At 70.8% G+C, this 57,671-nt stretch carries 44 protein-coding genes (2 of these 44 running past the window's edge); 19 read left to right on the forward strand and 25 right to left on the reverse strand.

Going from position 1 to position 57,671, the window contains the following annotated elements; translation table 11 throughout:
* From WMF17_RS36200 to glgC, 4 genes are all read right to left on the reverse strand, one after another.
* Positions 1-522, reverse strand: the 5' portion of a protein-coding gene (locus WMF17_RS36200) for an RsmE family RNA methyltransferase (protein WP_437597929.1). Its footprint begins 228 nt before the window's first position; 522 of the gene's 750 nt are visible here — the first part of the coding sequence; the start codon lies at positions 520-522; the stop codon falls past the left edge of the window.
* Positions 519-1,472 carry a 50S ribosomal protein L11 methyltransferase gene (locus WMF17_RS36205; RefSeq protein WP_437645601.1) on the reverse strand — a complete coding sequence of 318 codons (954 nt, stop codon included), beginning with the start codon at positions 1,470-1,472 and terminating at the stop codon, positions 519-521. Before WMF17_RS36205 ends, WMF17_RS36200 begins: the two co-directional genes overlap by 4 nt.
* Before the next feature lie 156 nt (positions 1,473-1,628).
* Positions 1,629-2,324, reverse strand: a complete 696-nt coding sequence (locus WMF17_RS36210; RefSeq protein WP_437597931.1) for a metallophosphoesterase — start codon at positions 2,322-2,324, stop codon at positions 1,629-1,631.
* A 248-nt stretch (positions 2,325-2,572) separates the two neighbouring features.
* The gene (gene glgC / locus WMF17_RS36215; RefSeq protein WP_437597932.1) at positions 2,573-3,841 is read right to left on the reverse strand and encodes a glucose-1-phosphate adenylyltransferase; all 1,269 of its coding nucleotides are present in this window, start codon (positions 3,839-3,841) and stop codon (positions 2,573-2,575) included.
* A gap of 401 nt (positions 3,842-4,242) precedes the next feature.
* On the opposite strand from glgC, the gene WMF17_RS36220 reads away from it, so the two are divergent.
* Positions 4,243-4,953 carry a hypothetical protein gene (locus tag WMF17_RS36220; protein ID WP_437597933.1) on the forward strand — a complete coding sequence of 237 codons (711 nt, stop codon included), beginning with the start codon at positions 4,243-4,245 and terminating at the stop codon, positions 4,951-4,953.
* Positions 4,954-4,983: 30 nt separating this feature from the next.
* Here the strand turns inward: WMF17_RS36220 and WMF17_RS36225 are convergent, their stop codons facing one another.
* Positions 4,984-5,370: a hypothetical protein gene (locus WMF17_RS36225; RefSeq protein ID WP_437597934.1), complete on the reverse strand. Its 387-nt coding sequence runs from the start codon at positions 5,368-5,370 to the stop codon at positions 4,984-4,986.
* 99 nt (positions 5,371-5,469) lie between these two features.
* Complete coding sequence (locus WMF17_RS36230) at positions 5,470-5,838, reverse strand: hypothetical protein (RefSeq protein WP_437597935.1); 369 nt, start codon at positions 5,836-5,838, stop codon at positions 5,470-5,472.
* 263 nt (positions 5,839-6,101) lie between these two features.
* Here WMF17_RS36230 and WMF17_RS36235 point away from each other — a divergent pair, with 263 nt between their 5' ends.
* The 5 genes from WMF17_RS36235 (at position 6,102) to WMF17_RS36255 (ending at position 13,235) form a co-directional block, all read left to right on the forward strand.
* Entirely contained in the window at positions 6,102-7,958 is a 1,857-nt protein-coding gene (locus tag WMF17_RS36235) for a chloride channel protein (RefSeq protein WP_437645603.1), read from the forward strand.
* A gap of 328 nt (positions 7,959-8,286) precedes the next feature.
* Positions 8,287-8,754 carry a response regulator gene (locus WMF17_RS36240; RefSeq protein ID WP_129579215.1) on the forward strand — a complete coding sequence of 156 codons (468 nt, stop codon included), beginning with the start codon at positions 8,287-8,289 and terminating at the stop codon, positions 8,752-8,754.
* An 85-nt stretch (positions 8,755-8,839) separates the two neighbouring features.
* Positions 8,840-10,438: a circularly permuted type 2 ATP-grasp protein gene (locus WMF17_RS36245; protein WP_437645605.1), complete on the forward strand. Its 1,599-nt coding sequence runs from the start codon at positions 8,840-8,842 to the stop codon at positions 10,436-10,438.
* Complete coding sequence (locus tag WMF17_RS36250; protein ID WP_437597938.1) at positions 10,435-11,469, forward strand: alpha-E domain-containing protein; 1,035 nt, start codon at positions 10,435-10,437, stop codon at positions 11,467-11,469. Before WMF17_RS36245 ends, WMF17_RS36250 begins: the two co-directional genes overlap by 4 nt.
* A 20-nt stretch (positions 11,470-11,489) precedes the next feature.
* A complete protein-coding gene (locus tag WMF17_RS36255) occupies positions 11,490-13,235 on the forward strand; it encodes a class II glutamine amidotransferase (protein ID WP_437597939.1) in 1,746 nt (581 codons plus the stop codon).
* Positions 13,236-13,248: 13 nt separating this feature from the next.
* Here the strand turns inward: WMF17_RS36255 and WMF17_RS36260 are convergent, their stop codons facing one another.
* Together WMF17_RS36260 and WMF17_RS36265 are read right to left on the reverse strand one after the other, a co-directional pair.
* Positions 13,249-15,366 carry a glycosyl hydrolase gene (locus WMF17_RS36260; RefSeq protein ID WP_437645607.1) on the reverse strand — a complete coding sequence of 706 codons (2,118 nt, stop codon included), beginning with the start codon at positions 15,364-15,366 and terminating at the stop codon, positions 13,249-13,251.
* A 394-nt stretch (positions 15,367-15,760) separates the two neighbouring features.
* Positions 15,761-16,333 carry a peroxiredoxin gene (locus tag WMF17_RS36265; protein ID WP_437645609.1) on the reverse strand — a complete coding sequence of 191 codons (573 nt, stop codon included), beginning with the start codon at positions 16,331-16,333 and terminating at the stop codon, positions 15,761-15,763.
* A 361-nt stretch (positions 16,334-16,694) separates the two neighbouring features.
* Between WMF17_RS36265 and WMF17_RS36270 the strand changes: the two genes are divergently transcribed.
* From WMF17_RS36270 to WMF17_RS36295, 6 genes are all read left to right on the forward strand, one after another.
* Positions 16,695-17,879 (forward strand): thiolase family protein, encoded by a 1,185-nt coding sequence (locus WMF17_RS36270; RefSeq protein WP_437645611.1) that lies wholly within the window; start codon positions 16,695-16,697, stop codon positions 17,877-17,879.
* Complete coding sequence (locus tag WMF17_RS36275; protein ID WP_437645613.1) at positions 17,876-18,733, forward strand: MBL fold metallo-hydrolase; 858 nt, start codon at positions 17,876-17,878, stop codon at positions 18,731-18,733. The genes WMF17_RS36270 and WMF17_RS36275 overlap by 4 nt, the downstream gene beginning before the upstream one ends.
* Positions 18,734-19,176: 443 nt before the next feature.
* Entirely contained in the window at positions 19,177-19,872 is a 696-nt protein-coding gene (locus WMF17_RS36280) for a mobilization protein (protein WP_437597944.1), read from the forward strand.
* 174 nt (positions 19,873-20,046) lie between these two features.
* Positions 20,047-21,606, forward strand: a complete 1,560-nt coding sequence (locus tag WMF17_RS36285) for an SLC13 family permease (protein WP_437645615.1) — start codon at positions 20,047-20,049, stop codon at positions 21,604-21,606.
* Between the two features lie 249 nt (positions 21,607-21,855).
* Entirely contained in the window at positions 21,856-22,260 is a 405-nt protein-coding gene (locus tag WMF17_RS36290; RefSeq protein WP_437597946.1) for a hypothetical protein, read from the forward strand.
* Positions 22,261-22,707: 447 nt separating this feature from the next.
* Positions 22,708-24,048 (forward strand): hypothetical protein, encoded by a 1,341-nt coding sequence (locus tag WMF17_RS36295; RefSeq protein WP_437597947.1) that lies wholly within the window; start codon positions 22,708-22,710, stop codon positions 24,046-24,048.
* 73 nt (positions 24,049-24,121) lie between these two features.
* Here the strand turns inward: WMF17_RS36295 and WMF17_RS36300 are convergent, their stop codons facing one another.
* The 4 genes from WMF17_RS36300 to WMF17_RS36315 all read right to left on the reverse strand — a co-directional run bounded on the left by WMF17_RS36300 (position 24,122) and on the right by WMF17_RS36315 (position 30,206).
* Complete coding sequence (locus WMF17_RS36300) at positions 24,122-24,385, reverse strand: hypothetical protein (RefSeq protein WP_437597949.1); 264 nt, start codon at positions 24,383-24,385, stop codon at positions 24,122-24,124.
* A gap of 150 nt (positions 24,386-24,535) precedes the next feature.
* On the reverse strand, positions 24,536-25,327 hold the full coding sequence (locus tag WMF17_RS36305) for a hypothetical protein (protein ID WP_437645617.1): 792 nt from the start codon (positions 25,325-25,327) through the stop codon (positions 24,536-24,538).
* 352 nt (positions 25,328-25,679) lie between these two features.
* Positions 25,680-29,699, reverse strand: coding sequence for a serine/threonine-protein kinase (locus tag WMF17_RS36310; protein WP_437651428.1), 4,020 nt, complete (start codon positions 29,697-29,699; stop codon positions 25,680-25,682).
* Positions 29,700-29,774: 75 nt separating this feature from the next.
* Positions 29,775-30,206 carry a zinc-binding dehydrogenase gene (locus WMF17_RS36315; protein WP_437651430.1) on the reverse strand — a complete coding sequence of 144 codons (432 nt, stop codon included), beginning with the start codon at positions 30,204-30,206 and terminating at the stop codon, positions 29,775-29,777.
* A 397-nt stretch (positions 30,207-30,603) separates the two neighbouring features.
* On the opposite strand from WMF17_RS36315, the gene WMF17_RS36320 reads away from it, so the two are divergent.
* The gene (locus tag WMF17_RS36320) at positions 30,604-30,990 is read left to right on the forward strand and encodes a hypothetical protein (protein ID WP_437645618.1); all 387 of its coding nucleotides are present in this window, start codon (positions 30,604-30,606) and stop codon (positions 30,988-30,990) included.
* Positions 30,991-31,161: 171 nt separating this feature from the next.
* Here the strand turns inward: WMF17_RS36320 and WMF17_RS36325 are convergent, their stop codons facing one another.
* A complete protein-coding gene (locus WMF17_RS36325; protein WP_437597953.1) occupies positions 31,162-31,782 on the reverse strand; it encodes a LamG domain-containing protein in 621 nt (206 codons plus the stop codon).
* Positions 31,783-32,240: 458 nt separating this feature from the next.
* On the opposite strand from WMF17_RS36325, the gene WMF17_RS36330 reads away from it, so the two are divergent.
* Positions 32,241-32,492 (forward strand): hypothetical protein, encoded by a 252-nt coding sequence (locus WMF17_RS36330; protein ID WP_437645620.1) that lies wholly within the window; start codon positions 32,241-32,243, stop codon positions 32,490-32,492.
* 60 nt (positions 32,493-32,552) lie between these two features.
* Here WMF17_RS36330 and WMF17_RS36335 read toward each other — a convergent pair whose 3' ends face one another.
* The 6 genes from WMF17_RS36335 to WMF17_RS36360 form a co-directional block, all read right to left on the reverse strand.
* On the reverse strand, positions 32,553-33,425 hold the full coding sequence (locus tag WMF17_RS36335) for a DNA-formamidopyrimidine glycosylase family protein (protein ID WP_437597955.1): 873 nt from the start codon (positions 33,423-33,425) through the stop codon (positions 32,553-32,555).
* Positions 33,426-33,504: 79 nt separating this feature from the next.
* Positions 33,505-36,261, reverse strand: coding sequence for a hypothetical protein (locus WMF17_RS36340; protein ID WP_437645622.1), 2,757 nt, complete (start codon positions 36,259-36,261; stop codon positions 33,505-33,507).
* A complete protein-coding gene (locus WMF17_RS36345; RefSeq protein ID WP_437645624.1) occupies positions 36,180-36,812 on the reverse strand; it encodes a vanadium-dependent haloperoxidase in 633 nt (210 codons plus the stop codon). The genes WMF17_RS36340 and WMF17_RS36345 overlap by 82 nt, the downstream gene beginning before the upstream one ends.
* A gap of 261 nt (positions 36,813-37,073) precedes the next feature.
* The gene (locus tag WMF17_RS36350; protein WP_437645626.1) at positions 37,074-38,198 is read right to left on the reverse strand and encodes a PAS domain-containing protein; all 1,125 of its coding nucleotides are present in this window, start codon (positions 38,196-38,198) and stop codon (positions 37,074-37,076) included.
* 219 nt (positions 38,199-38,417) lie between these two features.
* Positions 38,418-43,463: an AAA family ATPase gene (locus WMF17_RS36355; protein WP_437645629.1), complete on the reverse strand. Its 5,046-nt coding sequence runs from the start codon at positions 43,461-43,463 to the stop codon at positions 38,418-38,420.
* Between the two features lie 228 nt (positions 43,464-43,691).
* Positions 43,692-44,408: a hypothetical protein gene (locus WMF17_RS36360; RefSeq protein ID WP_437645631.1), complete on the reverse strand. Its 717-nt coding sequence runs from the start codon at positions 44,406-44,408 to the stop codon at positions 43,692-43,694.
* A 399-nt stretch (positions 44,409-44,807) separates the two neighbouring features.
* On the opposite strand from WMF17_RS36360, the gene WMF17_RS36365 reads away from it, so the two are divergent.
* From WMF17_RS36365 to WMF17_RS36375, 3 genes are all read left to right on the forward strand, one after another.
* Positions 44,808-46,340, forward strand: coding sequence for a hypothetical protein (locus WMF17_RS36365; protein WP_437645633.1), 1,533 nt, complete (start codon positions 44,808-44,810; stop codon positions 46,338-46,340).
* Between the two features lie 148 nt (positions 46,341-46,488).
* Positions 46,489-47,802 (forward strand): DNA polymerase beta superfamily protein, encoded by a 1,314-nt coding sequence (locus WMF17_RS36370; protein WP_437645635.1) that lies wholly within the window; start codon positions 46,489-46,491, stop codon positions 47,800-47,802.
* Positions 47,799-48,578 carry a nucleotidyltransferase domain-containing protein gene (locus tag WMF17_RS36375; protein ID WP_437597963.1) on the forward strand — a complete coding sequence of 260 codons (780 nt, stop codon included), beginning with the start codon at positions 47,799-47,801 and terminating at the stop codon, positions 48,576-48,578. Before WMF17_RS36370 ends, WMF17_RS36375 begins: the two co-directional genes overlap by 4 nt.
* Positions 48,579-48,736: 158 nt before the next feature.
* Here WMF17_RS36375 and WMF17_RS36380 read toward each other — a convergent pair whose 3' ends face one another.
* The 4 genes from WMF17_RS36380 to WMF17_RS36395 all read right to left on the reverse strand — a co-directional run bounded on the left by WMF17_RS36380 (position 48,737) and on the right by WMF17_RS36395 (position 53,447).
* Positions 48,737-50,422 (reverse strand): protein kinase domain-containing protein, encoded by a 1,686-nt coding sequence (locus tag WMF17_RS36380; RefSeq protein ID WP_437645637.1) that lies wholly within the window; start codon positions 50,420-50,422, stop codon positions 48,737-48,739.
* Positions 50,423-50,668: 246 nt separating this feature from the next.
* Positions 50,669-51,256 (reverse strand): TIGR00725 family protein, encoded by a 588-nt coding sequence (locus WMF17_RS36385; RefSeq protein ID WP_437597965.1) that lies wholly within the window; start codon positions 51,254-51,256, stop codon positions 50,669-50,671.
* Positions 51,257-51,445: 189 nt separating this feature from the next.
* On the reverse strand, positions 51,446-51,985 hold the full coding sequence (locus tag WMF17_RS36390; RefSeq protein ID WP_437597966.1) for a chalcone isomerase family protein: 540 nt from the start codon (positions 51,983-51,985) through the stop codon (positions 51,446-51,448).
* A 157-nt stretch (positions 51,986-52,142) separates the two neighbouring features.
* On the reverse strand, positions 52,143-53,447 hold the full coding sequence (locus WMF17_RS36395) for an SGNH/GDSL hydrolase family protein (protein WP_437645639.1): 1,305 nt from the start codon (positions 53,445-53,447) through the stop codon (positions 52,143-52,145).
* Positions 53,448-53,887: 440 nt separating this feature from the next.
* Between WMF17_RS36395 and WMF17_RS36400 the strand changes: the two genes are divergently transcribed.
* A complete protein-coding gene (locus WMF17_RS36400) occupies positions 53,888-54,367 on the forward strand; it encodes a YbhB/YbcL family Raf kinase inhibitor-like protein (RefSeq protein WP_437597968.1) in 480 nt (159 codons plus the stop codon).
* A 220-nt stretch (positions 54,368-54,587) separates the two neighbouring features.
* On the opposite strand, the gene WMF17_RS36405 is transcribed toward WMF17_RS36400, so the two are convergent.
* Complete coding sequence (locus WMF17_RS36405) at positions 54,588-55,736, reverse strand: ATP-binding protein (protein WP_437597969.1); 1,149 nt, start codon at positions 55,734-55,736, stop codon at positions 54,588-54,590.
* A gap of 189 nt (positions 55,737-55,925) precedes the next feature.
* Positions 55,926-57,554 carry an RNA repair transcriptional activator RtcR gene (rtcR, locus tag WMF17_RS36410; RefSeq protein ID WP_437597970.1) on the reverse strand — a complete coding sequence of 543 codons (1,629 nt, stop codon included), beginning with the start codon at positions 57,552-57,554 and terminating at the stop codon, positions 55,926-55,928.
* A 116-nt stretch (positions 57,555-57,670) separates the two neighbouring features.
* Between rtcR and rtcA the strand changes: the two genes are divergently transcribed.
* A protein-coding gene (gene rtcA, locus WMF17_RS36415; protein WP_437645641.1) for an RNA 3'-terminal phosphate cyclase crosses the window boundary here: on the forward strand, position 57,671 shows a 1-nt sliver of it. The gene runs 1,019 nt beyond the window's last position; only 1 of the gene's 1,020 nt is visible here; its start codon straddles the right edge of the window (only 1 of its three bases is visible, at position 57,671); its stop codon lies off the right edge, out of view.

A 57,671-nucleotide genomic window follows, 5' to 3' on the forward strand; every position in this document is an offset into this window, starting at 1 on the left:
ATCCAGGCACATCCCCAGCGCGCCCCCCTCCCCCGCCCGCGCCTCCGCGAGCGCCGCCGCGAGGCTCATCGGCGCGTCCACCCGCGGCGCGTCCCCGCGCCCGCACTGGCGCGCCGCCTCGACCGCGATCCGGCGCCAGCGCTGGCTCCTGTCCTCGCCCGGCCGCGCCACGCTGCGCGCCGAGATCGCCGGGATGATCCGCGTCGCCCCGAGCTCGGTCGCGTCGCGCACCACCGCATCCATCTTGTCGCCCTTGCCGACCGCCTGGATCCACGTCACCCGCCGGCCAGGCCGCACCGCGGCCGGGCGGGGCGCGTCGATGCGCGCCTCCGCGCTCCGCCGGCCGATCGACTCGAGCGTGGCGTCCGCCTCGACCCCGAGCTCCGGATCGAACACGACGAACCGATCCCCCTCGCGGAGGCGGTGCACCCGCACGACGTAGCTCGCAGCCTCCGGCGGCAGCGCGATCACGCCCGCCGCGATCGACCCGAGCGGCACCCGCAGGATCCCCGGGCCGCTCATCCCGACGCGGACGCCGCGCCGTCCGGCGCGCGGAACAGGAGCGCCACCCAGCCCTCGCCGCCCGCGTCGCCCCGCGTCGCCCCACGATCGCCGCGCGGCGACGCGGGATCCGGCCGGGTCGCGACGTGCGCGAGCGGGCGCGGCAGCGAGGTGTACCGCGCCACGAGATCGTCCCGCTCGCCCTCGAGGATGCCCGACAGGATCAGCCAGCCGCCCGGCGCGAGCACGCGCGCGAGCTCGGGCCCGAGCGGCCGGAGCACCCGCGCCTCGATGTTCGCGACCACCCACGGGAACTGCCGCGTCACCTGCTCGACGACGCCGGCGCCCGCCGCGATGCGGCCCTCGAGGCCGTTGCGCGCCGCGTTCTCGAGGACCACCTCGATCACGTCGTCGTCGTTGTCGATCGCGACCGCCCGCTCCGCCCCGAGCAGCAGCGCGGCCAGCGCGAGGATGCCGCTGCCCGTGCCCACGTCGAGGATCTCGCGGCCGCGGAGCTCGGCCGCGTGCTCGTCGAGCAGCTCCGCGACGAGCGCGGTCGTCGCGTGGAGGCCCGTGCCAAACGCCCTCCCCGGCTCGAGCAGGAGCACCCGCTCGCCCTCGCGCGGCGCCCCGCGCTCGATCCACGGCGGCACGACCGTGATCGTGGGCGTCAGCGCGAACGGCGCGAAGTGCTCCTTCCACGCGTCGCGCCAGGCGTCGCCCACCACCTCCTCGAGCCGCGCGGCGAGCGGCGGCGAGAGCTCCCCGAGCGCCGCGATCGCCGCCTCCGCCTCGCCGTGATCCTCGAAGCTCGCGACGAGCGTCACCTGGCCCGAGCGCGCGCCGCGCACGAGCGTCTGCTCGTCGCGTTGCTCGACGCCGGTGGCGCCCAGCTCGAAGAGCGCGGCGCCGATCTCGTCGGCCTCGGGCTCGGGGACATCGACTGCAACGAACGGGTATCGAGGCTCCACCTGGCTTGCTCCGTGACGTGCCGCCGGCCTGAAGAGCGGCGGCGGCGCGGCCGGGAGCCTAACGAAATTCGCCCTCCTCCGCTCCGCCGATCGCGCGGAAGTCCTGGAGCGCACGGAGCATTTCCGCGCGCGAGCACATCCCCCGTCTCCGCCGCTCTACCGCCCCACGTAGCGGCGGCGCGCCGGGACCGAGACGAGCACCTCGGAGCGCGACGGCGGCGGCGGAACGCGCTCGCCGTCGTGAAGCACCATCGCGGTGAGGCGCCCCCCGTAGACGGCGCCCGTGTCGATCCCTGTCGCCCACGCGTGCATCTGCGGCTCGCTGCGCGCGTTGTGGCCAAACACCACGTGCGGCGGCCCCTGGTAGGTCTGGCCCCACAGCGTCTTGCCCCCGCGACGCTCGACCGGCTCGCCGTAGCGGCCGAGACAGCGCACGTACATCAACGTGTGCGGATCTTGCCGCTCGATCGGCAGCCCGGGGATCAGCCCCGCATGGACGACGCGGAGCCCGTGCTCCGGCAGATCCAGCCAGTACGGCAGCGTCTCGAGCCAGGCCCAGTCGCGCTTGCGCAGCTGCTGCGCGGTCTCCCTCGAGAGCTCCCCCAGCGGCTCGCCGCGAGGATCGCTGCGCCCGGCGCGCCACCGGAGCAGCCGATCCTCGTGGTTGCCCCGCACCGAGATCGCGCCGATTTCCCGGAGCAAATCGAGCGTTCCGCACGGATCCGGACCGCGCACGATCATGTCCCCGACCATGACCACCCGATCGCCCGACGCGAAGCCGACGTGCTCGATCAGCCGCGCCAGCTCATCCCGGCAGCCGTGGACGTCACCGATGAGGATCGTGCGCGGCATCGCACACCCAACGTAGCAGGGACGCCCGGTCCAGGGGGCTCTCCAGGCCCCCGCCCCCCGAGCCCGGCACGGCCGCGACGCCCCTCGTCCAGCGGAGGCGCGCACCGGAGCCGGGCGCCACGAGCGGCATTTTTCCTGTAATTACCGATACTTGTAAATGCCCATCGGCCTCCGCCGTCGCTGCCGGGCGGGCGGGCTGATCGGGCGCGGGGCCCGGCGCGGCGCGCCGGCGGCCCCGGTCAGGCGCGTTACGGAGAGTCGATCTTCGCGCGTTTCGGGATGACGACGATCCCGCCCTCGCTGACGAACCACTTCTTGCGGTCCTCCTCGAGGTTGAAGCCGATCTCGGCGCCGGCGGGGATCTCGACGTCCTTGTCGATGATGCAGCGGCGGAGCTTGACGTGGCGCCCGATCTTCACGTCCTCGAACAGCACGCACTCCTCGATGTGGCTGAAGGAGTTCACGCGGACCCGGTTCGAGAGCACGCTCCGGTGGATCCGGCCGCCGGAGATGATGCACCCGAGCGAGACCAGGCTGTCGGTCGCGATGCCGACGCGCGCGTTCGCCTCGTCGCGGAAGACGAACTTGGCGGGCGGATCGTGGCTGATGCCCGTCCGGATCGGCCAGCGCGGGTTGTAGAAGTTGAACGCCGGCTGGATGCTGACCAGATCCATCTGGGCCGCCCAGTACGCGTCGATCGTCCCGATGTCGCGCCAGTACCCCGCGCCCTCGTCCTCGCCGGGGACGCGGTTCTCGTGGAAATCGTAGACGTAGACGCGGCTGCCGCTCTGCACCATCCGCGGGATGATGTCGCGCCCGAAATCGTGCGCGCTGTCCTCGGTCGCGGCGTCCTGCTCGAGGACGTCGAGCAGCGCCGGCGTCTTGAAGATGTAGTTGCCCATCGACGCGAGGCACATGCCCGGCCTGCCCGGCATGCTCGGCGGATCCTGCACCTTCTCGTGGAAGGCGATGATGCGCCCCGCCTCGTCGCACTCGATGACGCCGAAGGACCGCGCTTCCTCCTTCGTCACCGGGATGGCGGCCACCGTCACCTCGGCGTCGCGCTCCAGGTGATCGTGCAGCATCTGGCGCACGTCCATCTTGTACACGTGGTCGCCGCCGAAGATGCAGAGGTGCTCGGGCGACTCGTCCGTGATGACGTGCTGGGTCTGGTAGACGGCGTCGGCCGACCCCTTGAACCAGCTCTTGCCCGTGCGCTGCTGCGCCGGGACGGTCTCGATGAAGCTGTCGAGCATCGGCGACAGGCGCCAGGCTCGGGCGATGTGCTCGTCTAGCGACGCGCTCTTGTACTGCGTGAGGATCTTGATTCGGTGCAGGCCGGAGTTGACGAAGTTCGACAGGACGATGTCGATGATCCGGTAGCGGCCGCCGAACGGCACGGCCGGCTTCGCCCGGTCGTGCGTCAGCGGGCCGAGCCGCCGGCCTTCACCGCCAGCGAGGATCATCACCAAAACCTTCGACGCTTCGAAAGCGGCGCGCAGGGTCGTCTCGCGCATGGGACGGAGAGGGTACTCGATCGATGTTGCGAGCGCGAAGAGCGGAAACGCGTCCTTCGCGGTTTCGAGGTAACCCGGGGGACCTCCTGGCGCGCGCGCGCGGCGCCTCCTGGGCGCCCTGAGCGCCTCGGCGCGCTCCCCCTTTCCGGCCCCGCGACGGGCTGCGTCGATCGGGGGACGTCGCCCGCCGCCGCGATGCGCCGCCGCATGGCCGCCCGATGAAGAGAGGGGACGTTCCCGTTTCTCTTTACGATCTGCTGGCGGCCGTGTTAGCCGTTTCCGCCGCCGCGCGCGCATGCGAGAGGCGCCTGATCCGCACGCGGTGCACCGCTGTCCGGAGGCTACTCCAGCGCTGGATCTTTCCTGCCGGATGTGCCCGTCACGTTGACCTTGGAGATGCCATGAACGTCCGATTCGGTCGAACCCTCGCCGCTGCCATCCTCCTCGTCCTCGTCGCGGGCACTTCAGGGTGCGGAACGGACGAGCAGCCCTACCAGGCCAAGCCCGCATTCAGCGGCCGGAAGCCGACCCTGCCCGCGGTGCCGACGCTCCCCGCGAAGAACAAGAAGCAGGGCGACGCCTACACGGTGTGGGGCGTCACGCACGATCTCCGGAGCCGCGTCCATTTCGAGGACGTGAACGGCAAGAAGCTCTCGATCATCGGTTACATCGTCAAGACGAACCTCCAGGACGCCCCGACCTGTGCCGTCCACAAGACGGGCAAGGGCGACCCGCCCGACTGCAAGGCGCCGGTCCCGAGCTTCGCGATCGCCGACGAGAAGGGCGAGACGAAGGACGTGATCGAGGTGATGGGCTGGGCCTCGAACTTCGCGCAGATCTACAGCATGATCGAGGCGATCGACAAGGCGCCGCGCGGCAAGGAGACCGAGGCGAAGCTCACCGACGAGTTCTGGGGTCAGGAGCTGCCGAACCCGATCCCGGCGGTCGGCGCGAAGGTGAAGGTCACCGGCACCTACGGCGTGACGTTCACGAAGTCGACCGGCGGCGCCGCGGCCAACCCGAAGTACGGCATCCTGTCGGCGGAGCAGATCGAGTACCTCGAGCCGCCGCCCGAGAAGGCCACCCTCCCCGGCATGAAGCGCAGGCCCTGACGCCCCCGCCACGCCGCAGCGGGCGCCGCCTCACGTGAGGATGGAGCGGATCCCGCTGCCCGGCTCGGCCGCCGCCGACTCGAAGATGGCGTCGATAAGGAGCCGCCGCATCGGCGGGTCGTGCGCCTCCCGGGCATCGATGCGCACAAGCGAGGCCGGCGCCTGGCGGATGAGCGAATCGAACGACGCCGGCTCGAACCGGTACAGGTCCTCCGTCACGAGGACCGCGTAGGGCTGCGACGCCGCGATCGTCGGCCGGAGCGAGCGCAGATCGCATTCGCGCACAGCGACGCCGAGCCGCGCCCCAACCTCCCGGCACACGGCGACGAACTCGGCAGGACAGCCGGCAACGATCACGAGCGGAATGGGCGGCGCGCTCGGGACCACGGCCTTGCGCGGCTTCGTACCGTCCTCCATACGCGCCTCCACGTAGGCCATGACTTGACTACGCCTGCAAGGGAATTGTTCCAGCAGACACCACGGCGCGCGCGGCCTCCCGGCGCGCCGCCCCGGCGCTCAACGCGCGCCGATCCCGTGCTGCACGTGCCACCCCCGGCCCTCCTCCACGCCGATGAAGCGGATCCGCCCGGACCGCTCCATGTCGTCGACAAGCTCCTCCGCCTCGAGCTGCGAGATGTCGATCCGGTCGCAGAGCACGTCCCGGAAGTGCGTCTTGCCCTGCACGTAGTCCGCGTCGATCAGCGAACCCAGCGCGCCCGCCAGGATCTCGGCCGCCAGGTCGAGCGCCACCACGGGCGTGACCACGGTCTCGGCGGTCGTGCGGACGCTCTCGTCCGTCGTCTGGACCGCCGCGTCGCCCATCGTGACGCTCTCGTCCCCGGTGATGAAGGTGCCGTACTCGACGGTGCCCCGCTCGGTCGTCATGGCTCCACCTCGTCCGCGCTCGGGCCGGTCCGGAGACCGCGCCCCCACTGGCTTCCTTCCACGCTATGGAGCGGGGGAGCGCCGACCGGAAGCCGACGCCGGAGCGTCCGCGCCGGAGGCGTCGATCCCGGCGGCGATTTAAGGCAGCAGCCCGCGGGAAGATCAGGGAAGCTACCGCTCCTGCCAGGCCCATCGGCGGGGGGGGTCTGGGCCCCGAGGTCATGATGTCGTCGCCCGAGGACTCCCCTTCACGCCCGAGCCGCATGGCGGCAATACGCACGCCGATCCCGAGGGCGCAGGGGCTGATCGCGTTCCAGCTCGTCGGTCGGGTGCTGCTCCACGCGATCCTCGTCGGCGTGACGGCCGGCGTCGCCGGCTCGCTGTTCTTCGCCGCCCTCGAGCTCGCCGAGCACGAGCTCCTCGTCAGGCTCACCGGCTACGCGCCGCTCCGCGCCAAGGGCGAGTCGGTGCTCTCGGGCGCGTTCACCGGGCCGTTCCGGCCCTGGCTCGTCTTCGTGCTGCCGGCCCTCGGCGCCCTCGCCGGCGGGCTGCTCACGGCGAAGCTCGCGCCCGAGACCCGCGGCGGCGGCGGCGACGCCTTCATCAACGCGTTCCATCAGCTGGGCGGCAACATGCGCCGCCGCGTCCCGGTGGTGAAGGCGCTCGCCTCGATCTTCACGCTCGGCTGCGGCGGGTCCGGCGGGCGCGAGGGGCCGACCATGCAGATCGGCGGCGCGATCGGCTCGATCATCGGGCGCGCCCTCCGGGTGGGCGCGCGCGAGCGGCGGATCCTGCTCATCGCGGGCGCCGCCGCCGGCATGTCGGCCGTGTTCCGGACGCCGCTCGGGGCCGCGCTCCTCGCCGTCGAGGTGCTGCACCGCGACGACTTCGAGGCCGACGCGCTCGTGCCCTCCATCCTCGCGAGCGTCGTCTCCTACTCGGTCTTCATCTACTTCTTCGGCGAGTCGACCCTCTTCGCGCACGCGCCCCGCTACCCGTTCATCCCGGGGCACCTCCCCCTCTACGCCGCCCTCGCGCTCGTCGTCTCGCTCGTGGCCACGCTGTTCCTCCGGACGCTGCACACGGTGGAGCACACGATGCACCGGATCCGGCTGCCGATCTGGGCGAAGCCCGCGCTCGGCGGCCTCGCGCTCGGCGCGCTCGTGACCCCGCTGATCATGCTCCTCGGGCCGCGCTTCGACCGGCCGGGGCAGGGCTTCGGGCTGCTGGGCGCGGGGTACGGCGCGGCCCAGGTCGCGATCACGGGCGCCTCCTGGATGCCGAGCGGGTGGACGGCAGTGCAGCTCCTGGTCGTGCTGCTCGCCACAAAGATCGTCGCGACCTCGCTCACCGTGGGCTCGGGCGGCAGCGCGGGCGACTTCGGCCCGTCGCTCGTGCTCGGCGCCCTCACGGGCGGGGCCTTCGGGCGCGCGGCGGAGCTCCTCCTCGGCGATCCGCGCATCGACCCCGGCGCGTTCGCGCTCGTCGGGATGGGCACGTTCTACGGAGGCATCGCGCACGTGCCGATCGCCTCGCTCGTCATGGTCTGCGAGCTCGCCGGCAGCTACGACCTGCTGGTGCCGCTCATGCTGTGCGAGGGCATCGCCTTCGTGGCGCTCCGGCACAGCACCCTGTACCGCGCGCAGATGGCGACGAAGCGCGAGTCGCCGGCGCACCGGGACGATCTCATCGTCGACGTGCTCCGCAGCATCCGCGTCGCCGACATCGTCATCCGCAGCCGTCCTTTCGTCTCGTTCGAGGCGCGGTCGCCCGCCGCGGTCGTCGTCGAGCGCATCGCGGCGTGCGAGTGGCAGGACACCTTCCCGGTGCTCTCCGAGGACGGCAAGGTCATCGGCACCATCGACGCCGAGATCCTCCGCGCCACCGCGACGAGCCCCGAGCTGTCGGGGCTCGCGATCGCGCACGACATGATGACGAGCCCCGCCTCGGTCAGCGAGACCGCGGACCTGCACCGCGCGCTCCAGGTGCTGCTGGAGCTCCGCGTGCGCGAGCTCCTGGTCACCGACCTCGAGGGCAAGATCGTCGGCATCCTGGACGAATCCGACATCACGCGCGCCTACCACGACGCCACGGCGCAGCTGGAAGGGTCGCCGCAGTAGGAGGGACGACCGCCCCCTGCGCGCCGCTGGCGCCCGCCGAGCGCGTCGCCCGGGGCACGCTCCCCGGGAGAAGGCCAGCTTTTCGGCGTCCGCGCGGCCGCGCCGCGAACGCCCGGGCTTCACGAATGCACGCGCGCGGATGTCCTGGTCGCGCCGCGCGCCCGATCACAGTGTCGGGCGCAATGCCCGCGAGCAGGGCCCCCGCCCGGTTTCGGGAGTCTCCTGAGGTAGCAATCTTGGATTCCACGCAGCGACGGACCCCGGAGCGTGGGGGATACTCTGGTTCATCCCTGGAATTCGATCCGGAGAGCGCGCGGGGGAGATGGGCATGCTTGTCGATACTCTCGGAGGTCGGACGGTGCGGCGCAACGCAGAGGTACGAACACGCTCGAGCGCGCCGAACAGCCGCGCCAAGCTCGTGGTTGTCGTCGACGATGAGCCAAGCATCCAGGAGGTCGTGAGCATGATCCTGGAGAGCGAGGGCGGCTACGAGGTGCGCTGCGCCTCGAACGGCGAGGAGGCGCTGGCGCTGCTCGACCAGATCGCGCCGCCGGACCTGCTCGTCGTCGACATCATGATGCCGGTGATGGACGGCTGGGGCCTGCTCACGGCGCTCCGGCACAACGAGAAGACCGCGCGTATACCAGTCATTGTTTCATCCGCGTCTTCAAAACATGACGCGACGAGCCTCGGTGTCGCGCGCGTGCTCCCCAAGCCGATCGACTACGACGCGTTTCTGGCCGCGGTCGACGAGCTCACGCATTGCAGAGAGCGTCAGATCCTCAGCGCCGAGTAGCCCCCCCGCCGCTCGCGGAAGCGCGCTCCAGAAACCGCAACTGGCCCATGGACCTCGAGGGCCCGAAAGCGGTAGCTTCGCTCAAGTGTTGTTAGAGACCCCGGGTGCCGGCCTCTTCGCCGGCTACACTCCCCTCCCCGGCGCCTACGACGAGCTGTTTGGTCCCGGCGGCGCCCCTCGACCCGAGTTCCTGCGCACTGCCACGCTCCTCGGCGCGCTCGCGCCGAACGAGTTCGCGCGCGCGCAGCAGCTCGCGGAGATCGCCCTGCTCAACCAGGGCGTCACCTTCTCGGTCTACGCGGACCAGCGCGGCGCGGAGAAGATCTTCCCGCTCTGCCTCATCCCCCGGATGCTCTCCGCGGCGGACTGGGCCCACATGGAGCGCGGCCTCGAGCAGCGGGTCCGCGCGCTCGGCCTGTTCCTCGACGACATCTACGGCGACCAGCGCATCCTCCAGCAGGAGCGCATCCCCCGCGACCTCGTGCTCGGCTCGGGGCAGTACCTGAAGCAGGTCCACGGCCTGCGGCCCCCGGGCGGGGTGCGCATCCACATCGCGGGCGTCGACATCATCCGCGATCCGGCCGGGACCTTCCGCGTCCTCGAGGACAACCTCCGCACCCCGTCCGGCGTCTCCTACGTCCTGGAGAACCGGCTCATCAGCAAGCGCGTGCTGCCGCACCTGCTCGACACGGCGCGCGTCCAGCGGGTCGACCATTACCCGGCCCGCCTCGCCGAGACGCTGCGCTCGGTCTCGCCCGTGGACCCGAGCGGCACGAGCGCGGTCGTGCTCACGCCGGGGCCGTACAACTCGGCCTACTTCGAGCACAGCTTCCTCGCGCGCACGATGGGGCTGGAGCTCGTGCAGGCCCCCGACCTGTTCGTCGATCAGGATCAGGTCTTCGCCCGCACGACGCGCGGCCCGCGCCGGGTCCACGTCATCTACCGTCGCATCGACGAGGCGTTCCTCGACCCCGAGGCCTTCCGCCCCGACAGCCTGCTCGGCGTGCGCGGCCTGATGCGCGCCTACGCCGCCGGCAACGTCGCGCTCGCGAACGCGCCCGGCAACGGCGTGGCCGACGACAAGGCCGTGTACCCCTTCGTGCCGGAGATGATCCGCTACTACCTCGGCGAGGAGCCGATCCTCGAGCAGGTCCCCACCTACCTGTGCATGCGCGACGGCGATCGCCGCTACGTGCTCGAGCACCTCGACGAGCTGGTCGTCAAGGCGGTGGACGAGGCCGGCGGCTACGGCATGCTCATGGGGCCGCAGTCGACCGCCGCGCAGCGGGAGGAGTTCCGCGCGCGCATCGAGGCGGCGCCGCGCCGCTACATCGCGCAGCACCGGATCGAGCTGTCGACAAGCCCCACCTGGGATCCGGCCTCCAGGGTCGCGGTCCCGCGCCGGCTCGACCTCCGCCCGTACGTGCTGACGGGCCGCGACGGCCCGTGGGTGCTGCCGGGCGGGCTCACGCGCGTCGCGCTCGTGGCCGGCTCGTACGTCGTCAACTCCAGCCAGGGCGGGGGCTCGAAGGACACGTGGGTGCTGAAGGGCCCGTGGGACGTCGAGCAGCGCGCCCCGTCGGTGGGCGCCGCGGACCCGGCCCCCGGGGCCGCGAGCAACGGCCCGCCCAGCACGCCGCCGCCCTCCGCGCCGCCGCCCTCCGACCCCCCGGAGGCCCTGTGATCTCCCGCGTCGCCGATCACTGTTTCTGGTTCGGCCGCTACCTCGAGCGGACCGAGAGCGTGGCCCGGATCCTCGCCGTCACGCAGAACCTCGCGCTCGACACCGAGCTCTCGGAGCAGCAGTGCTGGCTGCCGGTCATCATCGTGGCCGGCCAGAAGGAGCACTTCGCCGCCGAGCACGGCGAGGACGCCGCGGCCGACGGCGAGCTCGTGCAGCGCTACATGAGCTTCGACGAGGACAACACGACGAGCCTCCGCAGGTCGAGCTCCGCGGCGCGCTTCAACGCGCGGTCGATCCGCGAGGTCGTCAGCCTCGAGGCGTGGGAGACCGTCAACGAGCTCCACCTCTGGATGAACAGCGAGCAGGCGCTGGAGGAGTTCAGGTCGAGCCGCTACGCGTTCTACCGGCGCGTCCGGCAGCTCACGCAGCTCTGCCTCGGGCTCACCCAGAGCACGATGCTCCACGACGGCCCGCTCGATTTCATCTGGCTCGGCGTGCTGCTCGAGCGCGTCGGGCAGACCGCGCGCACGCTCGACGTCCACCACCACGCCCTGACCCACCTGGAGCGGCCTGCGTCGGACAGCAACGGCCAGGCGCAGGGCGGCGAGTCCAGGCAGCACCGGGTGGTCGAGACCGCGCTCTGGCTCTCGCTCCTCCGCGCCTGCTCCGGGTTCGAGCCGTTCATGAAGCTGAACCAGGGTCAGGTGAACGCGCAGGCAGTCGCACAGTTCCTCCTCTTCGAGCCCCGCTTCCCGCGCTCGATCCGGCACTGTGTGCACGCGGCGTTCGTGCGGCTCTGCGAGATCCGCCCGCCGGAGAGCGCGACGCTCCCCGGGGGCGAGAGCGTGGAGCGGCTGCACCTCTTGCACCAGTGGGTCGCCGACAGGGCGAGCGAGGCGCTCGATCCGCTCTCGGTCCACGCGGCGCTCACCCATGTGGTCGACGAGACAGCCACGATCTGCGACGGTATCGGTCGCGAGCTGCTCGGTTACGGGCCGCCCGACAGCAGCCCCTCGGTCACGAGCCAGTAACCCGACCCGCCGACGTATCCATGCCGAATCTCCTCGCGATGTCGTTCGAGGGCGAGCTCGCCCCGTGTTTCGATCTCCTCTGCCTGCGCCCCGGGGGCAGGCTGCCCGACGGCTGGGGCATCGGGTACTACCCGGGCGGAGAGCCGAGCGCCACGGTGCTGAAGGAGCCGGCGCCGCCGCAGGGGAGCATCCGCAGCGAGCTCGTGAAGGCGTGGGAGCACCTCGAGTCGTCGCTGCTCGTGCTGCACATCCGCACGGCGACGTGGGGCAGCATCAACGACGCCAACACGCAGCCGTTCAGCCGGAGCTGGGGCGGGCGCGACTGGCTGTTCGCGCACAGCGGCAGCCTTGTCGACCGGATCGAGGTCGATCCGAAGTCGCTCTTCCAGCCGGTCGGCTCAACGGACACGGAGCTCATCCTGTGCGAGCTCATGCGCTGGATGGCGTCGGAGGGCCTGCGGAGCCTCGGCGACATCGATCCTGCGGTGCTGCGCGACTGGTTCGACGAGATGAACGAGCACGGCCCGCTCACGTCGGTGCTGGCCGACGGCCGCGACCTCGTCGTCTACGCGGATCGCGATCGCGAGGGGGACGCGTTCCTGTGGGAGGTGCTGCCGCCGTACGAGCGCCTCGCGTTCGGGGACGACGACCTCGAGGTCGACCTCACCCGCCGGGGGGTCAAGAGCCGCAAGGGCGTCATCGTCTCGTCGGAGGAGCTCAAGGTCCATGCCGGGGCGCAGCCGGCGGCCTGGGCGCGCGTCCCTCCGGGCCACCTCGTGGTGCTGCGGCAGGGCGCGCTGCGGGCCACGGCGTCTCCGCGCATCGACCGGCGCCGGCCGTCCCCGTCCTCGCCGCCGCTCTCGTCGCGGCCGGTCCGGCGCCCCAAGCACGCCTCGATCCGCCGCTTCCAGGTCGTGCATCGCACGGCGTACCACTACATGACCGCGGTGGAGCGCAGCACGCACCTCCTGCGGGTGACGCCGGCGCACGACCGGCTGCAGGCGCTGCTCCACAACGAGATCGACCTGTCGGTCGAGGGCAAGCAGCGCGAGTACGACGACGTCTTCGGCAACCGCGCGCGGCGGGTGCTGCTCGAGACGCCGTTCAGGGAGCTCGTCATCGAGTCGAGGTCGCGGGTGGAGCTGCTCGACACCGATCCGCTGAGCTTCCGCCCGCTGCGCGCCCGGTCGACGATCCCGCTCGTGTGGATGCCGTGGCAGCGGCAGATCCTGCAGCCGTTCCTCCTGCCGCCGGAGCTGGCGGAGAGCGAGCTCGCGGAGCTCAGCGAGTACGCGATGACCTTCGTCGAGCGGAACGACTACGACCTGCTCGACACGCTGCTCGACCTGAACGCGTCGATCTACGAGGAGTACGAGTACAAGCAGGGGGCGACGAACCTGTCCACGACGGCGTTCGACGTCTACGCGAACCGCCGCGGCGTGTGCCAGGACTTCGCGAACCTGTTCATCTGCCTGACGCGGCTGCTCGGCGTGCCGTCGCGCTACGTGTGCGGCTACATCTACACGGGGCCGAAGCACGAGAACCACCGGCAGAGCGAAGCGTCGCACGCCTGGGCGCAGGTGTATCTGCCCGAGATCGGGTGGAAGGGGTTCGACCCGACGAACGGGATCCTGACGCAGACCGACCACATCCGCGTCGCGGTCGGGCGCAACTACGTGGACGCGACGCCGACCTCGGGCACCATCTTCGTGGGGGGTGGCGCCGAGCGCCTCGAGGTCGACGTGCGGGTCGAGCCGATCGATTGAGGGAGAGCGCGGCTCAGGGCCGCGTGGCGATCCAGTAGAGGAGCGCGGTCCGGCTGAGGCCGTCGTCGAGCACGGTCTGCTCCTGTGCCTCGGCCCAGGCCACCTCCTTGTCGACGGTCGCGTGCGCCGCGATCAGGAAGGCGTTCCAGGCGTCGTCCGGTCCGCTCATGGCAGCTTCCATCGCCGGCCAGGTGTCCGTGATCCAGGTCTTGGAGAGGAGCGACTCCGAGATGGGGGTGATCGGGAGCACCTGGATGCCATAGACGTACTCCGGGTTCGTCCCGAACCACGTCCTGAAGTCGGCCTTCGTGGACCAGAGGACGCCGACGGCGCCGTTGTCCTTGAATGGCACATCGTAGACGGTGCTGTCCGAGGTGACCTGCCAGTACGTCTGCGCGGAGGCCGTCTCCAGGGCGAGGAGCACCCGGCCGATGTTCTTCACGTCGTCGTTCTCGAGCGCGTCGCCGAGCAGCTGCATGCTGTACCAGGCGTGGACGGCCTCGGACGTCGACTCCTGGTTACGGCCGTCCGCGAACGGGAACAACCCCGAAGCCCAGGAGTGCCCCCTGTACCAATCCATGCTGCGGAACGGCGTGAAACTCGTGTCCTTGGTGCTCGGGTTCGCGATGTCGCGGACGAGCCAGAGGGCCTTGTCGCCGTACTCGTCGCGCCAGTTCGCGTCGTACTTCGCCAGGACGGCCGCGGCGTAGAGGAAGTAGCCGTAGTGGAAGTGGTGATCGTTGTAATACCCCTGGCCGAAGTCGGCGGTCTCGTCCGCCAGGCCGTTGGTCGTCACGAGGCCGCCCCAGGTCGTGTCATAGACGAGGGGGTTCGCGTTCTCGCCGTTGAGCCACGGGTTGAGGTGCGACTTGAGCCGCGCCCTGAGCTCCTCGGCGAGATCCGCCTTGCCGACCACCTCGGCGATCTGCGCGAGGCGCGCGAGCTTCGCGATCTGCTTGCCCCCGAGATAGGGGTCCGTGCCGACGACCGCCTGGTCGGGCGTGAACGTCCTGTCGTCCTCGAGGGCGTCCACCAGGGCGTCGCCCCACTCGTCCGAGGCGCGGCGCGGCGCGTCCCAGCCGATCGTGCTGAGCGGGTACACGAGCTCCCAGGTCGCGCCGGAGACTCCCGTCATCTTCCCGATCACGGTCGGATACGAGATGTCTGCGGTCTGCAGCTTGTCGAGGTGCTTCATGTGGTGCGGCAGGGCCATGGTCAGGAGATCGCCCTCCCCTTCCGTCCTCCAGACGAAGCGCACCGAGGCGGTGTCCTCCTTGACCGACGCCTCGATGTCGCCGCCGACAGGGATGACGGCGGCGTGCTCGTCGAGCTCGGCCGCGGCGTTCGGCCCCGGCACAAGCGCGAGGCGGAGCGAGCCCTCGTACTTCTCGTCAGCCGCCATGGAGAGGGCGTCCCACTCGAGGGTGATCTCGGGGAACGCATAGAGGACCCACTTCTGGCCGTTGTTGAGGGAGATCTCGAATCGATCCCCCGTGACCTCGGTGGGGCTCGTGGACTCGCCGTTGACCTCGGTGATCGCCACGCCGTCGCCGACGCGCACGGAGGGCCGGAGCCCGGCGTACGTGGTCGTCACGTACGGCATCCCGTAGACGATGGGCGCCGTCATGGTGCCGCCCTGCGCCGTCCACGCCACGGTGACCGACAGGAGATCGTACGACGTGACCGCATGGCTGGAGAAGGCCTCGCGCGCGCTGAGGCCGAACTGCGACATATCGGCCGTCGTGACGGCCGTGCTGTTCACCACGACGGGCGGCCGGGCGACGGACAGGGCCTGTCCGAGCGCCTTGAGGTCGTACGGCGCGGCGTTGATCCGCTGATCGCCGTCGCCGAGCACGAAGTTCATCCAGGTGGCGTTCGTGGCGCGCGGGGCCCTGGAGCCGGCCAGGGCGGCGCCCGGATCGAGCGGGTGCTGCGCCTGCTCGAACTCCGGCTCGACGGTCGACAGCGCCTTGCCGCGGTCGAGGTCCCACGTCTCGATCGGCACGCCGCCGGAGCCGCCCTCGCCCCCCGCGCCGCCCCCGCCGCCGCCCCCGTCGTTATTGACCGGCGGCGGCGGAGGAGGAGGGTCATCGCCGCCGCAGGCGACAATCGCGCCGAGGCAACTCAGCAAAGTGAAAGTCCGTAGCATCGGATGCTTCAAAATCATTCTCCTGCTCCCTCGCTCCAGCGCTCATCGCTCCATCTGATGTGAAGCGGATCGAGAGATGAGCCCTGGCGTCGTGGTATTTTCATCGATCTGCAAGCAACGGAGCAAGATTCTTTCACGAAGCGCGGGACCCGTCCAGCCTGGCGAGCGCGGCCGCCGGCGCGCGGAGGCCCCCGCGACGCCATCAATCAGGCGATCGCCGGCGCGCACGCCGCGAGTCGGCTACGTCGTTGTCCGCCGGTCGTGATCGCGTCTGCCCGGAGGGAGCTCGCATGAAGGCGATAAAGCACCGAAATAATTGGTGCTTTTCTCCCGACCGCCCCGCCTTCATGTCGGGGCCCGGCCGTCGGGCAACCCCTTATCGGGGCTTGGCAGCGGGCTTTGCGGGCGCCTTGCGGGCGGCCTTCTTCGCGGGCGCCTTGGCCGCGCTCGTCGCGGCCGCGCGGCGCGCGGGCGGCGCCTCGGGCGCGCCGCCGCCGCGCACGAGCGCGAGCACGGCGTCGGCGTGTCCGTCGACCTTCACACCGCTGAAGGCGTGCTTCACCTCGCGGTCGGGACCGATGATGAACGTGCTCCGGATCGTGCCCATCACCTTCTTGCCGTACATCGTCTTCTCGCCGTAGGCGCCGTAAGCGTTGTGCGCGACGAGGTCCGGATCGCTGAGGAGCGTCACCCCGAGATCGTATTTGTCCCTGAACTTCCGGTGGCGATCGACGGAGTCGCGGGAGACGCCGAGCACGACGGCGCCTGCCTCGGCGAACGCGTCGAGGGCGGCGGAGAAGGCCTGTGCCTCCCGCGTGCAGCCCGGCGTGTCGTCCTTCGGATAGAAGTAGAGGACGACCGTCTTGCCCTGAAAATCGGCGAGTCCCACCCTCTTGCCGCCGTCGCTCTCGAGGGAGAAGTCCGGGGCACGGTCGCCTGCATTCACCATCGCTCGTTCGCTCCTTGTCTGAGCGGGCGCAGGGAGGACTGACCCCCTCCGGCCCCGCGGCGCGCACGATACACGCGACGTCGCCGGCGTACCACAAGACTGCCCCGGGCGCGCCGGCCCGGATCCGGCTCGGGTGGGGCGTGGATCCCGTCCCACGGCGCCCGCCCGGCCGTCGGGGGCGGCGGCGGGCGAGCCGATGTGGAGCGGCGAACGCTGTCGGGCTGCGCGCGTGCAGGCAGAAGAGCAGCGCCCCGGGCCGGCTTGCCCCCCCAGGGCAACCGAGGTACCCACAAGGCACATTCGCACGACGCGCTCGACGGCGTCATTGAATGAGAAGGCGCCAGCGCCGCTGGAGGAGATCATGACCCTACCCGTCCCCGTGTACATCGTCGCAGCGGCCCGGACGCCGATCGGCGCGTTCCAGGGTGCACTCTCGCCCTTGCCCGCCCCCCGCCTGGGCGAGGTCGCCATCCGGGCGGCCCTCGAGCGGGCGAGGCTCTCTCCGGACGCCGTCGAGGAGGTCTTCCTCGGCAACGTTCTGTCCGCCGGCATCGGGCAGGCGCCCGCCCGGCAGGCCGCGATCTATGCCGGCATCCCGAGCAAGGTCCCGGCCACCACGGTGAGCAAGGTCTGCGGCTCGGGCCTCCAGGCGGTCATCTTCGGCGCGAAGACGGTCGCGCTCGGCGACGCGGACGTCGTGGTCGCCGGCGGCATGGAGTCGATGTCCAACGTGCCCTACTACCTCCCGCAGGCGCGCTCCGGCTACCGCATGGGCGACGGCAAGCTCGTGGACGGCATGATCCACGACGGCCTCTGGGACCCGTACGGCAACTTCCACATGGGCACGGCGGGCGACGCGTGCGCCAGGGAGCACGGCTTCTCGCGCGAGGCGCAGGACGAGTACGCGAGGGAGAGCTTCCGCCGGGCGCTCGCGGCCCAGCGCGAGGGGCTGTTCGCCGCGGAGATCGCGCCCGTCTCCGTCCCGCAGAGGAAGGGCGATGCCGTGGTCGTGAAGGACGACGAGGGCCCGCCGGCCGGCAAGCCCGAGAAGTTCGCCTCGCTGAGGCCCGCCTTCCAGAAGGACGGGACGATCACCGCGGCCAACGCCTCGTCGATCAACGACGGCGCGAGCGCGCTCGTCCTGGCGAGCGAGCGGGCCGTGAAGGAGCACAAGCTCACGCCGCTCGCGCGGATCGTCGGCTACGGCGGCGCCGCGCAGGCGCCCGAGTGGTTCACGACGGCGCCGGCCGCGGCGATCGCGAACACCACGAAGAAGCTCGGCCTGACGACCGACCAGATCGACCTGTTCGAGGTGAACGAGGCGTTCGCGGTGGTGGCGCTCGCCGTGAACAAGCTCGCCGGGCTCGACGCCCAGAAGGTCAACATCCGCGGCGGCGCGGTCGCGCTCGGCCACCCGATCGGCGCGAGCGGGGCGCGCATCCTGACGACGCTGCTCTTCGCCATGAAGGACCGCAACGCGAAGCGCGGCCTCGCCACGCTCTGCATCGGCGGCGGCGAGGCGCTCGCGGTCGTCGTGGAGCGGTGATCCGGCCGCGGCCCATCGCGCCGGGCGTGGAGGCCTTCGCCGCGCGCACGCCGACGCTGCCGCCGGCGACCCACACGAACAGCTACGCGCTCGGCGGCCGCGAGGTGCTGCTCGTCGAGCCGGCCACCCCGTACGAGGACGAGCGCCGCGCGTGGCTCGCGTGGGCGCGCGGCCTCGCCTCCGGGGGGCGGGTGATCGTCGCGATCGCGGTGACCCACCACCACGCCGACCACGTGGGGGGCGCGCGGTTCTTCGCGGCCGAGCTCGGCCTGCCGGTCTGGGCGCACGCCGAGGCGGCCGCGCGCCTCCGCGACGTCCCTGTCGCGCGCCACCTCTCGGACGGGGAGGTTGTGCGGCTCGACGGGCCGGCGCCCACGGCGCTCCGCGTGCTCCACACGCCGGGGCACGCGCCGGATCACCTCTGCTTCCTCGACGAGGCGCGGGGCGCCCTTGTCTGCGGCGACATGGTGGCCGGCGCGGGGACGATCCTGATCGATCCCCGGGAGGGCGACATGGCGGAGTACCTGGCGCAGCTCGAGCGGCTCGCGGCGCTCGGCGCCCAGGTGGTCCTGCCCGCGCACGGCGGGCCGATCGACGCGCCCGAGGCCCTGTTCCGGCGCTACGTCGCGCACCGGCGGCTGCGCGAGCAGCGGGTGCTCGGGGCGCTCGCGGCGGCCGGCGAGGGCGGCGCGTCGCTCGATGCGCTCCTGCCGCTCGCCTACGCGGACACGGCGCCGGCGCTCTGGCCGCTCGCGCGGCTGAGCCTTGAGGCGCACCTGATCAAGCTGGAGCGCGAGGGGCGGGCTCGGCGGGGCGAGGGCGGGTGGCGGCGGGCGGCGGGCGACGCGGAATGACGCCCGATCGCGCGCGGAGTCCACGCCTCGTCATCCTCCCCTGTTGTCGCGCCTGTGCCGAGCGAGCGTGTCGGCTCTCGGTCGCGAGCAGCGGAGAAGCAATTTACGTGATGCCTTTGACCACCACCCCGGGGCGGGCGCGGGTCACCGATTCGCTCCCATTCATCGCACGCTGCGGCAGCTGCTTGCCCGTGGAGGGATCGTGCTCACCGAGAGCGAGAGCGCGCGCATCCAGGCATGCACGGACATTGCCACCCTCGACCGCTGGGCCGATAACGTCCTTGGGGCGAAGACCGCCACGAAAGCGCTCTCCTGACGGTTGACGGATGCGGCCCAGCACGGCGAGGTCCACGGCGCGAGCGCCGCCGACGAAACCTCCTGGACACCGCGCCGTGACCGAGAACCGCGTTGCGCGCGCGAGCGCAGACAACTAGGGTGCGCCGATGAGCACGATTCATTTCATCGGGGGCGAGAAGGGCGGCGTCGGCAAGTCGGTGGTGGCGCGTCTTGTCGCCCAGTACTGCATCGATCGCGCGCTCCCCTTCATTGCCCTGGACGCCGATGGCTCGCACGGGGCGCTGCTGCGGCACTATGCCGAGCACAGCCGGCCGGTGGACCTCACCCGCTTCGAGAGCGCCGACGACCTCATGGCGCTGGCAACAGAGGCCGAGCGCCGGGTGGTGGTGGACCTGCCGGCGCAGAGCGAGCGCCCCCTCTTCGCCTGGATCACGGAGGCGGGGGTCCTCGACCTGGCGCGAGAGTGCGGCGTCGAGCTCGTGTTCTGGCACGTGATGGACGACGGCAAAGACTCGTTGCTCACGCTAGATCGGCTGCTCAAGCGCGGCGGGACGGCGGCGCGCTACTGCATCGTGAGGAACCAGGGCCGGGGCAAGGATTTCTCGCCCTTCGATCGCTCGCCGACCCGGGCGGCGGCCCAGGCGCAAGGCGCCGTGGTCCTCGACCTGCCCGAGCTGCACCCGGCCGCCATGCAGAAGATCGATCACCTCGACGTGAGCTTCTGGGCCGCGGTCAACAACCCGGCGATCGGGGGTGAGACCTTCACGAGGATGGATCGCCAGCGCGTGAAGGTGTGGCTGCAGACCGCGTTCGACCAGCTCACGCGCGCCGACGTGGTCTGAGCGTGAGCGGTCACGACGCGCCGGGCGCCCCGGCGCCCGAGGTGGCACGGCACCGTCGTTTTCAGGTGGTCATCTCCTCTTCCTACGATTTTTACGATTCCCACGATTTTTACGATTCACACGATTCCAACGACGAGCTCTGCGGAAGGGAGATGCCTGTGCCAGAGTCGCGGCATGCAGGGCCAGTCCGACCATTGCGCCACGCCGCCGGGAGCGTCACGCCGAGGCCGCACGCCCGCTCTGCGCCTCAGCCCGCTGCGCTGGCTCGGCGTCGCGTCGGGCCCGGCCGCCGCCCTCGCGATCGCGCTCATCCCGAGCGGGCTCCACGCCCTCCCCGGCTACGGCCACCGCCCTGCGTACGCGGCCGCGGTCGCGGCGTGGATGGCGCTGTGGTGGCTCTTCGAGGTGCTCCCCATCGCGTACACCGCGTGCTTGCCGCTCGTGCTCTTCCCGCTGCTCGGCGTCTTCGGCCGCGGGCCCGCCGGCGACGCAGCCCGCGCCGTCGCGCCGTTCCTCGATGCCTATATCTTCCTGTTCCTCGGCGGCATGGCGATCGGCGCTGCCATGGAGCAGTGGAGCCTGCACCGGCGGGTGGCGCTCCACATCATGCGGGCCATCGGCACCGACCCGAAGCGGCTCCTGCTCGGCATGCTCGTCGCGACGAGCGGCATCTCCCTCTGGATCTCCAACACCGCGACCGCCGTGATGATGGTCCCGATCGGCCTCGCCCTGCTCGCGCAGCTGGAGTCCGCCGCTGGAGGGCGCCGGCTCTCGCATTTCGGGACCGCGATCATGCTGGGGGTGGCCTACGCCTCCAACGTCGGGGGCATCGGCACGAAGATCGGCACCGGCGTGAACTCCATCTTCTGCGGCTTCCTCGCCGACAAGCTGCACCGTGACATCGGCTTCCTCGAGTACATGACGCTCGCCTTGCCGTTCGTGGTCCTCTTCATCCCGCTGCTCTGGCTCGCCCTCTGGCGCGTGGGCAAGCGGGACGGGCTCGGCGCCGGCCACGCGCGCGACGTGCTCGACCTCGAGCTCGCGGCGATGGGCCCGATGGGCCGCGGGGAGAAGAAGGTCGCCGTCGTCTTCGCGGCGGCGAGCGCGCTCTGGATCCTCGGCGACCCGCTGCGCGCCGTGCTCGCCCCGCCGCTCCAGGCAGCGCTGCAGGGCCTCGGCGCGGCGCTCGGGTCGGGCTCCGCGGCCGGCTTCAGGGTGCAGGGCAAGCACTACGAGGCGGGCGTGGCGCTCCTGGCGGCGTTCAGCCTGCTCGCCCTGCGCGCCCTCTCGTTTGCCTCGGTGCGGCGGATGCCGTGGGGCACGCTCGTCCTGCTCGGCGGCAGCTTCGCGATGGCGGCCGGTATCGAGGGGGGCGGGCTCTCCGCGTGGATGACCGCGAAGCTCGCGGTCGTCGCGGAAGCGCCGTTGCTCGCGCAGCTCGGGCTCGCCAGCGGGGCCACGGTCGCGCTGTCGGCGCTGGCGTCCAACACCGCGACCGTGAACGTCGCCCTCAACGTGCTCCCTCGGGATCTCGGGGTGCTGTTCGCGGCCACGATCGCCGCGTCCTGCGACTTCATGCTGCCCACCGGCACGCCGCCCAACGCCATCGTGTTCGGCAGCGGCTACGTGCGGCTCCCCGTCATGATCAAGACGGGCTTCGTCCTCAACGTCGCCGCCGCCGTGCTCATCACGGCCTATGTGTACGGCTACGCGCGTCACCTGTTTGGCAGCTAACCCATTGCCCCCGGTCCGGGTGAACCGAGGGTGAGCACGCGACGGCGCTTCGCTCCCCATCGTCCGATGATCGCGGGGCATTGAGACGACGGGAGATGACGGGAGATAAAGAGGACCGCAGGGGCGCGGGGGACGCAAGGGACCGGAGACGATAGGGGGATTGTCCCAGGCGCGAAACGTGGGTTCGGGAGATCCCACCGGAGATGAATGATAGGAGACTTCCGGGCCCGGTTGCGGTATGAACGGATCATGGAGATCAAAGACCTGTCCGACTTCCTTCGCGCCGATCCTCGCTTCACCACCCGTCGCAAGTGGCTGATCCTGAGCGAGCTTGTCTACACCCCCACGGGTGAGAAGGTGGAGGAAGGCTTCCGCTATTTCACCTGCTCCGCCGATGCCCTCACCGCCGCCCTGGAGAGGCGGGACTTCGCCGCCATCGCGAAGCTCCCCTTCGCCCTCGACGATGAGGGCGAGCCGGACACCTCCGCCGTGCGCCTGGATCTCGCCTACACAGCGTCCGGTGCCTTCGCCGCCTTCCAGCCCGTGGAGTATCGCGAACACGTGCCCACGTACCTGTCAGCGTCCATGGTCCTCGAGGGGGCCGAGGCCCGGGCGCTCCGCGACACGCTGCGGGAAATCGACCAGTCTTCCTAGAGCGACAAGCCGCGGCATTTGTTGGCAATCCGAGAAATTCGGTAGTATGGGCTCGTGTCATACCTCGAGCCCCCGCTGAAATTCTTGGTATGCTGGAATTGCATTGCGCGGTCCCTGCTCTCGGGAGCCCCCCATGCGTTCCTCGTGGAGCGCTTCCCCACAAAGATCCGCCGCACCTCCATGTCCATCCCCTGCCCCTGGGCAATGGCTGGGTCGGCGGCGCCTTGCCTCTGATCGCCATCACCGCGTCGACCTGGGCCACGACCACGTTCGGGACTGGCACCATCTACACGGGCCTTATTTATCCCATCTTAGTCTTCATGGTGACGTTGATCGCGGCGGTTGTTTCCTCCACAAGACCGGGGATCCCCGCATCGACGCCGACCTCCACGAGACGTGACCCGGACTGAACCCGCGTACCCGATTCACCGCCAGAGGAGATTTTTCATGAGCACCTGGAAGACGCCTAGCGCAACTCTTGTCGTCTCGCTCGCGCTGGCCGGAGTTGCTGCGCCGGCCACGAGCGAAGCGCAAACGGCAGATCCGCCTCAGCAGGCTGCGCCAGCCGAGCCGGCGACCGCGCTGCCCCCCGTGGTGGAGCCTCCTTCTGCGCCTCCTCCGGTCGAGCAGAAGAAGGCCGAAGACAAGCCTCTCGTGCGTGTCTACGGCATCGTCAAGCCCACGATCGTCGTGGGGAACGGCCTCGAGTCCTTCGGCAACCCGAACTACGTCGCCCCCACGGCCGCGGCGAACCCGCTGTTCCTCTCCCATCCAGATGCCGTCGGCCTGAGCTTTCAGGCGCAGCAGACGCGCATTGGCGTGGCCGTCGGGGAGGGCACGCCCGTGAAGGCGCAGGTCGAGGTCGATTTCGTGGATTTCGCCAAGTCCTCGCCGGCTCAGGCGACGACCCTTCGCATGCGTCAGGCTTACGTGGAGTGGTCTCCTGCCGACGGGCACAAGCTCACGCTCGGTCAGGCCTGGGATCTGTTCTCGCCGCTGAACACGCACACGTACAACATCGTGGGTGGGCTCTTTCAGTCCGGAAACTCGGGCTTCGTGCGTCACCAGTTCATCTACCTCGCGAACCTCGGCAGCGTCGAGGTGGGCGCCGCGCTCGGTCTGGTCAGCCAGAACGTCACGGCCATCCTCAACAACGTCGAGTACTCGCGCACGCCCACCTTCGCGCTGCGTGCGAGCTATCGCGCCGAGAAGGCCGCATGGGTGGGCGCCTCGCTGATCGGCACGCAGCTGGCCTTCGACGCGAACCTGCCGACCGAAGAGGGGCGGCTGGCGGTGGGTGGCAACCTGTTCGCCGAGGTCACGTCCGGGCCGCTGAACGTGCGGGCCGAAGCGTACGGCGGTCAGAACCTCGCCAACCTGGGCCTCCTGACGCTCGGGCAGGGCTACAGCACGAACGACGTCACCGAGGTAGGCGGCTGGGTGTCGGGGAAGCTCACGTTCCTCGAACGCCACTCTGTGCACCTCGTCGCGGGGGCCGCGATGGTGCTCAACACCGACGACATGCGGCTCGGCTACACGCCCGCGAGAGCGGCGACGGCCGAAGCGCCGGCCACCCCTCTCGCGCGCGTGGGCGGCAATGGCCCCGGCTTCGAGCGCAACGTGACCGTGCGCGGGGGCTACGCCTTCGCGCCCATGAAGGGGCTCTCGATCGTGCTCGAACCTTCCGTGATGCTCACGCGCCACAAGCTCGGCCCTGACGACGCAGCGCAGACGGACGCCGACCGCCTGGGCTGGGGCGTCGAGACGGGCGGCATCTACCAGTTCTGACGGCCCACGCGCCGGAGCGCGCTGGAGCTGTCCCGGTCGCTCCCGACCGCGGCGCCCCGGTCAACTCGACAGCTTACCCGCGCGTCGAGCTTCGCCGGGCCGGGGCTCTCAACTCCAGTGCGCGGCCAGCTCGAGGCGAGATGAGGGCCGCGAGGACTTTGTAGATGCCGCTCATGTCGTCGCGGGTGCACTGACGGCCAATCTGGTGGATGAGGTCTTTGCCTTCACCGCTGGTGCGCCGGATGGCGTGGAAGAGGTCTTTGTACCAGACGATCGGGTACCAGCCGGTGGAGATGATGCTGCCGTAGTGAATGCCGTCGCGCAGCGGCTCGCTCATCCTGTCCAGGCTGAGCTTCTGGAGGCGCTCCCCGCGTAGGTTGCTCGAGTCAAGCGCTGCGCTGGAATCGAGCCGACCGGCGATCGTCGCCGGTGTCGACGTGGCGCCGCACGTTCGGCGCCGGATGCGCGCAACGAGCGAAGGACGGGATCAGCGCAACGCCGTGGTGATGACATAGCGCGTCTTGTCCGAGTCCGGATCGTCGCAGTCCTTGTAATACTGCCCGGGCGGATGGAGCTTGCTGCAATGGTCCTGGCAGCTGCCGACGATCTCGATCATCCCGCAGGGCTCGGCCTCGTCCCCGCTCCCCGCGGCGCAGTCGCGCCGCGCCGCGCGCGACGCCTCGACGTTCGCCTCGTTGTAGCAGGCGCGCAGGTACGGCGTCTCCGCGAAGAGATCTCCCCAGAAGGCGCCCTCGACATGAGGATACGCCTCGCGCTCGTCCCGGTCGACCTCGTGGCGCAGCGGCTTCTCGTGCGATCGCATCGAGATGACGACCGACGCGCCATAACGGTTCGTGCGGGCCGCCAGACAGGCGGAGACGATCTGCTTGCCGGCCGCGTGGAGCGGGCCTCGCCTCCACTCGTCGGCGAGGCCGAGCTCCCCGTGATAGACCTCGTCGTGGGTCGTGCCCGCCACGTCGGTCCAGGAGAAGCGGAAAGCCTGAGACGCGTCGAGCGCGCAACTGACCGTGTACTTCACGAGCATCCGGAAGAGATCGCCGCCGATCCCGGAGTCCTGCAGCGCGGAGGCTGCCGCCGGACGCAACGTATTGTAGCTGAGCGCGTTGTAGCTGAGCGCGTTGTAGCTCAACGCATTGTAGCTGAGCGCGTTGTAGCTCAGCGCATTACCGCTCACGAGCGCGTCAGCGCTCGAGTCGACATTCGCTGCTTCGCCATCCGCTTCGAGCGCCAGCTCGGGCGCGATGCAGCCGGTAGCCACGAGAAGGATGCCAATGCATCCAAGAACAGACTTGGTTTTCACGTGATGAGACCTCGGTAGCGAGCCAAGGGGAGCGCTCGCGCCCCCCGATCACAGCACGCCCTCCGGCACGTCGCTCAACACAACGACAGCCGGGAACTCTCCACGTCTATGAACATCGTACGTCGATTCACTCCGTCTGTCAGCTCTTAAATCGACGTTCCGTGCGGATTCTCCCGTGGGAAAGCGGCGCGTGGTTCCCCGTAGTTCCGTTCAGCCGCGCTCAGCTGCGTTCAGCTGCATTCAATTACGCTCAGCTGCGTTCAGCTGCGTTCAGCTGCGTTCAGCTGCGTTCAGCTGCGTTCAGTTGGGTTCAGTTCCGACCCGTGCCGACCCACTGCGCCGCGAGCTCCAGTGTGCGGGCGTTGTCCGGGACGTGGGAGAGAAAGCGCCTGCGCCACTCGGGGTCACGGACGCCGGCGGCCCGGTCGAGCAGCTTGTCGCGCGCCGAGGAGATGGCCGCGGCGGCCCGCGGCGCGTCGCCGACCGCGGAGAACGCCTCGGCGTGGACCAGCCGGATCATCGACTCGCCCTCTTCGAGCCCGCCGAGCGACTCGAGCGCGGCCAGGGCCTCGCCGGCGGCCGCGAGCGCCTCGGCGGCGCGCCCCAGCCCGATCAGCGCCCGCGCACGGAGCGCCGTGGCCGCGACGCGGAACGGCGACGCGCTCTCCAGCGCCTCGGCGAGGCGCGCCTCGCGCTCCGCGACCCCGAAATCGCCGGCGAGCAGGGCGATCTTCGCCAGGTACGAGCGCGACACCACCTCGGCGCGCGGATCGCCGAGCCGCTGGCTCGACGCGAGGGCCGCCTCCTCGACGGCCCGCGCCTCGGCGAGCCTGCCGCGATAGGCGAGGACCTGCCCCAGGCTGGCCTGCGCCGCCGCCACCACCTCGTGGAGGCCCATCCGGTCGGCGGCCTCCAGCACGGAGCGCAGCGCCGCCTCGGCGCCGCCGTAGTCGCCGAGCTCGCCATAGGAGTAGCCCAGGTTCGCGCGGGTGATGCACGCGTTGCGCCGGTCACCGACCTGCTCGAACGCCGCGAGCGCGGCCTCCAGGCCGGTGACGCACGCGCCGGGATCGCCCCCGCTCATGGCGCGGAAGGCCCGCGCCTGGTGGAGCCCCGCGACCACCTCGGCGCCCGCGCCGGCGCCGCTCGACGCCCCGTCGCTGAGGGCGCGCTCCACCTCCGCGATGAGCGCGTCGACGACCGCGGGCCGCCCGGCGAAGGCCAGCGTCGAGGCGCCCGCGCAGAGGCACGTGCTCCTCGCGCTCTCCGCGCCCTCCAGCGCGGGCGCGCCGATCGCCGCGCCCACCCGCCGCTCCACGTGGTCGAAGCCGCCCAGCTTGCTCGCCGCGGCGACGACCTGCGCGATGGCCGTGAACCACGGCGCCGAGCCGGGCGTGAGGTGCTCCACCGCCTCCGTCCCCCGCTCCTCGGCGAGCGCGAGGTCGCCCCGCCACACGTGCGCCTCGGCCTGGACCAGCCGGAGCGCCCCCACCACCGCGGGCTCCGGTGCGCACGCGAGCCCGCGCTCGGCCCGCGCGATCGCGGCGCCGAGGTCGTTGCCCTCCAGGGCGTGCTGCGCCGCGCGCAGGTACGCCGCCGCGGCGCGCGGGGGCACGGCGCCGCGCTCGAAGTGCTCGGCGAGCGCCATCGCGTCGGGCTCGCCCGCGCGCTCCAGCCAGTCGCCCGCCAGCGCGTGGCCCAGCCGCCGGTCGGCCTCGGTCAGCATGCCGTACGCCGCCTCGCGCACCAGCGCGTGGCGGAAGCGGTACTCGACCTCGCCCCGCAGCCGCCCGGGCCCGCGCCGGTGGATCACCTCGCGCCGCTCCAGCTCCGAGAGCCAGCGCGTGACCCCGGCGCCCCCGAGCAGCGCGCTCACCCCGCTCGGCCAGAACGCCTGGCCGAACACGCTCGCCGCCCGCAGCACGCGCCGCGCCTCCGCGTCGAGCGCCTCGATGCGCGCCTGCACCATCGCCAGCACCGTCTCGGGCAGGTCCGCGCCGTGGCCGGCCGCCACCGCCCGGACCTGCTCCTCGAGGTAGAACGGGTTGCCGTCGGCCCGGTCCACCAGCGTGGCCACGACGTCCGCGCTCACCTCGTCGCCGAGCGCCGCGCGCACAAGCCGCTCGCTCGCCCGCCGCGTGAGCGGCGGCAGCATCATCTGGTTGCCGAAGCGGCCCTGCGACAGCCGGGGGAAGATCTCGTGCACCTCGGGCCGGCCCAGCCCGAGCACGAGGAACGGCAGGTCCTTCAGGCTCCGGAGCGCCGCCTCCACCATCGTCACCGTGGGGAGGTCGCCCCACTGGAGGTCCTCGAGGATCAGCACCACCGGCTGCTTCGCGCACTCGGCCCGGATGAACTCTTCCCACGACAGTCGCAGCTGATCGCCCATCAGCAGCCGGTTGCGCCGCGCGGCGCCGACCTGGATGTCGTCGTCCGGGAACGGCGCGCCCACCAGCTCGCCGAGGAAGGCGCTGACCCGCCCCACGTCGAGCTCCGGGTGGCGCTCGACCCGCGCCCTCACCTTGCGCCGCCGCTCCTCGAGCGGCTCGCCGTCGACGATGCCCATCACGCCCCGCAGCGCGCGCGACAGCAGCCCGAACGCCGAGCCCGAGCTCATCGGGTCGCCCTGGCCGAGCCACACCTCCACGCTTGCGCGGTGGGTGCCGCTGGCGCCATTGGCGCCGTGGGCGCCGTCGGCGCCGTGGGCTCCGTCGGCGCCGTGGGCTCCATCGGCGCCGTGGTCGCCGCGCTCGCCGAGGTCCCCTCGCGCCCCGCGCGCCGATATCTTCTCGAGGAACTCCTGCCGCAGCCGCGACTTGCCCATCCCCGCCGCCGCGACCACCAGCAGCGCGCCCGAGGTCGACTCCTCCACGCTTCGCTCGAGCTCCGCGGTCAGCACCGCGAGCTCCCGCTCCCGCCCCACGCACGCCACCGGCTTGCCCAGCAGCGCCGGCGCGGTCGCCACCCTGAGGTCGTCGCGCGCCCCGTGCAGGAAGCGCGCGCCGCCCTCGCTGCTCGTCTCGAACCGGCCGCCCAGCAGCCCCGCCGTCACCTCGTCGATGCGCACCGCGGCCGCGGGCGCCGGCTCGCCTTGCGCCGGCAACAGCTGCACCGCCCGGTCGATGAGCTCGCCCATCGGGATGCGCGACGTGAGCTCCGCCCGCCCCGTGACGAGCGAGACCGTCGCCCCCCCGAGCAGCGCGCGCAGCGCCAGCGCGCAGCGCCCCGCCTGCGCCGCGAGATCCGTGGCCGCCTCGGCGCTCGTCAGCACCACCAGCGGCGAGCGCGCGTCGATGAGCTCCATCTGGCCCTGGTAGCGCGCCGCGAGCGCGCGCAGCTCCTCGGCGCGCTCCAGCGCCCGCGCCTGCTCCTCCTCGTGCGAGCGCGTCTCCTCGTCGGGCTCCGAGCGCTCGTGCGCGAGCACGAGGCACGTGACGCGCCGCTCGCTGCTCGTGAGCTCCAGGACGCGCACCGGCGCGACGGGCTCGCTCCCGGCCGCCGCGCACAGGTTGCGGAGGTCGACCGCGCCGAGCGCCTCGGCCACGGCCGCGCCGTCGCGGGGCCGCTCGTCGGGCAGCTTCGCGAGCAGGCTGGCGACCAGCGCGTCGAGCTGCTCCGGCAGCTCGGGGCGGAGCTCGCGGACACGCGGCGGCTCGTCGAGGAGCACCTTGACCAGCACCGCGAGGACCCCGACGCCCTGGAACGCGGCGCGCCCGGTGAGGCACCTGAAGAGCACGCAGCCGAGCGCGAACACGTCGGCGCGGGCATCGACGCTCCGCTCGCCGCGCGCCTGCTCGGGCGCCATGTACTCCGGGGTCCCGAGGACGGTGCCCGGCATCGTGAGCTGCTGATCGATCCGGAAGCGCGCGATCCCGAAGTCGAGCACCATCACCCGGTCGAGCCGCCCCTCGGCGAGGAGCAGGTTGCTCGGCTTGAGGTCGCGGTGCACGACGCCCTGCCGGTGGAGGGCGCCGAGCGTCTCCGCCACGCGCGCGACGACATCGACGCTCTCGGCCGGGGTGAGCCCCCTCTGGACCATGCGCTCGGCGAGCGTCTCGCCCGAGAGCCACTCCATCACCAGATACGGCTTGCCGTCCGCCGTGAGGCCGTGAGCGATGTACCGGACCACTCCGGGAATGCGCAGCGCCGAGAGCGCCTGCACCTCGCAGGAGAAGCGGCGGAGCTCACTCTTGCCGGCGCGGCGAAGCACCTTGAGAGCCACCGTGTCGCCGCTGCACAGGTCGCGCGATCGGTAGACGTGGCCCATCCCCCCCGAACCCGCGAGGGCCTCGATCTCGAACCGCGCGTCGACGATCTCTCCCGCCTGCATCAACGGCCGTGAAGCCACCGATATCACGCGCGCGGCCCTCCTGGGCCGAATCCAGGCCTGGATGGGCGCGCGGACTCACCTCGTGGCGCGCGCGTCCGGGTCGATCGCGCGATGCGATGCGATGCGTCGCGGGTGAAGCCGCTCGAACAACGCACGCTCGGGGAGGAACGGTGCTCCGCCCTTGCGGCATGCCCTGGAAACCATAGTATTGCGTACGATAGCTTGGTGCGCAAGATCACCAGATGACGCGTCCAGCGTGGGTGCGTCACCCACGAGGAGGGTTTCTGTGATGCGCGGACCGCTTCGGAGCAGGCGAGCGAGCCGGCTCCTGTGTAGTCCGATACCCACAGCGGGTGACCGCACTGTCCCGCTGGACGCGTCATGCGCCGCCGTGATGATCACGCTCCCCTTCTTGCTTCCCGTGCCGACCTGCCGGTGAGCCCCGGCCATCGGCTCCAGTGGATAGCGTCTATCGATGACCGGCTTCAGCTTGCCCGCCTCGATCAGCTATCGAATGAACGTCAGCGCCTCGAGCTTCTCGGTCGCCATCGCAGACACGCGCTCTTGCCGCCCGCCATCGACGTCCGCGCTCATCGCGCTCGGCCACCACGAGATCCATTTTCAGCGGATTTTTCCCACGACGACGCGGATGGCGCTTGGAGACACCACGGCGAGGACATCATGAATGAATTTTTTCTCTCCAGGCGCTATCTGCGCCCGGTGGTGCTCGCGGCTCGCTCGGCGGTTGAAGATTTTCCCCCCGGACCTCGTCTGCGCCCGGGTGGTGTTCGCAGGCTCGCCCGGCGGTCAAGGTGTGTTGACATCCAGCCACGGGGCTGCGATGAATTGGCGGAGCTTGCCCTTACCTGACAGGAGACGTCGGATGTCGATGAGCAAGAGCTTGATGAGTGCCGTGTTGATGAGCGTCGGCATTGCCTTTGCGGGCGCGGCGTGGGCCGCGGGTGGGACGGCGGACGTCCCCGCTTCTGTTGCCGAGGGGAAAGATTTCGGCTGTGGTGCAAAAGGACAGAAGCCCTGTCCGATGCAGGGCTGGATGAAGACGGTGATGCAGTCGGCGACCACGAGCGGCGACGGCGCGAAGATCGCGTCGGCGCTGGAGTACGTCGCGGCGAAGCCGCCGCCCGGGATGCCCAAGTGGGTCGCGATCTCGAAGGACGGCGTGGAGAAGGCCAAGAAGGGCGACATCGACGGCGCCAAGGCGAGCTGCAAGGCCTGCCACGATCTGTACAAGGCGGAGTACAAGGCCAAGCTCCGCGACGCCGCCTTCTGAGGCGTCTCTCTCTTCCCGCTCCCCCCCTGTCGCGCCGAACGCGCGCTCTCCTGGCAGCCCTGGTCGCACCCGCCGGGGCTCGGTCCGCGGGCGCGGGCCGCCGCTCCCCGTTACCGTCCCCCCTCGGTTGCCGCTGCTCCCCGCTTCGGGGAGGCGCGCGGCCCGCGCCGCTCAGCAGGCGTCGTTGCCGGCTGCCGCGCAGATCTCCTGGGGCGCGAGCGTCCGGCCGAAGACGCGGAGGCTGTCGAGCAAGCCGTCGAACTCGTCCTTGCCCGAGGGCTCTTCCGAGCCGATGAAGATGGGCTGTTCGTCCGAGGCGATCACCGCCCCGGAGGAGCTCCGGTCGATCTCGACGCCGTTCACGTAGAGGCTCTGCGTCTGGCCGTCCGAGAGACACGCGATGTGCGTCCACTCGCCTGGAACGAGGGCGTGAGGCACGTTCCGCTCGACCCCCATGGTGCAGCGGATCTCCCCGCCCGCCATCAGGAAGATCGAGGGCTTCCCGCCGCTGTCGATCACGGCATATCGCCCGCTCTTCGGCAGGGTGGCCGGGTTGATCCAGACATCGATGGTCATCGCAGGGGCGGTCCACGCGGCGTCGTGGCGGAATTCGAGGCTGCTCCCCCGCGTCACCCTGAGCGCCTGGCCGTCCTTGCCGGGCTCGTATCTCAGGTTCTGCGCCCGCTTGGGCTTGAACTTGTGCCGGGAGCCATCGTTGGGGTCCCCCTCGAACGCGAAGCACGCGATCAGCGACGGATCTGACGCGTCGCACAGCGCCGCGGGTTCCTCCACGGGCTCTTTCGCGGGCTCCTCGGCGGGTTCTTCCGGGGGTGCGTTCCCCGGCGCCTCGGCGGGAGCTTCACCGAGGTCTCCGAACGGTTCCTCCTCCGCGGGCTTTTCCGGTCGAGGCTCGGATCGTTCTGGCTGGCCGGTGCCTCTCGTGTCGAGGGCACAGCCCGGCAGCGACAGCAGCACAACGGCCATGCCGGCCAGGCAATGGGGTGAACGACGGGAGGAGCAAATCATACTGCGTTTCCTGTGGCCGGCAGCATAGACCCAAAGAGCGCGCCGTGTCACCGAGAGTCGCACGAGGGCTGACACGATGCAAACGCTCTCCCCGGGTCTCACCCCTCCGGCGCCCGCGCGAGGAGCGAGATAGCCGCTCCGCAGCATCGCTCTCCGGAACATCGAGAGCATAACTTTCAAGAGATCACCGACCTGTCGATGACATCGTTCTCGAGGACACGGTCGTGCGCGATACGAGGCCTTACGCGGACGATCCGGAGACAGGGTACGGTATCTACGTCATCGCCGACATCGAGGCTAACCTGCAATCCGAGGCGACCCTGCGGCGCGTCGTCGTCGAGCAAAACCGCTTCCTGGGCGTCGCGTTCCTCGGCTCTGACGCCTCGAACCAGTGCGGCTGTCAGGGCGCGAGCTTCCCGTGCAGGACCAAGAGCGCGGGGCTCACGCCGCCGGAGTCGCTCCCACCGGTACTGTAAATATCGAGCGCGTGGAGGCGCGCGCCGAGCGCGATCTCCCGATTCGCCGCCTCCCGCGCCTCACCCCGGCGCGCGCTTCGCGCGGCGGAGATCCGCGGCCGCGCCCTTCCGCTCCTCCGGCTGGCACGTCGGGCAGAAGATCGCGTCGTACCCGTGGACGCTCGAGCGACGGAGCTTGTCGCCGCAGCGCGGGCACGGCTGGCCCGGGCGCCCGCGGACCTTGAGGAAGTCGCGCAGCTTCTCGTCGAGCGCCGGCGCCCGCCGGGCGATCGTCCGGGTCGCGTCGCCGAGGACGCGGGCGACCGCCGCGTGGAGGCTGTCGAGCTCCCCCTCGGAGAGGCTCTTGACCGTGGCCTTCGGGTGGATCTGCGCCTCGAAGAGCACCTCGTCGGCATACGCGTTTCCCATGGAGTCGAGCGCCGCCTTGTCCATCAGGAAGTCCTTGACGAGGCCGCGCCGCCCGCACGCGGCGGCGCGGAACGCCTCCGGCGTGAACACCCGCGGATCGAGGACGTCGAGGCCCACCCGCTCGAGCCCGGGGATCTTGTCGTAGTCGCCCCGCGCGAGCACGTAGACCTTGCCCATCTGCACCTCGTCGCGATACCGCAGCTCACGCCCGTCCTTCAGGGCCAGCGAGAAGGCGAGATCGGTCGGGATCCGCGTCTCCCCCGGCAGCGTGATCGAGAACCGCCCCGCCAGCATCGGGGCGATCACGAGATCGAGCGCGCGCGCCCCGGCGAGCTCGATCACCACGGCGTGCGCACGGCGCGACACGCGCCGGATCTCCACGCCCGAAAGGAGCGCGTCGAGGCGCTCCGGGAGCAGGACGCGCAGCACCACCGGGCTGTCGGCCCGGGCCGCCGCCACGATCGCGCCCGCGAGCTCGCGCGCGAGGATCGGGACGACGTATTCCAGGTCGGGGCGCTCCGGCACGACCCCAGGATACCGATCTCACCGCGGAGGTCGCGTACGACCTCCGATCGGGCGGAAAAGAAATGCGGCGGCGCGCTGCTCAGGCGCTGATCTGCGGAGCCTCCGTGCCGTGCGCGACCTCCCCGCCGTCGCGCTCCTCCGGCTGTCGATCGCCCTCGGCCACGAGATCCTGGCTGCGCGCGAGCGCGTACACGGCGCGGATCCGCGCCGGCGCGAGGGCCGGCCCCGGCTCGGGGTTCAGGAGCACGGCGCCGTCGTCGAGCTCCAGCGCCACCGGGATCACGCCCCGGGGCTCGAGCGCCGCCCGGAGCTCCTCGAAGCGGATCGCGCCGTCCGCGCGATCCGCCTGGCCGAGCGGCGGCGCCTCGACGCGCACGAGGTCCTGCCCGCCCTCGTCGAGGAGCTCATCGTAGAGAGTCGTTACGCCCGGCACGAAGGCGCTGTGGACCATGAAATAGTTCTTGATCCGCTCGGTGCTGACGAGGCTGAGCTGCAGCCGATCCGACCCGGCGAAGCCGCACCTGCCGGCGTCGAGGAGGCACCGGACGTGCTCGCCCTTGGCCACCGAGGAGAACTCCGCGAGCACGTGCAGCCGCGCGCCGTGCGCGAGCTCGCCGCTCTCCAGCGCCCGCGCGAAGCGGATGAGCCGCATCGCCGTGCGCGCGTCGCGATCGAGCCCCTCGGGCTCGCTCAGGAACACCGCCGCGGAGGCCGGCGCCCCGCGCGCCGCGCAGCGCACCGCGAGCGACGCGAGGTCGTGCCCGTGCTGCGTGTACACCGTCGCGCTGCCGCCGCGCGGGAGCGGGAGCGTCGCCCCGTTCGATCCCGGCGGCGCGCCCTCCGGCGCGAGCGTCACGCCGAGCGAGGCGAGCCGATCGGCGAGCGGCATCCGCTCGTCGCCGCGCTCCCCGAGGACGAGCGTCACCTCGATCCCCGGGACGAACTGCGCGAGCGCGTGCAGCAGCGAGGGCAGCGCGGGGCTGTACCCGACGATCAGCACCCGCTTGAGGCGGCTGCGGCGCAGCGAGAGCGTCGCCGCCCACGCCCGCGCCGCGCCCGCGCCGTTCGCGCCCGCGCCGTCCGCGCCCGCGCCGTTCGCGCCCGCGCCGTCCGCGCCCGCGCCGTCCGCGCCCGCGCCGTCCGCGCCCGCGCCGTCCGCCCTCGCGGCGGGCGCGATCCCGCGGCCCATGAGGAGCTCTCGCCCGTAGCGCCGGAGGGGCGCGTAGGTGGCCGACACGCCGATGAGCCCCCGGAGCCGCCGCGCCGGCACCCGGCCCGCCCGCGCGCCGAGCGCCCACGCCGGTGATCCCTCGATCGGATCGAGCAGCGGGTTCAGCCACTGCACGAGCCCCTCCGCCGGCACGAGCTCGCCCTCCCGGCGCACCGGCACCGCCTCGCCGAGGAGGACGCCCGCGAGGACCACGTTGTTCTGGCAGGCCGCGCGCGCCATGCGCGAGAACGAGATCTCGCCGCCCGGCCCCTCGCCGAGCGCGGCGACGATCCGCGCCGCTTGCTCGCCCAGGAAGATGTGCGTGTAGAACTCCGACCCGTCGGCGGTCATGAGGTCGGTGTAGAGCGACTCCACGCCCGGCGTGATCAGGTGCTGGCACAGGAAGAAGCCGAGGAACCGCTGCATGTCGAGCGGATACGTCCCCGGCCCGCCCACCGCCTGGAGCAGGTCGCGGTTCTTGCTCTCCTGCACCTCGACGAACACGTGGCCGCGCCGGTTCTGCATCCGGAACGAGGAGAGGGTCATGGCCGTCACGGCGTCGGCGTCGGGCCCCGCGTCGGGCCGCGCGAGGATCAGCGCCCGCTTCACCCCGGCTGCGCCCACGAGCCCGAGCGCCTCGGGCTGCGCGCTGTCCCCCTTGCGGTAGGCCACCCAGCGCATCCTCGGCGCGTAGAGGTACGCGGGCGGGTCGTCCTCGGTGCCGAGGAGCGCCATCCGCGGGAACGCGTGCCGGGTCGGCGGGGGCCCGCGGCGGACGAGCCACACCCAGAGCTCCGAGAGCCGGAGGCTCCGGAGCGCCCGGTGGCGCTCGTACAGCCGGACGAACTCCTGCACCAGCATCTCCGCCTCGTGCACCGGACCGATCACGAGCGTGTGCCCCGCGTAGCCGACCGGCCGCCGCCGCGCCGCGCGCACGACCTGGTCGACCACGTTCGCGCCGATGCCGATGATGAACGACGTGATGAAGACGCCCACCATCGTGAGGCCGAGCGAGATGACGGCGACGAGGGGGTGCACCCGGAGGTTCGCGACGAGGTTGTCGGCGCTCTCGAGCTGCCGGAAGGACCACCAGATCCGGTCGATGAAGGTGGTGTCGGGGACCGGGCCGCGGCCGTCGTAGTCGTGCGCGACAGCGAGGTGGCTGAGCAGCACCGACGCGCCGAACGCGAGCCCCCAGACGGCCAGCGTGACGAGCCCGAACTGCTCGAGCAGCTCGCGCCGGGTCAGGATCGCGTAAAGGTCGACCGCGATCTCGCGCGTGAAGCGCAGGAGCAGGAAGAGCCGCGAGAGCCGCAGCACCGGCAGGGCGTGGGCGGCGTGCGCGTCGAGGAGCTGCTCGAGCGGCAGGAAGCTGAGCCAGGCGAGGACGTCGAAGGCGAAGAGGAGGACGTCGAGGCGCGACCGCTCGCGCCCGCGCTCGCGCAGGAGGGCGGCCCGGAGCAGGAGCTCCACGCCGAAGATCCCGAGGAAGTACGGGCGGAGCTCGTCTTCGAGGCCCTGGATGGGCAGCACCGAGACGAGGATCAGGAGCGAGAGCGCGGCCTTGACGGGGCGGGCCTCCAGCCCGGCGGCGAGGCGGAGGAGCAGGGGCAGGCGGGGCGCCATGGGCGCGAGGATAGAGGAAAGGCGACCCCGCGCGCGGCTGTCTCCGGGCGGTCCGGGAGGCGCCTCGGCGCGCCCCGCTCCGGGCGCCGCGCTGCCCGGACCGAATAGCAGCGGTCCACCTCGGGGCGGACATTGCCCTGCGCGTCCGTCGTTATCCCGTTGAACTCGTCGGAGATGACGCAGAAATTCATGCGATCTGTACCATAGTAGCGGGTCAACACCTGGAACATGGCAGTCCCGAAGCTCGAGTGCCCAGAGACGTACGCCGGGAACGATGGCGTCATGCGCGACGGGCCCTGGTTGCTGCCGGGGCTCCCGACGGGCGTCCACCCCCTGTCAGCTATCGTGAACGGGTTCCCGTCCCTGTCGGCATGACGGATCCCGACGATGGGCCTCCAGAAGTCGTAATGGTATTTCGTCTCCCGCGTGGCGATGCCGGCGTCGGCCAGCGCGATGTTGACCAGCGCGAAGTAACGGGCGTTGTCGATCTCCGAGTTGCCCTCCTGGACCGCGAGGACCCGCGCGATCTGGTTGTAGAGCCGCGGCGGCACCCCGATGCGCGGGGCGTCGTCGTACGACCGCGGCGAGCGGGCCGCTCGGGTAATACACGCTCGCCTGCGACGCCCCGTCGACGCTCAGGATCGCGAGATACCGCGCCTCGGCGCTCGTGTACGTGAGCTGGAGCGCGTCGCCGGGCAGGAGCCGCTCTCCCGCGCCGCCGGGCAGGACCTGCTCACCGCGCTTCACGTGGTAGACCGCAAGGGGCCCGGCTTGGGCACGGGTCGGTGTCGATTCGCAATCTTCCGTTGTTGCTACAATTTTGCAGCTCGACTCGACGTGCCCAGCGTGCGCCCGATGCAGTGCTTGAGGCCCGCCTGGAGGTCGGAGAGCGTCGTGATCTCGGAGAGGTCGAGCCCGAGCGAGACGACCGTCTGGGCGACGCTCGGCCGGATCCCGGTGATGATCCCCTCGGCGCCGAGGAGCCGGATCGCGCGGACCAGCTCGACGAGGTAGCTCGCCGTCTTCGTGTCGACCGCCTCGACCCCGGTCAGGTCCAGGAGCGCGAAGCGGGCCTGGGTGCGCACGACCGCCTGGAGCAGGCTGTCCATCACCTCCGCGGTCCTCGCGCTGTCGACAACGCCGATCATCGGGAGCGCCAGCACGCCGCTCCAGACCTGGAGGATGGGCGTCGAGAGCTGGCGGATGACCTGCTGCTGCCGCTCGATGAGCGAGAGCCGCTCCCGGAGCTCCTGCTCCGCGCGCCGCGACTCGGTGAGATCGAGGGTGATGCCGACCACCGCGTCCACCTCGCCCCCTTCGCCTCGGACCGGAACGAACCAGTTCTCGATGGGCTTTCCGTTCGCTTCCATGACGTTGTGGATCGGCTCCCCTCGAAGGGCAGTGCGCAACCCCACGGTCTCGTGCTCCTTGTAGAGGTCGAAATTGTTCAGCCCGACGAGCTGTCCTGGCCTCATGCCGGCCGACGCGAGCGCCTTGCCGTCATAGTAGGTGAACACACCGCGGCTGTCGGAGGCCCAGACGACGACATCGAGGTTGTCGACGAGGGCGCGGAGGATCGCCTGCTGCTCCGCCTGGCACCGGGACGCCTCGGTCTGGGCCGTCACGTCGCGGCCGATGCACAGCACGCCGGCCGCCTCGCCCCGGGGATCGAGTACGCGGTGGTGAGCCCACGCGCACGCCATGTGCCCCCCGTCGCCCCGAGCGTGGCGCAGGCGCCGTTCCCCGCTCTCCTCGTCGAGCAGGCGCCGCCATAGCCCCTCGTCCTCGGGCGTGGGCAGCAGCTCGTCGATCGGCCGGCCGATCGCGTCCTGTCTCGAGATGCCGAGCTGTCGCGCGGCGCTCTCGTTCCACTCCGTGATCGCGAGATCCAGGCCGTATTCGACCACCGCGAGCGGCGATCGGGCAAGAGTGTGCACGTGTTCCCTCATCTTCAGGAGCGCCGCCCGCCGGCTGTCTTCGCTGCGCGCCAGCGTAACCCTGAGCCCCATCGGCAGATCAAGTTCCTATCAGGGGCCACGCGGGCGCGAAGGCCACATCGCATCACGGCGCCGGCGCGCGTCAGGCCAACGGCGTACGACGCAGCGCGCCGGGGGCCGCCGCGCGAGGAACAGCGGCCCCTCGGGCCGACCCGCTTCCTACAGCCGTCGATTTTCACCCAGGCGGCGGAGCGCGAACGCGATGCCGCTCTGGAGGCTCCCTTTCACCACGACGGATTGCAGCTCGACATCGAGCTCGACAAGCGTCCGCGCCACCTCGGGGCGAATGCCCGTGAGCACCGCCTGCGCTCCGATGAGCCGCAGCGCTGCCGCCGCGCTCACCAGCATCGCGGCAACGCCGCTATCGACGACCTTCACGCCGGTGACGTCGATGATCACCACCGCCGCGTGGCACCTTTGCGCCCCCTGGAGCGCGGTCTCGAGCATCTGGCGCGCCCGCGCCTGATCCACGGTCCCGATGAGGGGCATGACCATGACCCGGTCGGTGATCGGGATGAGCGGGGTCGACATCTCCGACAGCCGCTCCGTCTGCACCCGGATGATCTCTTCCTGGAGCTGCGCCCGCTCCTCCTCGGCGCGCTCGCGCTCGCCGAGCTCCAGGAGGAGCCGCTCGTTGGCTCGGCGGAGCTCCTCGGTGCGGTGGGCGATCCGATCCTCCAGCGCCTCGTTCACGCGCGCGAGCTCGCGCGCCGACGCCTCTGCGCGCGCGACGAGCCGCGCGTTCTCGACCGCGATGGCGGCCTGCGCCGACAGGAGGGCGCACAGATCGAGCCGCGCCGGGGTGAACACCTCGGTCGCGGCGTTGTTCTCCAGATAGAGGATACCCGTGAGCTCTCCCTTGTGCATCATGGCCAGGCAGAGCAGCGACTTCGGCTGCCTTTCGGCGATGTAGGGGTCCCCTGCGAAGCGGCTCTCGCTGGACGCGTCGCCGAGGACCACGGGCTCCCGGGTCCTCGCGACATAATGCACGACGGAGAGGGCGATATCGGCGCTGGTCTCGGCCGGGACCGATGGGCCTATCGTGACCGTGTGGGGGTCCATCGTGATCGTGGCGTCGAGCGTGAGCCGGCCGTCCTGCTCGAGGAGGAGGACGCCCCGCTGCGCGCCCGCGTGCTCGATCACGAGCCGCATCAAGCGGTCGAGGATCGTCTCGAGGACAATCTCGCCGGCGATCGTCTGCGCGGCCCGGCTGATCGTGATCGTGTCGAGGAGCGCGGTCCCCTTCCCCGAGGTCGTCCTCGTGGTGTAATCCGCGCCGTTCGTGGCGGACGACGCCGCCATCTGGAAGAGGTGCGGGTGTTTGCCGGCGAGGTCGGCCGCCTTCGCCGTCGCGCCCCACCGCACGTAGCCCTGGTACGCGTCCCGCATGTGAATGGACGCGATCTTCTTTCTCCTGCTGGCCAGGTGAAACCTCGCGGCGAGCTCGTTGGCCAGCGCCTCGTGGTGGAAGAACTCGTTCTGCCCTGCGGCCTCGATCGCCGCGTCGTAGAGGTTCGTCGCCTCGAGCTCGTCGCCTTCGATCCGCGCCCGCTCCGCCTCGATGAGCAGCTTCTTGTGCAGGAAGTTCTCGGGGCAGCTCTCCGCCCACTCGGCGAGCTTGCGCTGGTGACCGGCGAGCAGCTCCGCAAACGCCCGCTGCTCGGCGGCTGACCTCGTCGGGTAGAGCCCGCAATAGACCAGGCAGAGAAAGAAGAGCCGGTCCGTCTCGGCGTAGGTGCCGTTGCCGATCGCGTTCTGCGCCTCCCCGAGCCGCGCCATCTCGAGGGCTTTGTCGTACTCCTCGTAGAGGGCGAAGAGCTGCATCTTGACGGTGTAGTACCAGGCCGCGGCCATCGTCATGCCGGGCTGCCCCAGCGTCGCGACAAGCGACTCCTCGTCGAAGGAATCGTCGCTCAGCGTGGATCGGCTCCTCGTGCGCCCCGTGAGGTTCGCGATCATCTGCTTGCTGAGCCGGAGGACGACCTCGGTGAGCGGGGTCTTGGTCCGCTGCATCAGCGCGAGGCGCCGGTCGGCCGCCTCCTCCACGGCGCCGAGCTCGTCGCCGAGGCCCAGCCGGAAGTCGAGGCTGCGGTGCGCGGTGTAGGCGAGGAAGATGAGATCGCCCGACTCGAGGCCCGCATGGTGCGCCTGCTCGAAGTACTCGAGCGACGACCGGAGCGGCTTCCAGAAGGCGTTGACCTGCGCGAAGATGAAGCACACCTGGCATCGCAGATCGACGGAGTTGAACTTCTCGCAGAGGTCCAGCGCGAGCTTCGCGAACTTGTACGCTTGCTCGTACGAGCTCAGCCACCCGCACAAGATGATGGCATACGCCCCGAAGATACCGGGCGACTGCTCCGAGAGGCCATACTGGAGGGTGAGCGTCATCTCCCTGGCCATGATGTAGGAGCAGACCCTGGCGTCGACCATGTAGGCGGCGGGAGCCAGGATCCTCAGGATCGGCATCGCAGCCTTCTTGTCGGGATCGGTCATCAGGGGCGCATGCAGCAGATCGTCGATGCGCCGTCCGGCCAGGATCGCCTGCGCTTGCTCGATCTCCGCGTCCGCCGCTGCCTTGCACGCCTCGGGGGTCTCGGGGAGATGAATCCCGAAGGCCGAGAGCGCCTCCCGACCGACCTCGATGGCCCTGACGAACTGGTTCCTCGCGCAACAGACGGCGATGCTGAGCTTTCGAACGCGCGCCTCGTCGAAGCGGGACCGCGCGCGGGCCAGGAGGACGTCGAGCGAGGCCTCCACCGCGTCGAACGCCCCGACGGCGTACTCGCACTCGGCCTGCTCCATGCGGAGCGCGAACAGAAGCTCGTAGTCCTCTCCCCAGGCCGCCTCGCCGAGCGGGGACAGGCCGGCCCGGAAGTAGCTGGCGGCCGCCTGGTAGGCCGCGGACGCCTTGGCCTTGCGGCCAGCGGCGAGGTTCATGCGCGCGAGCATGAGCCGCTCGCTCGGCTCCTCGATCATCGCGGCGCCGAGGTTCAGGTGGTTCGTGATCTCGAACAGGGTCTCGTCCCGCGGCTCGGCGCCGCTCCTCGCCCGGAGGAGCCGCCCGATCCTGAGGTGCACCGCCTGCTTCTCGGCCTCTCCGACGAGCGAATACGCGGCCTGCTGCACGCGGTCGTGCACGAACCTGTAGGCGACATGGAACGTCTCGAGGGGCGCCGAGCTCGCCACGTCCTGATCCGCGCCGCCATCCAGGAAGCGGTATTCGGCGTGCAGGGGCAGGACGAGGCCGTCGCGCAGCGCCTCCCAGAGATCCGCCGCGGCGTCGATCGGGGATCTTTCGTGGATGGTCGCGAGCGAGCTCAGCTCGAACCGGTGGCCCATGCAGGCGGCGAGCTTCAATGCGCGGCGGGTATTCTCCGGCAGGCGCTGGATCTTGCCCGCCATGAAGTCGACCACGTTGTCCGTGACCATTCGCTGCCGGATGCGCTCGATATCCCAGATCCAGCGGCCCGAGGGCGCGTCGAAGGTGAGGAGCTTCTCCTGATCGAGCGCTCCGACGAACTGGTTCAGGAAGAACGGATTGCCGTGCGTCTTGCTCCACACGAGCTCTGCGAGCGGCTCGATCGGCTCCTCGCCGCAGCCCAGGGCGTCCGCGACCAGCTGCGTCGCGTCCGGCAGCGAGAGCGGCTGGAGCGCGATCGCAGACACGGCGGCCCCGGCCTCCCGGAGCCGCTCCAGGGTGATCGCCAGCGGATGGGCCGCGTCCACCTCGTTGTCGCGATAGGCCGCCAGCAGGAGCAGGTAGCCGCGGTCCGGATCCGACACGATCTGCTCGATGAGGTTCAAGGAGGCCGGATCGATCCACTGGAGATCGTCGAGGAAGACCGCCAGCGGATGGCCCCGGGTGGCCACCGTGCGGAAGAAGCGCTGGAATACCAGCGCGAAGCGGTTCTGCGACTCGGTGGGCCCGAGCGGCGGGACGCTCGGCTGCGGCCCGATCAAGAACTCGAGCTCGGGCACGAGGTCGACGAGGATCTGCCCGTTCGAGCCGAGGGCGAGCTGCAGGCGGCTCTTCCAGCGCGCGAGCGCCTCCGAGGGCTCGGCAAGGATCTTCCGGACGAGCTCCCGGAACGCGCACGCGATGGGGGCGTACGGCGTGCCGCGGTCGAGCTGGTCGAACTTCCCTGCAATGAAGTCGCCTCCGTCGCGGGCGATGAGCTGGTGTATCTCCTGGATCAGCATCGATTTGCCGACGCCCGCATAGCCGGAGACCAGAAAGAGCTCGGCCGCGCCTCGGGCCGCGCGCTGCCATGCGCTCCCCAGCGCCGTCATCTCCGCCTCGCGCCCGTAGAGCTTCTGCGAGAGGCGGAGCTTCCCCGACCGGTCGCGCTGGCCGAGCGGGAATGGCTCGATGCGGCCCGTCGTCGAGAGCCGCGCCAGGCACTCGTCCAGATCGGCCTTGAGCCCGCTCGCGGTCTCGTACCGATCCTCGGCGGCCTTGGAGAGGAGCTTCATCACGATGTCGGAGACGACCCGCGGAACCGCGGGCGAGACCTCGTGCGGAGGGACGGGCCTCCGCGCGATATGGCTGTGGACGAGCTCCACCGAATCCGTGGTCTGGAAGGGCAAGACGCCGGTCAACATCTCGTAGAGCGTGACGCCGAAGGAATACAGATCCGTGCGGTCGTCGAGGATCCGGTTCATCCGGCCCGTCTGCTCCGGAGACATATAGGCCAGCGTCCCCTCCAGGGTATCGGGGGGCTCGGCGCCATGGGTCTCCCGGGAGAGGCGGGTGGCGATCCCGAAGTCGATCAATTGAGCCGACCACGTCTCTGGACGAGTCAGGATGTTGTGCGGCTTGAGGTCCTTGTGGATGATGCCGTATCGATGGATGGACGCCAGCGCGTCCGCCACCGAGGAGGCGATCTTCAGCGTCGCACCGAGGTCGAGCCTCCGCGCCTTCAGGGCGACATCGAGGGGGAGGCCGCCAAAGTCCTCCAGGACGAGCGCGAAGCTGCTGCCATGCTTCTCGAGGCCGTACGTCTTCACGACGCCTGCCAGCGAGAGCTCGTTCAAGATGCCATGCTCGTGCCTGAGCTTGGCGAGCATCCTCGGGTCCGGGCGATCCCCCTTGGGAAGCTTGATCACCACCGGTACATGATCGGCATTCCGGTAGCCGCGGTACAGCACGGCATCGGAGCTCTGCTGGATCTCCGAGATGAGCGTGAACCGAGGTAAATGAACCATTCCGTCCCCTCTGGGCGCTCCGTTTCCGACGGAGTTTTGCACCAGACAGAAGACGAAAAAGATGTGCTCCCTGTCAAGCCTTATCTGAGACGCCGCGCGAATCCAAGGCTCGGCGATCAGGCTTACACTTGCATGAGTCTTATCTGCTTGCGGATCGGGCGTATCCGACGCGAAAGATGGCAGCACCACCCGGCGCTGACCGCCGGCGCCGCTGGTCGAGCTGTCGAGTTACGGCGAGCCGCCGCCGGCGCCGCCCGAGCTGCCGTAGCCGCCGACGCCGACGCTCGTGATGGCTTCGTACCCGCCCTCGCCGTACCCCCCGCCGTACCCGCCGTACCCGCCGTACCCGCCCTCGCCGCCCTCTCCCCCGTTGCCGTAGTACTCGTCCGGGTGTTCGTAGACGTCGATGCTGACGTTCAGCTTGCCGTTGAGCCACAGCGCGCTGTCCCCGATACCGAACTTATACTGAGCCCAGGTCGTCGAATGCGGCGAGACGTACACGTAGATGGACTCCGACGATAGCAGCGTCGCCTCGACCTCCGACACCGTGCCGCCCTCGACCTTCTCGAAGTTCCACCCTGGAAGCAGGCGGACGTGGTACGAGCCCTGCTCCAGATCGACGAGGATGGACGTCGCGTCAGGATCTTCGTCCTCGCTATCGATCGTCAAGACAGCTCCGCCGCCGGGGCCGGAGGCGCCGTAGCCGCCGGCGCCGACACTGACGGCTACGCTCGCCCCCTCGTCGTACCAGTAATAGCTGCTCCGGATCTGGAACGTGGCGTTGCGGAGCCGATAGCGCGCTCCGGATTGCGCCTCCGCCGCGAGCGGCAAGCTGAGCGATCCTAGCGCCGCATCCTCAGCCGGTTGCGACATGCAACCGCTGAGCCCCGCCACGAACGCCACGCCGGCTGCCAGCGACCCAAAACCCCTGAACATCTTGCTCATTCTTCTCTCCTCCCACGCTACGGATCGGGACTGGCGGCTCCGTGTGCCACGGTTTGCCGCCGGTCCAGGGTACGCACACACCTGAAGCAATTCGCGAACCAACCCGCATTCTCGGCTTCCGCGCGCTCCATTCGACGGTCACCAGCCAATGTGGCTCATCTTGGCTCATACGACTTGTGCCAGTAGACAGCCCCTGCGCCTCGCCCGGGGTGATGCAGGAGGCGGGGCATGCCCGCCCGGGTGGCCACGCTGCTCGCCTCTTTCGACGAGGCGATCGCCCGCGGCGCGCTGGATGTGGCCCCCCGCAGGCGCGCGCTCGTCGACCGGAGACCGGACGTCCTCGCTTGCGCCGGATCCCCTACGCTGGCCTCCCGGCATCCGCCGGAAGGAGGCATGTTCATGCGTCGATGGTCCGTGCTGCTGTGCGCTTCAGCTATCGTTGCGTGTGGTTCGGGGGACGAGTCGCCAGGCAGCAGCGATGCCGGCTCCGGGGGAGGAGGGAGCGCCGGCTCCGGGGGAGGAGGGAGCGCCGGCTCCGGGGGAGGAGGGAGCGCCGGGCTCCCTCACGCGTTCCGCTACGGCGCCAACCTCGGCCACCGCAATGCGGCCTGGGGCGACGACAAGGAGGGGACGCTCGCGGCGCGAGCGGGCGTCCGCAGCCTCCGCGTCAAGCTCCCAGCGGCCCATTTCGCCGCGTGGGGATACGATATCGAGCTCGGGGATATCCAGTCGTATGCGGCCCTGGGCATGGCCGAGCACCTCGGGTTTCTCATCGGATCCGAGTCGGTGGAGCTGACGACGGCGCCGCCCGGCGCGGCCGACTGGCAGAACGAGCACTACATCCCGAAGAGCCTTTACGAGCCGATCTTCTCGGCCGATGGAACGGTGAACCCGGCCAACGCGTGGGCCTCTTACGTGTACCGGACGGTGGACACCTACAAGGACTGGATCCAGGTGTGGCACGTGTGGAACGAGCCCGACTGGGTGGCCGACTGGCGCGTCACCGAGGCGTGGGTCACCGAGCCGCCCAAGGCCGCCGATCTCCCCCGGTTCAACGGATCGATATTCGACTACATAAGAATGCTGCGCGTCACGAAGGAGGCGGCGCGCAAGGCGGACCCGGACGCGCTGATCGCGACGGGGGGCATCGGATACCCGTCGTTCCTCTCGGCGATCCTGCGCTACACCGATAACCCCGAGGGCGGGGCGGTCACGCCGGATTACCCGGAGAAGGGCGGCGCCTACGTCGACGTCCTCGACTTCCACTATTACCCGATCTTCAGCCCGAAGAGCTCGGACGCGTCCGTCGACGATTTCCTCGCATCGAAGGACGCCCTCGCCGCGGCGCTCGCCGACGCCGGCGCGCAGGTGCAGGGGTGGAACGTCTCGGAGAACGGCGCGCCGCTCGCGCCGACGCCGGAGTACCCGGAGGTGGGGAGCCCGGAGTACGCGCGCAACTACCTCATCAAGATGATGACCATGGCGCAGGCACACGGCATCGGGGGCGTCGACTGGTTCATTCTATCGAACGGCGAGGAGGGGAGCGACGATGTGTTCTCGCACATGGGGCTCTACAACGACGTCGGCGCCCTCGCCAGCGTGGATCAGGCCACCAAGACCGATCTCGGCAAGGCGTACACCACCCTCGGCGAGGTGCTCTTCGGCGCGTCGTACGATGACGGCGCGACGAAGGAGCTCGCGCTGCCGCGGGACGCGCGAGGCGCCGTGTTCGAGAAGGACGGCAAACGCCGCATCGCCCTCTGGGCCGTGACGCCGAGCGACACGGAGGACGCGTCCGCGAACGTCGAGCTCGCGACGGCGACGGGGTTCGATGTCCACGCGTGGGACGGCGCGAAGACCTCCGCCGACGCGAGCGGCGGCAAGGTGACGCTCGCCCTCTCGGGCAGCCCGGCGCTGCTTGTCGAGCGATGACCGCCAGGGGTTATCACCCAGGTTGACCCATGGGCCAAGCCCGACCCGGGTTGACCCATGCGCAACCTGGGTCGGGTCGGCGCAACCTGGGTCGGGTCGGCGGGTCGCAGCGCCAACCTGGGTCGGGTCGCCGTGGTAGCGTCCTCTCATGGAGCTCCGCCTGCGCGGCCTCACCCACCTCGACCCGCTCGCCGTCCCCCTGCCCCACGGCACCGAGGTGACCACCCGGGTCGACCGCGTCCTCGACGAACGCCGCATCCCCCAGGGCGCCATCGGGCGCGTCGTCGGCTCGGCCGGCGCCGAGCTCGACGTGATGCTCGTCGGCGTCGGCGTCGTCCGCTACCGCCGCGACGAGCTCGTCCCGCGCAAGACCGGCCAGGTGCGGCACGCGGAGCGGCGCAGCGCCGCCTGGAACGCGCTCCTGCCCGCCGTCGTCCTCGAGGCGGTCGTGGGGTCGCGCGCGTGGGGGCTCGCGCACGAGGGGTCCGACACCGACCGGCGCGGCGTCTTCGCCCTCCCCTTCCCCTGGACCACCGGCCTCGCCGAGCCGCCACGGGACCTCGTGAGCACCGACGGCAGCGCCTCGTACTGGGAGGTCGAGAAGGCCATCCGACAGGCCCTGCGCGCCGATCCGAACACCCTCGAGCTGCTCTTCGTCCGCACCGCCGAGGCGCGCGACGAGATCGGCGCGTGGATCCTCGAGGCGCGCGCCGCGTTCGTCTCGTCGGCCATCTACGGCAGCTTCGGCCGCTACGCGCTCTCGCAGCTCAAGCGGCTCTCGCAGGCCCACCGCCTGGCCGAGCACCGGGAGCGGGTGCTCGACTGGCTCTCCCACGACCCCTCGCTGTCGCTCGACGACGTCGCCCGCAAGCTCGCCGCCATCAGCCCGCGGGCCGCGCCGACCGAGGCCGACCGGGAGCTCCAGGCGAAGGAGTACATCAAGCAGCTGTACCGCTCGCTCCACGACCAGGGCCTCTTGCCCGCGCGCGACTTCGCCTCGCTCGCCGCCTTCGCGCGAGAGGGCAGGGCCTCGCTCGACCCCGCCCGCGACCTCCGCCCCAAGAACGCCTACAACCTGGTGCGCCTCATCGCGACCGCGATCCGCTGGCTGCGCGACGGCGAGGTCGATCTGGTCGTGCAGGGCGACCTCCGCGAGACGCTCCTCGCCATCAAGACCGGCGCCTGGCCGCTCGACCGGACCATCGAGCTCGCCGAGTCGATGACGCCCGAGCTGGAGGCCGCGCGGCTCGCGACGAAGCTGCCGCCGCACCCCGACGTGCCCCGCGCCGACGCGCTCCTCCGGCGCGTCCGCGAGGAGATCGCCCGGCGGCACCTCGCCGCGGCGCCGGGCCCGCTCGGCAAGGACGCTCCCCCGGCGCCGGTCGCGGTCTGGGACGAGGGAGACGCCGGGCGCGCGCGCGGCGAGGAGCGCGGCGACGACGAGAGAAAGGACGAGGGATGAACGCTCAGGTGCTCGATGCAAAGCAGCAGGAGGTCGCGGCGCGCGTCATCGCCGAGGAGGAGGCCAGGCGGCCGCACCTCGTCATCGCCCTGAGCGGCGCGCACGCCTACGGCTTCCCCTCGCCCGACAGCGACCTCGATCTCAAGGCGGTGCACGTCGAGCCCACCGAGAAGCTGCTCGGCCTGCTCCGCAGCAACGCGAGCCCCGCGCGGATGGAGGTCATCGACGGCGTCGAGATCGACTACACGTCGAACGAGATCCACCCCGTCCTCCTCGGCGTGCTCCAGGGCAACGGCAACTACATCGAGCGGATCCTCGGCCCCCTCCAGCTCCACGTCGATCCCGACCTCGCCTCGCTCCGCCCGCTCGTCGCCGCCGCGCTGTCGCGCCGGATCTTCCGCCATTACGTCGGCTTCGCCACGAGCCAGCTCCGCGCCTGGGAGGCGGGCGGCCGCGCGTCGGTGAAGAAGCTCCTTTACGTCCTCAGGACCACGTTGACCGGCGCCCACGCGCTCCGGACAGGCGAGATCGTCACCGACGTGACGGCGCTCCTCGACCTCTACGGCTTCAGCGCCGCGCGCGAGCTTGTCGAGGCCAAGCGCGCCGGAGAGAAGTCGGCGCTCGCGCCGGACATCGCCGCGCGCTGGACAGAGCAGATCTCCCGGGCCTTCACGACCCTGGAGGCGGCCCACGATCACGCCGCGCTGCCGGAGGAGCCCCCGAACCAGGGCGAGCTCAACGACTGGCTGCTCGCGCTGCGCAAGGCGCGGCTGTGAGGCGCGGAGGGGGCTTGCACAGATGTCCCTCGCGCAGACGAACGGGCTTGTCCTCGTGACCGCCAATACGAAGGACTTCGCTCGATTCAAGGATCTCCAGCTCGAAGACTGGTCGAAGCGACGAGCGCGATGACCGGCGCCGCCGCCGCATCGCCGCCTCACCGCGGCAGCGAGCAGCCGTCCCCGCACGCTTTGCGGCCGTCGCGGCACTTCACCGCGGGCCCCTGGGCCTGGCACGTCACCGGGCATCCCCCTCCGGTATTCGAGCACGACACAGCGCACGAGCCCGTGCAGGTCACCTCGCACCCTCCAACCCGGTTGCACTTCACGACGCTGCCATTGCCCACGACGAAGAGGCATTTGCCCACGTCCTCGCAGGTGGTCGAGCAGCCGGCGCCGCAGGTGGCCTGGCACGTCTCTGCATTGCGGCAGTCGACAGAGCAGTTGTCCGTGCACCTCGTGTCGCACGACGTGCTCCTCGCGCAGGAAGACTGGCAGTCGCCGGCGCAGCGGCTCTCGCAGACCTCGCGATCGGAGCAGCTCGGCCGGCAGCCGGACGCATCGCCGCACGTGAGCTGGCAGCTCTTCGGCGCGTTTCCCGGGCTGCCGCCCCCGCAGGAGCAAGGCACGCCCGGCGCGCAGCTGACGGCGCTGACCGCGGGCGCCAGGGAGCTCTTGGCCTGCGCGATGTCCTTGAGGGACACCGGGGTTGGCGCGCCGCCCTCGCGGGCGCCCTGATCGCGGGAGGGCCAGAGCAGCAGGACGGCCCCGAGGCCCACGCAGAAGAGGAGCACCGCCACCCCGCCGACGACGACGAGCTGCGGTGGCCCCGGCGCGCGCGGTAGAGGCGCGGCGCCCGCGCCCGGATGGGGCCGAGCCGGCAGAGGCGCCGTCGAGACGGCCGACGCGGCCGGCACCGCCATCGCCGGCGGTCCCGCGCCCGGGGACATCGCCGTCGCGAAGGGGGGCTCCTCGCCCCGGCGCACGGCGCGCACGTCGGCGAGCATCGTTTGCGCGTCCGGATAGCGCCGCTCGACCTGGAAGGCGAGCGCGCGGTCCACGACGCGCGCGACCCGCGGATCCACGCCGGGCGCGGCGGTCGCGAGCGGGGGAGCCGGCGTCGTGCTCATCTTCACGAGGAGCTCTCCCTCGGTGAGCGCGTCCGCGTCGTGGAGCCGCCGGTTCGCGAGGAGGGTGAACATCGTCGCGCCCACCGCGTAGAGGTCGGCCCGCCCGTCGACGTTCCTCCCGAGGATCTGCTCCGGCGCCATGTAGCTCGTCGTGCCCAGCATCGCGCCCGTCCGCGTCTTCAGCCCGGCGCCGCCCTGCTTCATGCGCGCGATCCCGAAATCGAGCACCTTGAGCCGCCCGTCGCGCGTCACGAAGAGGTTGTCCGGCTTGATGTCCCGATGGACGATCCCGGCGTCGTGCGCGGCCCGGAGCACCTCGAGGAGCGTGTCCACGTGGGCGAGGAGCTCGGGCAAGGGGACGCTGCCGAGCCGCAACGCGCGCTCGCGGAGGCTCTCCCCGTCGAGCAGCTCCATGACAAGGAACGGCTCGCCCTGCTCGGTCACGTCGATGTCGAGGACCTGCACCGCGGCCGGGTGGCCGAGCCGCGTGGCGGCGAGCGCCTCCTGCTCGAAGCGGGCGCGGAGCTCGCGCGACACGGCGCTCTCCGGGTGCAGGACCTTGATGGCCACGCGGTGCCCCACGTGATGGGTGGCCGCGTAGACGGCCGCCATTCCCCCCGCCCCGATCAGCGCATCGAGCCGCCATTTGCCGTGGAAGATCGTCCCGACGCGGGCCTTCAGCCGACGAATTTCTTCCTCTTCCGCTTCCGACATCGGCGCCGAGCCTAGCACGGGCTGCCTCGCGGCTGGCTCGACGGCCCACGTGGAGGTGGCCCGGAGCCACTGGCCCTCTTCGCTCATCGACGCTCGGGCACAATGGCCCGCGATCCGAGGTCGGGAGAGGCGTGCCGCGTTCTCCCGCGATCCGAGGTCGGGGGAGGCGTGCCGCGATCTCCCGACAGGCCACGTCATGCGCGCTGCCGCCAGAGCGCCAGTCTTCGTCGTGCCGGCGGAGGCGACTCAAGCCCGGCCGGCGCGGCCGCGGCCGGCGAGGTCCCACGCCGCCGCGACGGCCTCTTCCGCGCTCGCGACCGACGCGATGTGATCCGAGCGCCGGTCGTCCACGCGCCCTCCGGCGAGCTGCCTCGCCCAGCCCCCGCTCGCCGCGAGCGCGAGCAGCGGCTTGCCGAGCTGCCAGGCGACGGCGATCTCGCTCAGCGTGCCCGCGCCCCCGCCGACGACCACAACGACGTCGGCCGCCGCGACGACAAGGATGTTGCGCCCGATCTGCAGGCCGGTGGGGACGACGATGTCGACGTACGGGTTGGCCGCGGAGGCCTCGTACCCGGGCAGGAGCCCGACGATATCGCCGTCGCGCCAGGTCGTCGCCTCGCGCCCGCCGCGCGAGACGGCGGCCATGACGCCCCCGAGCCCGCCGGTGACCAGCCGGAACCCCGCCTCGACGGCGCGCCGCCCGAGCTCGACGCACAGGGCCTCGGTCTCCGCGTCCAGCGCGAGGCCGTTGCCGATCACCGCCATCACGGGGCGGCGCGGCACGTAGGGAGCGATGTCCCGCCTCGTGTCCTCCTCTTCCCGATCGTCGTCCATCACGGCTCCGCTCCGGCGCCCGCGAGCCGCCGCGTCACGTGGCGCTCGGCCCGGTCGCGAGGCGCATCGTGTCGCTTCCCGCGCAGCGTGGCAAGGCCGCTCAGGGCCGCGCGCGGGCCGGCCGGCGGCGCCGCGCCATCGCGGCGCCGGGTGTCCCGGGAGCGCCGCAGGCGCTCGTCGCGCGCCGCGCTACCTGAGCCGGCCGATGAGCTGCTCGCCCAGCCTGGGCTGATCGATCTTCCCGAGCCAGATGCGCCAGACCGCCCTCATGAAATCCGCCCCGGCGACGCTCGCGCTGCTGCCGCCCACGAGCGCGGTCGTGCTCTTCTTCTCCGGGTCGTACTGGATGGTGACGTGCGACCCCTCCTTCAGCTCCGCCTTGAAGGCGCCCAGGAACGCCTCGATCTTCGCCTGATCCTGATAGCCGTTCATCGCGAAGGCGCCAGTCAGGGCGTCATGGATCTTCTCCCTGTCCACGTCGCGCATCATCCGCCACACGAACTTCTTCGGCACGTCGGCGTCGATCACCGCCTGCTTCGATTTCAACGCGGGCGCCTGCTTCATGAAGTGGCTGATCTCGTAGACGTCGATGTCGATGAAGGCGATCGTCTTCACGCGGACGCCGGCGCCTGTCAGCACCCAGTCCGCGGCCCGGAGCGGGGCGGCGGCGGCGAGGAGGGCCACGAGGGCGGCGACCACGACCACGACCTTCTTGGGAATGAGCTTCATCGGAGACCCCCTGGAAGTGCGCGGGCCGGCCGAGCCCCCCCAGGAGGAGCGCTGCTCCTCGGGCTCGCCGCGCGCCGGAGCGAGCTAGCCCTCGCGGCCGCGTGGAGTCAAGGCTCGTGCCGGCGTGTCGCCTCGTGTCGCCTGGCGCCGTCGCGCGCTACTGCTGGCCGGAGTAGAGGGCGTCCACGGCCTCGGCCCAGAGCTTGTTCATGGCGATCCGGCCCGCGGGCAGCGGGTGCACCTGGTCGGGAGCCGGCTGGAGCTGCTCGGGGTGCCCCTCGAACCACGCATACAGATCCGGCCCTGGAACGAGGGCGTTCTCCAGCGTGAGCTCGTCGATCGCCTGGTTGAACACATCGAGCGTGTCGTGGTTGCCGTCGGGCGAGAACGGGATGCGCGCGAGCACCGGGACGCGGCCCGCGGCCTCGATCCTGTCGATGAGCTCCTGCAGGTTCGACTTGAAGGTGCTCGCGTCGGTGTGGTTGCCCCACGAATCGTTGGTGCCGTAGCCGATGGCGAAGAAGCGGTAATCGGGGTTCAGCTCCAGGGCCTCATCGAGGCGGTCGAGCGCGTCGCCTGTGAGCTCGCTCCCGATGCCGCCGTTGATCATCGCGGGGTAGTGGGCCTCGTGCGCCGCGTGCACGTTCTCCGCGAAGCTCGGCTGCGTGGCCGGGGTGTCGCGGTCGTAGGCGAACGCCGTGATGCTGTCTCCGAAGAAGAACCACGTGTCCTCCGCGCCGTTCGAGATGTCGTGCACGTCGATCTCGTCGAGCTGGACGCCGGACTCGTCGGACGCCGCGGGCGCCTCGGTCACGACGAGCCGGACCCAGCTCTGGCCGCCGAAGTCGAAGTTGTGGGCGCGCGTGCGGACCGGGTTGTCGGTCACCTCGGCGACGCTCTTCCAGGTGCCGTCCGAGCCGTTCGTGGAGTCGCTCGACGTCTCCACGCGGTAGGCGTCCGGCGCGCCGTATTGCACGTCCGTGTAGTTGTAGTTGTACGAGGCCGACCAGCTCAGGAGCAGCCGCTCGTACCCGCTGCCGACCTGGATGGCGACCCAGGCCGGCTCGCCTGTGATGGGTTTGCCCGCGATCCAGGTCCCCGCCGACCTGTATTTGCCGTCGTTGATGACCGACGCCGTCCCCCTCGAGGCGAAGGCGGGCTTGCCGCGGGAGATGATGGGATTGGGCGTGAGCCCCGGCGCGTCCGGACCGCCGCCGCTGCCGCCGCCGCCCGTGTTCCCGGCGCCGCCCGTGTTCCCGGCGCCGCCGGCGCCGCCGGTGCCGCCGCCCGCGCCGCCGCTGCCCTGGGCGGCGGTGCCGCTGGAGCTCGCCGACGCGCCGCCCGTGCCCCCGGAGCTGCCGGACGCGCCGCCGTCGTCGTCCGAGCAGGCCGGCAGGAGCGCGACCGTCCCAAGCGCAAGAAGAACCAGGAGACCTGACTGGTGAAATGAACGCAAAGCCATCGAAACTGACCTCCAGAGCCGGGCACTCTGGGGCATCGGGGGCCCACGATCAACAGCGGAGGCGACCTCCGTCATCGATCGGCGCCGATGAGATGAACCGGTAAAGTCAAGCGCGCCGTGACGTCAATCTCAGCGGAACATGCCGATGTCACCGAGGGGATGCGACCGTTAACTGAAGCGGTAAATGTACAGAGATGGTGATATCATCCGATCTCCATCGACAGCGCGGCGCTCCGCGTCGAGGCCGACAGCCGCCGCCAGGGGCGCCACACGGGCGACTCGAACACGGCCTCCTCGACAAGAGCCATCGGCCCCGCTCGCTCGTGCGGTGGGCCTCACGGCCGCCGGGCTGCAAAGCGCCACACCACGATTGATCGGCCGCCCGAGCTCACCCGCCTTGCACGTTCACTCCGGGTATGGCCCGTGCCTCTCCGGTGAGCATGACGTTCCAACTCACCTCTCCGAGCTTCGCGAACGGGCAGCCGATCCCGGCGCGCTACACCAGCGACGGCGAGGACGTGTCGCCTCCGCTCCCGTGGTCGGACCCGCCGCCGGGCACGAAGAGCTTCGCCCTCGTCGTCCACGATCCCGACGCGCCCGATCCGAAGGCTCCGAAGCGCGATTGGGTCCACTGGGTGCTCTACGGTCTGCCCGCCGACGCCCGGTCGCTCCCTGAAGGCGCGACGCGCCAGACGCTGCCGCCGGGGACGCGCGAGGGCCTGAACGACTGGGGGGAGAGCGGCTGGCGCGGCCCGAGCCCGCCGATCGGGCGCCACCGCTACTTCTTCGATCTGTACGCGCTCGACACCGAGCTGCCGGACCTCGGCACGCCGACCAGGCGCGAGCTCGAGGCTGCGATGAAGGGCCACGTGCTCGCGCAAGCGATCCTCATGGGCACGTACGCCAAGCGCGGGCAGTGACGTCTCAGCGGCTCTTGCGGAGCCCCACGCGCTCCCGCCGGGACCGAGCGGCGCCAGCCCTCGCCGCCTGAATCAGAGCGCAGCCGGGGCCGCCGAGAGCTGCTCGGGAGCCTTCGTGCAATCCACGCGCGCGAGCTCTGCCATCGACCGCACCCAGCGCTCGCGCGACGCGCTGGCCGTCGAGCGGGCCGTGCTCGCGCTCGGCTGGCGATCGACCGGGCTACGATGAACGAGGGAGCGTGACGCGGAACGTGGTGCCCTCCTCCTGCGTGCTCGTGACCTGGATCGAGCCTCCGTGGGCGTCGATGATCGCCTTGGCGATGAAGAGCCCCAGCCCGAGCCCCTTCGACCGCCGCAGGTCCTCGTGCCTCTGCTCGCCCCGGCGAAACGGATCGAAGATCACCGGCAACAGCTCGGGCGGGATCGGGATCCCGCGATTGTTCACTTCGAACACGACGGCCTTCTTCTGCCCGCGCAGCTCCACCTGCACCGGCTCCTCGGGCGGGCTGTAGTCGACGGCGTTGCCGATCAGGTTCGACATGAGCTGCCCTATCCGGCCCGGATCCCACGTGCCGAGCGCGTCGCCTCGGGCCTTGAAGTGGAGGGTATGCTCCGGGTGACTGGACTCGAGCTCCGCGACCACTTGCTCGCAAATCGAGCCTAGATCGACCGGCTTCGGCTCGATCGGAAGGCCGTCGTGGGCGCGAATGCGCGTCAGGTCGAGCATGTCCTCGACCATCCGCGCCGCCCTGTCGTTGCTCGCGGCGATCCGCTGGACGACCCGCGCCACGGCGGCCGTGACGTCCTCGCGCTTGAGCAGCGAGGCGGTGGCGAACTGGATGGCAGCGAGCGGATTGCGCAGGTCATGCCCGAGGACCGCGATGAACAGCTCGCGGAGCACGACGTCGCGGCGGAGCTCGGCGGAGCTCGCCCTCTCCAGCTCGACGGCCGCGGTGATCATCACCTCGTCGAGCGTCGCGTGCACGAGATCGGCCTCCTCGCCGCCGAGGATCACGCTCTCGCGCGCGCAGATGTCGACGATCAAGGAGCGAAGGACGCTGAGCTCGCGCAGCTCCTCCGCGAGCGTGTAGCGCTGGGCCAGGCGATGAGACACGTGCACCTTCGCGGCGTCCGAGCTGCCGATCTCCTGGCCGCTGGCTCCGCCTGCCTTGCCTGCTCGCGCGCTCTGCGAGAGCGAATCGATGAGGTCGTCGAGCAGCTTGGGCGTGTAGTCTTTCAGTTCCTCTTCGTTGAGCGCGCTGGCTTGGGGGATCTTTGGATCGTTCCGCAGGCGGGATGTCCACTCACGTAGGAGCTCATCCTTCCGCTCACGGAGCAGGACCGTAACGCGCGACAACGGCTGTGTCACATGAGCTCCTTTGGGCTTTTGTCCTGACGCAGGCGTGCTCTGTCGTGCGTCGGAGCGCAGTCCGCCACCGCCGTGAATCCCGATACGCTCCCAGGGAGAAACCCGAAGGAAGCATGCAGTCGTACGCTTGCGCGGCAGCTCACGGCAGGCCGGCGCTGACGCGGCCATCGGAACGGAAATCTCCGTTCCCTACCCTCCCCCCGCCACCTCGCTCCACGCGATCTCGAACCGCGCCAGGTACTTCCGCAGCCGGTCCGCGTCGTTGACGCTCTTCTTCTTCGCCCGCGACGCCGCGAACAGCACCCGTCCCGCCTCCGACAGCGACCGCGCGCTCTGCAGCACCCGCAGCACCTCGGCGAGCTGCGCCCGGTCGAAATGGTCGAGCGCCGCCGCCCGCCTCGCGCCGAGCGCCGCGACCACGAGGTCCTCGCCCTCCTCTCCCCCGCCGGCGCCGCCAGCCGCCGGCGCCCGCCGCCAGGCCTCCGAGAGCCGCGCGATCTCCTCCTCGACGATCGGCGGCCCGATGCGGCCGCCGGGCGCGAGCGTCGCCATCCGCGTCACGGCCGCGTTGAGGTCGCGGAAGTTGCCAGGCCACAGCGCCTCCCGCGACGTCGAGAACCGGAGGAACCGCTCGCGCGCGTCGCGGCTCATCGTGATCCGCACGCCGAGCAGCCGCGCCGAGGCGTCGAGCTCGTAATCGAGGTTCGGCTCGATGTCCTCGACCCGCTCCCGCAAGCCCGGGAGCCGGAACGTCCACAGGTTGATCCTCGCCAGGAGATCCTCCCGGAAGCGCCCCGCCGCGACCTCCTGCGACAGATCGCGGTTCGTGCCGGCCAGGAGCTGGAACTCGCTCCGCACCTCCCTGTCCGAGCCGACAGGCAAGAACGCCTTCTCCTCGATGGCGCGCAGCAGCATCGCCTGCTCGTCCGCGCCGAGCTCGCCGATCTCGTCGAGGAAGAGCACCCCCTCGTGCGCCTTGCGGAGCAGACCCGGGCGGTCCTTGAGCGCGCCCGTGAACGAGCCCTTCGTGTGCCCGAACAGCGACGACATCGCCCCGTCGCCGCGGATCGTCGCGCAGTTCAGGTCCACGAAATCGCCGCTCACCTGCCGTCGACCCTTCTTGAGATCGTAGATCTTCCGCGCGAGCTGCGACTTCCCCGCCCCCGTCGGGCCCATGAGCAGGATCGGCGCGCGCGACGCGATCGCCACGTGCTCGATCCGCTCGATCAGCCGGTTGTACCCCGCATTGCGCGTGTCGATGCCGCTCTTCAAGAACGACACCCCCTCGCGCTGCTCCTTCTGGAAGCGCGACGCGATGCGGTCGTACTTCGAGAGATCGAGATCGATGATCGTGAACGACCCGGCCGCGAGCTCCGTCCGGTCGCGCTTCGGCGGCGACGTCTGGATGAGCCGCCCGGGGAAGTAACGCGACTCCGTGAGCAAGAACAGGCAGATCTGCGCGACGTGCGTGCCCGTCGTGATGTGGATGAGGTAATCCTCCCGGTCCGGCGCGAACGGGTACGCCCTCGCGAAGTCGTGCAGCGCGCCATACACCGCCTCGAAGTCCCACGGGTCGTCCACCTCGACCACGTGACCGCGGATGTCCGTCTCCGGCGAGGCGTGCCGCACATCGCCCATCACCGTCCCGGCCAGCGCCTCGAACCGGCGCTGGTAGAGCAGCTCGAACCGGTCGACGATCAGGTCCTCGTGCTGGCAGAGCGCCACGCTCGGGCGCCACCGCGACCAGCGCTCCGGCGTCTTGCCGGTGTCGAGCGTCGGGCCGAGCATGCCGAGGACCACCGTGGATTTGCGGGTCATAGAGGGTTCTCTAGTCGCTTTATACAGGCAGATAAGCGCCCTCGCCAGCGCCCTGCGATCGGGGTGAGCCGCGGCCGGGGGTCGTGGTATCGCTCATCGAGGGAGAGTCGACCGCCA

The sequence above is a fragment of the Sorangium sp. So ce362 genome, assembly GCF_051519845.1.
Taxonomy (GTDB): domain Bacteria; phylum Myxococcota_A; class Polyangia; order Polyangiales; family Polyangiaceae; genus Sorangium.

What these genes read in the sequence shown, in the direction of transcription:
- WMF17_RS36390 (WP_437597966.1), bottom strand. Translation starts at nt 51,985, where the DNA reads ATGAAGCTCATTCCCAAGAAGGTCGTGGTCGTGGTCGCCGCCCTCGTG.
- WMF17_RS36255 (WP_437597939.1), top strand. Translation starts at nt 11,490, where the DNA reads ATGCCGAATCTCCTCGCGATGTCGTTCGAGGGCGAGCTCGCCCCGTGT.
- WMF17_RS36220 (WP_437597933.1), top strand. Translation starts at nt 4,243, where the DNA reads ATGAACGTCCGATTCGGTCGAACCCTCGCCGCTGCCATCCTCCTCGTC.
- WMF17_RS36295 (WP_437597947.1), top strand. Translation starts at nt 22,708, where the DNA reads ATGAGCACCTGGAAGACGCCTAGCGCAACTCTTGTCGTCTCGCTCGCG.
- WMF17_RS36360 (WP_437645631.1), bottom strand. Translation starts at nt 44,408, where the DNA reads ATGAGCAAGATGTTCAGGGGTTTTGGGTCGCTGGCAGCCGGCGTGGCG.
- WMF17_RS36395 (WP_437645639.1), bottom strand. Translation starts at nt 53,447, where the DNA reads ATGGCTTTGCGTTCATTTCACCAGTCAGGTCTCCTGGTTCTTCTTGCG.
- WMF17_RS36355 (WP_437645629.1), bottom strand. Translation starts at nt 43,463, where the DNA reads ATGGTTCATTTACCTCGGTTCACGCTCATCTCGGAGATCCAGCAGAGC.
- WMF17_RS36225 (WP_437597934.1), bottom strand. Translation starts at nt 5,370, where the DNA reads ATGGAGGACGGTACGAAGCCGCGCAAGGCCGTGGTCCCGAGCGCGCCG.
- WMF17_RS36300 (WP_437597949.1), bottom strand. Translation starts at nt 24,385, where the DNA reads ATGAGCGAGCCGCTGCGCGACGGCATTCACTACGGCAGCATCATCTCC.
- WMF17_RS36320 (WP_437645618.1), top strand. Translation starts at nt 30,604, where the DNA reads ATGAGTGCCGTGTTGATGAGCGTCGGCATTGCCTTTGCGGGCGCGGCG.
- WMF17_RS36290 (WP_437597946.1), top strand. Translation starts at nt 21,856, where the DNA reads ATGGAGATCAAAGACCTGTCCGACTTCCTTCGCGCCGATCCTCGCTTC.
- WMF17_RS36235 (WP_437645603.1), top strand. Translation starts at nt 6,102, where the DNA reads ATGGCGGCAATACGCACGCCGATCCCGAGGGCGCAGGGGCTGATCGCG.
- glgC (WP_437597932.1), bottom strand. Translation starts at nt 3,841, where the DNA reads ATGCGCGAGACGACCCTGCGCGCCGCTTTCGAAGCGTCGAAGGTTTTG.
- rtcR (WP_437597970.1), bottom strand. Translation starts at nt 57,554, where the DNA reads ATGACCCGCAAATCCACGGTGGTCCTCGGCATGCTCGGCCCGACGCTC.
- WMF17_RS36210 (WP_437597931.1), bottom strand. Translation starts at nt 2,324, where the DNA reads ATGCCGCGCACGATCCTCATCGGTGACGTCCACGGCTGCCGGGATGAG.
- WMF17_RS36375 (WP_437597963.1), top strand. Translation starts at nt 47,799, where the DNA reads ATGAACGCTCAGGTGCTCGATGCAAAGCAGCAGGAGGTCGCGGCGCGC.
- WMF17_RS36370 (WP_437645635.1), top strand. Translation starts at nt 46,489, where the DNA reads ATGGAGCTCCGCCTGCGCGGCCTCACCCACCTCGACCCGCTCGCCGTC.
- WMF17_RS36240 (WP_129579215.1), top strand. Translation starts at nt 8,287, where the DNA reads ATGCTTGTCGATACTCTCGGAGGTCGGACGGTGCGGCGCAACGCAGAG.
- WMF17_RS36230 (WP_437597935.1), bottom strand. Translation starts at nt 5,838, where the DNA reads ATGACGACCGAGCGGGGCACCGTCGAGTACGGCACCTTCATCACCGGG.
- WMF17_RS36380 (WP_437645637.1), bottom strand. Translation starts at nt 50,422, where the DNA reads ATGTCGGAAGCGGAAGAGGAAGAAATTCGTCGGCTGAAGGCCCGCGTC.
- WMF17_RS36285 (WP_437645615.1), top strand. Translation starts at nt 20,047, where the DNA reads ATGCAGGGCCAGTCCGACCATTGCGCCACGCCGCCGGGAGCGTCACGC.
- WMF17_RS36310 (WP_437651428.1), bottom strand. Translation starts at nt 29,699, where the DNA reads ATGCAGGCGGGAGAGATCGTCGACGCGCGGTTCGAGATCGAGGCCCTC.
- WMF17_RS36270 (WP_437645611.1), top strand. Translation starts at nt 16,695, where the DNA reads ATGACCCTACCCGTCCCCGTGTACATCGTCGCAGCGGCCCGGACGCCG.
- WMF17_RS36400 (WP_437597968.1), top strand. Translation starts at nt 53,888, where the DNA reads ATGACGTTCCAACTCACCTCTCCGAGCTTCGCGAACGGGCAGCCGATC.
- WMF17_RS36265 (WP_437645609.1), bottom strand. Translation starts at nt 16,333, where the DNA reads ATGGTGAATGCAGGCGACCGTGCCCCGGACTTCTCCCTCGAGAGCGAC.
- WMF17_RS36280 (WP_437597944.1), top strand. Translation starts at nt 19,177, where the DNA reads ATGAGCACGATTCATTTCATCGGGGGCGAGAAGGGCGGCGTCGGCAAG.
- WMF17_RS36385 (WP_437597965.1), bottom strand. Translation starts at nt 51,256, where the DNA reads ATGGACGACGATCGGGAAGAGGAGGACACGAGGCGGGACATCGCTCCC.
- WMF17_RS36365 (WP_437645633.1), top strand. Translation starts at nt 44,808, where the DNA reads ATGCGTCGATGGTCCGTGCTGCTGTGCGCTTCAGCTATCGTTGCGTGT.
- WMF17_RS36340 (WP_437645622.1), bottom strand. Translation starts at nt 36,261, where the DNA reads ATGGCGCCCCGCCTGCCCCTGCTCCTCCGCCTCGCCGCCGGGCTGGAG.